We start from the raw sequence: 56,318 nt of genomic DNA, 5'->3' as shown, positions 1-56,318 counted from the left end.
CGAGCTGGACGCGATGCTCCGCGAGGCCCGCGTCCCCAAGGTGCACGACTGGCTGGTCAGCTACACCGTCAAGAAGAGCCCGCACGTCGAGGAGCTGCGCACCGCCTGGTTCGCCGACCCGGACCCGGTGGTGGCGAGCGCCGGCTGGGCACTGACCAGCGACCGCGTGGCCAAGTCACCCGACGGGCTCGATCTGGACCAGCTGCTCGACCTCGTCGAGGCGCAGATGAAGGACGCGCCCGACCGGCTGCAGTGGGCGATGAACGAGTGCCTGGCCGGGATCGGGATCCACCACCCCGCGTACCGCGCTCGCGCACTCGCGATCGGTGAACGGCTCGAGGTGCTCAAGGACTACCCGACGCCGCCCGGGTGCACCTCGCCGTACGCGCCGATCTGGATCAACGAGATCGTGCGGCGGCAGACGGTGGCCCAGTAAGTCCAGGCGCCGACGACCCTCGCATCTGTAGGGTCCCGGGCATGTCCAGGCCCGAGGTCACCCGACACCCGTCGACGGCGATCCGGCGCAAGCTGAGCGCGGCGGCCGACTCGACGTCGCTCGTCCGGATCGAGCGGAGCCCCCGTCACGCCGACCGGCTCTACGGCTTCGTCGTCGGGATCGGGAACAAGTGGGTCCTCGTGGCGAAGACGATGGACGGCGGCTACTTCGACGGGTACGCGGCGATCCGGCTGCGCGACGTCCGGCGAGTCACCCGCGACCGGTCCTTTGCGAGCGCCTTCGCCCGCACCCAGCCGGAGTGGCCACCCACACCGCCGCCGGGGGGCATCGACCTCGACTCCACGAAGGGGATGCTCCGCACGCTCGGAGCCACCGCACCGCTGCTCGGTATCGAGAAGGAGCGGGAGCGCTCCGCGACCTGGATCGGGACGTTCGTCGGCCTCAGCCACGGCGCGGTGGGACTCCACGAGGTGCACCCGGACGCCAGCTGGTACGAGCAGCCCCTCTGGTACGAGCGTCGAGCGGTGACGATGGCGTCGGTCGGCACCCACTACCTCACCGGCCGGACGGCGGTCGCCGGCACACGGGCGCGACCGTGACCGTGGAGCGGACCCTGGGGAGGGTCGACGAGGACCTTCGCAAGGGCGACGTCGCGATGGCGCGCAGGCGCCTGCTGAGCGTCGTCGAGAGCCTGCCGCACGCGCTCGACGCCCGTGAGCGTCTCGCCGAGATCTACCGGGGTGACGGAGATCGGGTCGAGGCAGGGCGCTGGTCCTACCTCAGCGCACAGCGCGACCCCGCCGAGGTCGACGCGTTCGAGCGCGCCTGCGGCCGCAACCCGGTCCGGATCATGCGCGGACTCCGATGGCGCGGGCCTGAGGCGCAGGCGGCCACCGAGCTCGCGCAGCAGAGACTGCTCGACGTCCGCGCGCGTGCGGAGTCCACCGCACGCAAGACGCTCGACTGGTCGGATCGCGGCCGCGACGTGGCCGGGCCCTGGTGGGAGGACCTGCCTGCGATCGGCTGCGCGATCGTCGGCCTGATGCTTGTCGGGTTGGTGGTCGTCGGCGCAGTGACGGTCGTCGGCTGGATCTTCTGAGCCACGCTGGCTCAGGAACGCGCGCCCTGCCTGTTCGGCTCCTCGATCGGCGCCGCGTCGACGAAGGTCCGGGCGTGGACCACGTCGGCGTCGTCGACCAGCCACAGGTGCAGGCGCGCGGCCGGGACGTCTCCGGGTGCAGGGACCTCGAGCCGCACCGCGCCGGAGAGCACGAACGGTTCGGCCTTGACCTGCTCCGACTCCACGGCGAACGCCCGCTCGACGTCGGGCCGCCCGCCGGGCGTCGACCACGCCGCTCGCACCCGCCCTGCCAGCGGCGCCGAGCCGTGGTGGGACAGGTGCACGTCCAGCGCGAGGGGGCCGTCGGGGCGGTGGTCGACGCCGGGCTGCGCGTGCCGCAGGACGTGGCCATCATCGGGGTCGACGACATCGAGGAGGGGCGGTTCTCCCGGCCCTCACTGAGCACCGTGTCGCTGGACACCCCCTTCATCGCGAGCCAGGCGGTCGCGCGGATCACCGCACGGATCACGGACCCGGACGCGCCCGCGGTCGAGATCACGGCACCGCACCAGGTCCTGGCGCGCGAGAGCACGGCGACGGGCGCCGGGTAGAGCCCCCGCAAGGTGAGCGACGATGCGGCCGCTCAGCGCGGGACGTCTCGCAGCAGCGACTCGGCAACTCTCTGCCAGCGACGGGCGAGCCGTCCGCCGGGGCGATGAGAGGTCAGTTGCCACGCGCCACAGGGGACGCAGAAGTGGACAGCCACGGGGCCAGTCAGCCCACGCGCCGCTCGGTGGTGGGTGATGGACTGGAGTGCCTTCGCCGCGTCGTAGAGGTTCGCGTACGGGACCTTGGAGCAGTCGGCCATGAGGATGACTTCGTGCGGGGTGCGCGCTGGGTCAAGTCCAGTCCGCACCTGGGTCTGCCTCATATGCGCGACGCCGGTGATGGCTATAAGCCGTGACCCGTCAAGACTATCCGGACGGCCTCGGAAGCGGGCTTGATCGGCAAGGCAACTGCTCGGCCGCTGAGGGCGGGGGGCATGTCGGAGGTCGCTCCTACCGTGAGCCAATGACCGTCCGACCGTTCACGATCGACGTGCCTCAGCCGGTTCTCGACGACCTGCGCGACCGCCTGTCTCGCACGCGCTTCCTCGACGACTCCCCTCGTCGGCCCGCCTCGGGCATGACGGCGGCGTACCTGAGGGAGCTCGTCTCCTCGTGGCAGACCTTCGACTGGCGCGCCCGCGAGGCGTGGCTGAACGCGCACCCGCAGTTCCTCGCCGACGTCGACGGCACCACGCTGCACTTCGCCCACCTGCGGTCGTCGACCCCGGATGCTCCGGCGCTCCTGGTGATGCACGGCTGGCCGCACACCTTCGCGCTGCAGCTGGACTTCGCCGACCTGCTGCCGGACCTCGACGTCGTGGTGATGAGCCTGCCCGGCTTCACGTTCTCTCCCGCCCTCGACGAGCCGACCACCGAGCAGCGCCTCGCCGAGCTCGGGCACGCGCTGATGACGGACGTCCTCGGGTACTCCAGCTACCTCACCTACGGCGAGGACGCCACCGCGAACGTGAGCGACCTGATCGCCGCGACGCACCCCGAGGCGGTCGCCGGGATCGTCGTCACCCACGCGCACTTCCTGTCCCAGGACGAGCGCGAGGCGACGACCGACCCGGCCGAGCGCGCGTTCTACGACCGCATGTCGGCGGGCTGGTACGAGCAGGCGGGCTACGCGCACCTCCAGGGCACCCGGCCGGACACCCTCGCCGCCGGGTTGAACGACTCGCCGGCCGGGCTCCTCGCGTGGATCACGGAGAAGCTCGTCGAGTGGAGCGACACCCCGGCCGGAGACCCCACTCTCGTGGAGCGCCACATCTCGCGCGACCGGATCCTCACCGAGGCGACCCTGTACTGGGTGACGCAGAGCATCGCCACGTCGTTCCGGACCTACTACGACGGGGAAGACGCCGTGATCCCGCCCGTCGAGGTGCCCGCCGCCGTCTTCATCCAGCGACACGAGCACGACAACCCGGAGTCGGTGGCGCGTCGGTTCTATCGGGACCTGCGGGTGTTCGAGGTGCTGCCCGAGGGTGGCCACTTCACGGTCGCCGAGGTTCCGGAGGCGATGGCGGAGCGGGTGCGACGGTTTGCGCGCGAGCTGTGATCCTCCGGAGCCGTTGACGCGGGCGACGGCCATCCCCCATGGTCGGGCGATGCACTCGTCCATGGCGCTCTCCGACGATGCCGACGACCTCTCGCAGGCGAGGTCCCGGTTCGCTCCTCCCGACAACGAGGCTCCCGGCGTCGTCGGCGTGAGCGGTGTCATCGGGCGGTCCGCCGACACCGCGATCCTGCTGGGCAGCCTCGCTCGCTACACCAACGGGCTGCATATCGACCTGGCAATCCGCCGTCGCCTCGACCCCGAGCAGCCTGATCACCTGCACGCGATGTTCAACGCGGGGTTGCTCGTCGGCGTCGAGCTGTCCGACGGTCGCGCCGTCGTCGGCGGGTACAACGACTGGAACAGCCTGCCCGCCGCGGACGAGCCGGTGCTCACCCACCGGGGCGGCGGTGGCGGCGGTCGCGAGTGGTCGAGCACCCTCTGGCTCACCCCCGCGCCGCCGCCCGGGGACCTGGTGATCGTGGTCGCCTGCCTGGCCCTCGGCGTCGACGAGTCGAGGTTCACGGTGGACGCCGCGGCGCTCCAGGCCGCGGCCGACAAGGCCGAGGTCCTGTGGCCCCGCGAGCCGGACCAGGTGCATCGGCACATCGAGCCGCCGCCGGTCGACGTGCCGCCGGGCGGCTGGTTCGAGAGGGCGTTCGCCGCCCTACCGACCGACGGACCGGCCGGCTGACCCGGCCGACCACTCGTCCTCGAGCACGGCGTACACGTACGCGTCGTGCCACAGCGGCGTGCCGTCGGCGTCGGTCGCGAACGACGCGGCCCGCGTGATGTGCCCCTCGCGTCGCATCCCGAGCCGCTCGAGCAGGCGCCACGACCGGGTGTTGTCGGGGTTGCACCGCGCGGTCACGCGCTGCGCGCCCCAGCTGCGGAAGCAGACGTCGAGCAGCGCGGTGGCCGCCTCGGTCGCGTAGCCCTGACCCCACTGACCGGGGTCGAAGACGTACCCCAGGGTGTACGCGTGCGGGTCGTCCCGGTGCAGATACAGGTTGCCGATCAGCCGGTCGTCACCGGTGCGGCAGACGGCCCAGAACGACTCGTCGCCTTCGCGGTCGAACGCGAGCTCGTGGCACTGCAGGCGACTCTGCACGCCGTACGGCTCGAAGCGCACAGCCTCCGGTTGCGACAGGTAGGCGTGGAGCGCGTCGCCGTCGGTCGCGGTGAAACGCCGGATCGTCAGCCTGTCGGTGCGGATCTTCTCGAGGGCGCCGGCGCCCTGCTTGGTGATCACGCCCACCAGCCTGGCCTCGGCGAAGGCGCGCTGGGGTGGACCTAGGTCACCGTCGGGACGAGCTCAGGACGGGAAGTGCCTCCAGTGCCCTTCCGAGACGACCTCGACGGCGCCGTCGACCACGGTGATGGCCGTCGCGTCGTCCATCGCGTACGCCGGACCCCCGACGCGGGCCGCCCAGCGCTCCGCGGCGGCCATCGAGTTGCCCGGCATGCCGTCGGGCGCCAGGTGCGGGCAGATCGAGAAGTCGACGAGCCCCAGCGTGCTGTCGTCGCCGGTCGGCGGCTTCCAGCCCACGAAGTCCTCGCCGATCCGGGGGGTCATCACCATGCTCCCGGCACTCAGCCCCACCCAGACGGTCTCGCGCAGCGACGGGATCAGGTCGGCCAACCCGGACTCGCGCATCCAGTGGCACAGGTAGAGGGCGTCGCCGCCGGCCACCAGCAGCACGTCCGTCTCCCGGACCAGCGGCACCCAGCGCTCGTCGTCGATGCTGGGCAGCGCGGTGAGCTCCAGCACGCCGACGGACTTCCAGCCCAGATCGACCATGGGGTTCTCGGCGGTCCCGCTGATGAACTCCCAGGCCTTGACGCCCGGACCGACCCACGGGTGCCCGTACTGCGCGGTGGGGATGCACAAGGCGGTGGACTCGGAGATCGGCTTGCCGAGCAGGCCGACCAGCGCGTCGCGGATGCTCGGGTTGGTGACGCCGCCGGAGGTGAGGAGAAGCTTCACGACGCCCACCGTATCGACGCTCACCGACGGACGATGCCCAGCCAGCGCGGCACCCGCCGCCGGTAGTCGTCGTACGGCGCACCGAACTGCTCGTGCAGGAAGCGCTCCTCGGGAAGGATCGCGCCCCAGAGGACAAGCAGCGCGGCCGCCGGGAAGTGCACGAGCCCCCAGAACGTCGGCACCAGCAACGCCACGGCGAGGTAGAGCACGAGCAGGCCGACGTACAACGGGTTGCGGGAGATCCGGTACGGACCCTCCTCGATCATCGCGCGCGTCGCCTGCCCCGGCAGCAGCCCCGTCTCGTGCCGGCCGAACAGCCACAACGACCAGCCGTTCCACGCGACGACGAGGACGACCAACGCCCAGCCGACCGGGGTCCGCCACCCGCCGAGGACGAGCGGGTCTCCCCAGGCCCGCGTGGCCAGCCAGCCTGCGAGCAGTGGCGCGCCGATCGCGACAGGCGGCCAGAGCCGGAACGCCACGACGCCGTCAGGACCGCTCGCCATGACGTCAGTCTCGTCCGGCTACCGACGCGCGGCCCAGACCAGCACGCCGGACCCGTCGACCTCATGCAGGTCCACGACGTCACCGCCGACGCCCGCCGTCAGCACGTCACCGGGCTGCGCGGTGCCGACCTCCCACGTGCCGTCGGGCTGCTGGTAGGTGAGCGCGGGCCCCGGCCCCGCGTCGTACGGCAGCGACGCCGTGCCGCCGTCGGCCACCAGGCACACCGACCCGTCGCGGCCGGCGTACGCGCTGGCGCCGCCCGGCAGCACGGTGATCGCCCCGGCCGGCGACTCGTCGCACGCGTACACGACCTCGCGCGCGGGCGGTGTGGTCACGGTCGCGACGACCGCCCACGCCACGAGCGCCACGGCCAGCCCACCGGGCACCAGCCGCCGGGCGGGCGGCAGCGACGGGCGGCGCACGACTCCCAGCACGGTTGCCGCGAGGGCGAGCCCGAGCAGCCCGCCGATCGTGTTGAGCAGCAGGTCGTTGACGTCGAACGCGCGCCACGACCACCCGACCGCCGCCGACACCAGCAGCTGGACGGTCTCGATCACGAGCGTCACGACGACGCACGCGAGCACGAGCACCTCGTACCGCCACCGCACGACCAGCGGCAGCAGGAGGCCGAACGGCACGGTCATGAGGACGTTGCGCTGCACCTCCCACCCGCCGAGCAGGTCGGGCCGCCGCAGCGCCAGGTCGTAGGAGGGCCCGGTGCCGCGCTCGAGTTGCATGGACGGCAGAGGCAGGAAGGCCGCGCCGGCGAGCACGACGAGGTAGAGCACGAGTGCCACGGTCGCGGCACGGTGGAGGGCGGGAGCGCGCTGGTCGATCACCGCACCAGCCTGGTCGGGCGCGTGGACCCGCGCGTCAGCCGAGGGCCGGACCGTCAGTCAGCCCACGGTCGGACCCTCGCGCTCAGCCCACGTCCTGCGCGGCGAGCGCGTCGGTGAGCAGCCCGACCAGCGCTTCGAGCTGCACGTCCGTGGACGACACGTCCTCGTCCCCGGCACCGTCCAGCGCCCGTGCCGCCAGCCCCGCCTTGCTGTCGATCAGCTCGGCGATCTTGGCGTCGATGGTCTGCGCGGCGATGATCCGCCACGCGGTAACGGGCTCGTCCTGGCCGATCCGGTGGATCCGGTCGATCGCCTGCGTCTGCTCGGCGTCGGTCCAGGACAGCTCGGCCAGCACCAGGTTGGAGGCGACCTGGAGGTTCAGCCCGACGCCGGCGGCCATCAGCGAGCACACGACGATCTGCACCTCGGGGTCGTCGGTGAACGCGGCGATGTTCTTGTTGCGCGTCCTCGTCGTCTGGTCGCCGCGGATCGACGCGTACTTGATGCCGCGGTCGGCGAACGTCTGCTCGGCCTGGTCCATCACGTCGATGTGCCTCGCGAAGAACACCACCTTGCCGACGTTGCGGGCCAGCTGCGCGGCGTAGTCGGCAGCCAGCCCGGCCTTCGCCTGACCGATTCGACGGACCATCGTGAACACGTTCTCGCCACCGGTCTGCGAGCTCGAGTCCTTGAGCTCCGCGGCCGCGACCCGGCGCACGAGATGGTCGTCGATGCCCTCCACCACGGCCCCGCTGCTGGTGTGCCACTCGACAGCAGCCCGGTAGCGCTCCACCAGCCGGTTCGCGAGGGCGGCCTCGGCGGCGCGGATCGAACGGCCGACCGCTCCGTCGAGCTCGACCGGCAGGTCCGCCACGCGGCGTGCAGGGATGTCGGCGACCACGTCGATCTTGCGACGACGGACGATGCCCATGTCGATCACACTGGCCCGCGCGGCGGCGGAGAACCCTCTGTCGGCCGGCGTGAGGCCGGTCTCCTCGAGGGAGGCCATCAGCGCACCCAGCGGCTTGGTGTCGTCGATCCAGCCCAGGAACTGCCAGATCGCCCGGAAGTCCTCGATGTCGTTGATCAGCGGGGTGCCCGTGAGGGCCATCAGCAGCGGCCGGACCGTGCGGGCGCGGATCCGCTCGGAGATCGCCAGGACGTGCTTCGAGCGCTGCGAGGACTTGTTCTTGATGAAGTGCGCCTCGTCGACGACCATGCCGCGGAACCCGTGGTCACCGAGCCAGCCGACGTGCCGGTCCAGGAGCTCGTAGTTCACGATCACGACGTCCGCGAACCCGTCCATCCGGTCGCCGTCGCCATGGACCACCGTGGGCCTGCGGAACGGCGTCCACATCCCGACCTCGTGCGCCCAGTTGGTCTTCACCACGTTGGGCACCACGACCAGCAGCGGGAAGGCGTCGGCCGCCTGCGCGGCGAGCAGCGCCTGGGCGGTCTTGCCGAGCCCTGGCTCGTCGGCGAGCAGGAACGTGCGGTGACCGTTGGCAGCGGCCGTGACGACCCGCGCCTGGTGGGGCATCAGCTCCCGTCCCGCGGAGACGGACACGGGCCGGGCCTCGGGCAGCGCCATGCAGGCGGGGGCACCCGTGGCGGCGACCTCGAAGGACCGGAAGAGCGGCTCGAGCAGCTCCCAGCCGGCCAGACGATGGGTCCGCGGAGCGGTCCGCTGGGCCGCGGCCTCGTAGTCCGGGGCGAGGAACGGGTTCGACAGCTGCCGCGCGATGACCGACCGCGGCACCACGCGGTTCTCGACGCCGGGCGCCGGCGCGGCAGGCGCCGCGGGAGCGGGCTCCTCCGGCGGCTCCAGCCCTCCCTCGCGCATCAGGGTCGCCTTGTAGGCGTGCGCGGCGTCGGAGACCTTGGCGTCCTCGGCCAGCAGCGCGAGCAGCGAGGTGTCCCTGGCGGCCGTCCTGGCCAGCATCGTCGCGACCCCGTCGAGCCGCTTGAGCTGCTCGGCACGCTTCGCCGTGGTCAGGCCTGTGTCGGCCTTCACCCGGGCCCGCTCCTCGCGCACCAGCAGCGCGACGACCTGGAACTTCGTGCGCATCGCTGGGCGCGTCGGCGGCCGCTGCACCGCGCGGTCGACCTCGCGGGCGACGTCGGCGAGCACCGGGATGATCCCCTGCTCGGCCGGGCGCTGTGGGGCGCGGCGGCGCTGGGTGCCCGGATCAGTGCGCGCGCGACCGGACCCGCGTTGGCCTGGTCGAGCCACATGTCCTCCTTCTCAGCACCGCGACTGCGGTGCAGCGCGCCGCTCAACGCTCGCGTCGGACCCGTCCGGGCCGCAGACGATTCCGGCCAGGGCGCTCGGATCGGCCGACCGGGTCACCGGGCATCGTGTCCGCCTGCGCCGCCCGCCGGTCGTCGCTCACGCCGATGGTGGCACGCCGCCCGGGGCTGATGAACCACCGAGGGGCACTGTCGCGGCCGTGCTTGAGCGTTGAACAAGCGGAGCCTACCGCCGGACGCCGCGAGTCGTCCGACGGCGGCACTGGTGTCCGCCAAGAAATCCACCCCGCTGCCAGGCGATCATCTCGGTAGGGTCCCGGGTCATGTCTGAGCAGCTGGTCACCCTCTGGCGACCGACGGGCCCCCGCGAGCTCGAGCTCGTCCAGGCGACCGACTTCCGGCGCTGGCCCCCGCGCCTCCCCGACCAGCCGATCTTCTACCCCGTGCTGAACGAGGACTACGCGATCCGGATCGCTCGCGACTGGAACGTCGCGGCCTCGGGCGTCGGGTACGTGACGCGCTTCGACGTGCGACGCGGCTTCCTCGACCGGTACGACGTCCAGCAGGTCGGTGGCGAGACGATCCTCGAGTACTGGATCCCGGCCGAGGACCTCGAGGAGCTCAACGACAACATCGTCGGCACCATCGAAGTGGTGCACACGTTCCGATGACCTGGAGGCGAGCTCGACCGGAGGACGTGGCGACGGGCTCGAACTCGCGGAACCGCCAGGTCTGCTCGAACCGGGGCCCGAGCGGTCCGTAGAGCTGGAAGCGCCCCCGAGTCCGTATACGCCGATGGCGCGTGGGCCGGTCCGGGCCCACGCGCCATCGACGCCTCAATCGAGTGGCTCTACTTGTTCAGTCCGGGCGGCGTGCGCGGGGACTTGCCGGGGGTGGCGTCGGTGAGGGACTCGAGCAGCGCGTAGTACGCCGGCTTCTTCTCGAAGTCCTCGGTCATGATCGTCGCGTACCCCTCGGGGAAGACGCCCGGGACCCAAGAACGCCCGTCGTCGAAGCCCCAGACCGTGAAGCTCGTGCAGGCGGGAACGTTGAGGCACGCCTCCAGCATCTTGTCGTACCGCTCGGCCTGGAGCGCGATCTGTGCTGCGTCCGGCTCCCCGTCCTCGCCGAGCGGCATGCGGACGTCGGCCTCGGTGACGGCGACCTTCAGCCCGAGCGCCGCGAACCGCTCGAAGTTCGCCTGGATCGACTCGTCGAAGCCGTACATGAGACTCAGGTGACCCTGAGCGCCGAAGCCCTGCAGCGGCGCGCCGTCGGCGAGCAGCTCCTGCGCCAGGGCGTAGTACGCGTTCGTCTTGTTGTTGATGCCCTCGGCGTTGTAGTCGTTGAGGAAGAGGACCGCCTCGGGGTCTGCCTCGTGCGCCCACCGGAAGACGTCACCGATGAGGGCGACCGGGTCCTCGGCGCATGCCTTGAGGAAGGGGTTCGCCTCGGTGCGCAGACGTACACCGCCGGCGTCCCAGTCGTCCTGGAAGATCTCGTTGGCGACGTCCCACTCGTAGACCTTGCCGGCGTAGCGGCCGACGACGGTGCGGACGTGGTCCTCGAGAACGTCACGCGCCTCCTCGCAGGTCCAGTCGGCGCTGGCGTCGATGACCCACTGCGGGTTCTGGCTGTGCCAGAGCAACGTGTGGCCGCGGACCTCTTGGCGGTTGGCCCGTGCGAAGGCCACGACGGCATCCGCGCCGGAGAAGTCGTAGACGTCGGGCTCCGGGTGGACCTCGGCCCACTTCATGTCGTTCTCGGGGGTCAGCGAGCTGAACTCGGCGCCAAGGATGCGCTGGAACTCGGTGGGGTGCTTGCGGTCGTAGTCGAGCAGGTCGCGCTGACCCCACACGGCGCTGCCGATCTCGAGATCACGCGGGGCCTCGGAGCGCAGGGTTGGCTCCGGGGGTGAGGCCTGGGCAAACGGGGCCGAGAGGGCGAAGGCGGTGATCGCCGACGCCGCGACGGCTGCTGCGCGCCTCATGGTTGTGGAATGGGACATCGTTGTTCCTCTCCGATCAGGGTCCGACGGCTGTGGCACAGGCGTCGGATTCCGGACGTTTAGCACGATAAGGATATCGATAACGATTTCGCAACCCGTAGGCGTCGGGCTTGTCCCCGCTGCGCCCGATAGCGAATGAGCCCAGCCAGCTCCAGCCAGCCGCGACCGAGCCTTCCGCGAGCGCGTTGCGACGTAGGTGCCCTGCGCGACACGACGCACATGGGTGGACGGCGATCTGGTCAGCCGCGCACCAGCGCGAGGACGACGAGGCCCGCGACGGCCACCGAGGCGCCCGCGTAGTAGCCGCGAGGGGGCCGGTAGCCCTCGAGCCAGCGCGCGAACGGGATGGCCACGAGCGGCGCGGTCGCGGCGACCGCCTGGGCGACGCCCGGCTGAAGGGTCTGGAGCGCCCACACCATCGACGTCACGCCGAGGACCGGTCCGAGGAGCGCGTTCGTCGTGATCCAGAACGAAGCGCGGTCCGGCAGCGCGTTGCCCAGCCGCCCGAGGTCCTGCGAGCGGGGGACGTCAGGCCTCCCGGACGCCCCGGCCCGCCGCACAACCACCACGACCAGGGCCACCAGGGCCACCAGCAGGCCACCCACGAGACGATCGAACGAGGCCGAGCTCACCACGTCGAACCGGCCCGCCACGGGGCCGCTCGGCGCACCGGAGGCGGCGCTCGCGGCCTGCTGGAGGGCCAGGAGCGACTCCCGGCTGATCACCGCGGCCACCGCCTGGGCGACGCCGGCGCCGACCGCGAGCGCCACCCCGAGCACTGCCCGGGGTGTCCGGCCCGTGCCGCGGACGTACGGGRGGAGACCGAGGACCACCCCGCCGAGGATCACCAGGCCGCACCCCACCTCGGCCACGGTCAGCGCGTCCGCGAACCACACCCAGGCGAGGACCCCGGCGACGACCGCTGCGGTCGTCTCGACCACCAGGGAGGTGAGCGGCGCCCCGATCAGCGACAGTGCGCGGAACACGCCCAGCCCACCCAGACCGAACCCGACGACCCCGGCGAGGGCGAACATCGCGGACCGGTCGGCCGAGGCCCTCCCGAGCGCGAACGCGGGCACGGCCATCACGGCCGTCGCGACGGCAAGCCTGCCCGCGTTAGCGCGGACGTAGCCGACCAGTCGGATGGCACGGCGGGCGCACACCGGCGTCACGCCGTAGAAGAGCGCCGCCAGGAGGGCCGCGGCGAGGCCCGTGGTCATGTCGGCGGCACTCCGTCGTCGCGCAGGCTCGCCACGAGGGAGGCCGCGTCGGCCGGAGTGACGTCGTCGAGCGCGCGGTCGTCGACGAGCATCGCGGGTGCGTGGTCACAGCGACCGATGCAGTGCACCCGCTCGACGACGACGGCTCCGTCCGGGGTGGCGACGCGCGCGGGCGTGCCCAGCTCGCGCTCCAACCGCGCCCACACGTCCGGCGCGCCGGCGAGCTCGCACGCGAGGGTGCGGCACACGCGCACCACGTGCCGCGCCGAACCACCCCGCAGGAACGAGTAGAACGTGACGACCCCGAGCACCTCGACGGGAGGTATCCCGAGGCGTGCGGCGAGGAGCTGCATGGCCGCGTCGCTGATCTCGCCGTGACGACGACGCAGCTCGGCGAGCACCGGTAGGAGGGCACTGCGGTCGGCGCCGTGCTCGGCCAGGAGCGCGTCGACGTCGGCGACGAGTCCCGGGTCCGCGACCGGTGGCGCCAGCACCGCGATCACCTCCCTGCCTCGACGTAGGTCCCGCGTCCCGTGTACGTGGTGTGGAGCAGGCGGTGGCTCGTCGGCCCGCCCGGCCCCTCGGTCAGCAGGTCGCGGTAGAGGCGCAGGACCGCCGGGTTCTCGTGGCTCTTGCGCGCGCGGCCGGTCTCTCCGTAAAGGGCGTCCTCGGCGTAGATCGCCCGCGCGCGGGCAGCCCGCACCTCGGCGCTCGTCGGCACAGGCTGGCCGCCGCCGCCCAGGCACCCGCCGGGGCAGGCCATGACCTCGATGAAGTGGTACGTGGAGAACCGCCCGCCCGCACGGATGTCCTCCATCACCGCGTGGGCGTTGGCCGTGCCGTGCGCGACGGCGCACCGCAGCGTGGTCCCGCGCAGCCACTCCAGGTCCGGCAGCAGGTGGGCCAGGATCGGCGGCACAGGCCCTACCCGGTCCACCGTCACCTCGACCGACCGGACGCCCTCGAACCCCCGCACCTGCGTGACGTCGGCGTGCGAGAAGTAGTCCTCCGCCGGGTGCCCCGTCACGAGCTCGATCACCGTGCGCAGGGCGGACTCCATGACGCCACCGGTCACCCCGAAGATCACGCCCGACCCGCTGGCGGTCCCGAACGGTTCGTCGAAGTCGCTGGCCGGCAGGTCCGCCAGCTCGATGCCGCGCACGCGCAACATCGTGGCCAGCTCCCGCGTCGTGAGCGCCATGTCGACGTCCGGCCGCCCGTCGTGCGTGAGCTCGGGGCGCGTGGCCTCGAACTTCTTCGCCGTGCACGGCATGAGGGAGACGGACACGACGTCGGCCGGGTCGAGTCCCTGCTGCTCGGCGTACCAGGTCTTGAGGAGCGAGCCGAACATCTGCTGCGGGCTCCGGCACGAGGACAGGTGGGCCAGGTGGTCCGGGTCACGGTGCTCGAGGTCCTTCACCCACCCCGGGCTGCAGGAGGTGAGCAGCGGGAGCGGGTGCGCCGAGGAGCCCAGCACGAGGTTCTCGTAGAGCCGCACCAGGAGCTCGGCCCCTTCCTCGATGACGGTCAGGTCCGCGGCGAAGCTGGTGTCGAAGACCTTGTCGAACCCGAGGCGCCGAAGCGCGGTGTTGAGCTCCCAGGTCAGCGGGGTGCCGGGCTCGAACCCGAACTCCTCGCCGATCGCGGCACGGGGCGCCGGAGCGGTCTGGATGACGACGTGCTTGGTGGGGTCGGCCAGTGCCGCGAACAGCTCTGCCGTCCGGTCGACCGGGCGCAGCGCTCCCGTCGGGCAGCGGTTGATGCACTGGCCGCAGGCGATGCAGCTCACCTCGGTCAGCGGGAGGCCGAGGTACGTGGAGACAGCCGTGGACGAGCCGCGTCCGACAACGCCCAGGATCCCGAGGTCCTGCAGCTCGGCGCACGTCCGGACGCAGCGCAGGCAGCCGATGCACGAGTCGAGGTCCACGGTGACGGCGGGTCCGAGGAGATCGATGAGCGGGAGCGGGCGAGAGACGCGCGCCGAGACAGGCCCGACGCCGTACTCCGTGGCCAGCGCCTGCAGCTCGCACTCCCCCGTCCGCACGCACTCCGGGCACCGGTCCGGGTGCTCCCCCATCAGCAGCTCCAGCACACCCCGCCGAGCGTCGACGACCCGGGGGCTGTCGGTCCGCAGCCGGACGTCGGCCGTGACCGGGTAGGTGCACGCAGCCTGCAGGCCTGCCTGCCCCTCGACCTCGACGACGCACAGCCGACACGAGCCGACGTCGCGCAGGTCGGGGTGATGACAGAGGGTCGGGATCCGGACGTCCGCGGCGTCGGCCGCGTCCAGGACCGTCGTTCCGGCCGGGACCGTGACGCTGCGTCCGTCGATGTCGACGGCGACCTCTGCCCGGGGGGCGGTCATCTCACTCACCTCCTGGCACCGCGACGGGGACCCGCATGTCCGCGGGGAAGTGCTCGAGGAGCGACAGGAACACGTTCGGGCTCGACTGGCCCAGCCCGCACTTCGAGGTGAGCCGCATGGTCGCGCCCACACGGCGCAGGCGCGCGACGTCGTCCGGTGTGCACGTCCCGGCACGAAGGCGGCGCACCCCGTCGAGGAGGGCCGCGGTCCCAAGCCGGCACGGCGCGCACTGCCCGCACGACTCGTCGGCGAAGAACTCGGCGACATTCTCGGCGACGTCGATAAGGTCGCGGTCCGGCCCGAGCACGATGAACGCGCCACCCGTGGCCACGTCCTCGTAGCTCACCGTCCGCCCGAACTCGCTGGCAGGCACGCAGCTGCCCGCGGCACCCCCCGCGACGACCGCCTTCGCGTCGGTGCCCCCGGCGGCGCGCAGCACCTCGGCGATCGGCACCCCGAGGGGGAACTCGTACACACCGGGACGCGCGACGTCACCCGAGACGCTCAGCAGCTTCGGACCCGTCGACCGGTGGGTACCGATCGCCGCGAACCAGTCCGGCCCGCGCGCCAGGATGGCGGTCGCCCAGGCGAAGGTCTCGACGTTGTTGACCACGGTCGGCGCACCGTGCAGCCCCCGCACGACCGGGTACGGCGGGCGGTCACGAGGCTCACCGCGCCGACCCTCGAGGCTCTCGAGCAGCGCGCTCTCCTCCCCGCACACGTAGGCACCGGCGCCCATGTGCACGCGGATGTCGAAGTCGAAGCCCGGCCCCACCTCGCGGCCGAGGAGCCCCATGTTCCGGCGCTCCCGAAGGGTCTCCAGGAGCGCGTCGCGCAGGTATACGTACTCCGCGCGCAGATACAGGAGACCCTCGCACGCGCCGATCGCGTAGCCAGCGATCGTCATGCCCTCGAGCACCAGGTCCGCGTGCTTCGCCAGCAGGACACGGTCCTTGAACGTCCCCGGCTCGCCCTCGTCGGCGTTGCACACGATGTAGCGGCGGCCCGCGGGAGCATCCGCCTCCGCGGCGAGACGCCACTTCAGACCAGTCGGGAAGCCGGCGCCGCCGCGCCCCCGCATGCCCGAGGCGACGATCTGGTCGACCACCTCGGCGGGCGACCGGTCGAGGGCCGCACGCAGGCCTGCCCCCGCCTCGACGGCGGCGAGTGTCATCGGCGTGCGGACCGTCATGAGGCACCTCCCACCGACCCATCTCGGCCGGTCCCTCACATCCAGGCTAGGGACGCCGGGGAGCGGAGAACCGGGCCGTTGGACCCCAATCCGGGGGTGACGTCCGGCGACGACGCGCCCCTGTCGGCGCGGCCGCAAGGCACCGCAAGAGCCAGCGGTCCATAGCCACGTCGAAAGCCTTTGACCCGCTGACCGATGCGGACGAGGGTCGGGCTCATGTCTTCGGCCCTGCGCTCCTTCGGCGACGCGAACGACGTCGCCCAGGGAAGGTTCCGGTTCGGACCGCCCCACAACGACGCCCCCTCCTCTGTGGGCGTGAGCGGTGCCCACGAGGGGTCCGAAGGCGCGGGGATCCTCCTGGTCGGCCTCGCTCGCTACACGACGGGGCTCCAGATCGAGCTGGCAATCCGGTGTCGTAGCGATCCCGACCTCGGCGATCGCACGCACTCGACAGTCGACGCGGGACGGTTCGCCGGAGGGGAGTTCGGCGATGGACGTGCCGCCGCCGTGGCCGAGCGCCACGGCTGGAACAACGGGCCGACAGCAGACCAGAAGGTGCTCACCCAGTGGGGCGGTGGTGGTGGACGCGAGTGGTCGAGCACCCTGTGGTTGACCCCGGCGCCGGCGCCCGGAGACCTGGTCCTCGTCGTCGCCGACCCGGCCTCGGCGTGGACGAGGCGAGCCTCACTGTGGATGCCGGAGCGCTTCGAGCTGCGGTCAAGACGGTTGCGGTCGTGTGGCCGCGCGAGCCTGATCAGGCGTCTCCGACCATTCAGCCACCGCCGCTCGACGTACCGCTCATGGGCTGGTTCGCACGGGCACTTCCGGCGGTGAAGACCGGCGAGCCAGGTTGCGGCGTTCTCCTGACAGTGACCCGGCGATCGCTCAGCCGTTCTGCGCACCTCTGCCCACCGGCCCTGCCGGCGCGGTAGACATCTCCTCGACCGTGGTGGCTGGCCGGCGGAGACGTCGCGCCACGTCCGGGATGCCGAGGGGTGTCCTGGCCGAGTGATGAACAGCGCCGCGACCCCTCGAGGAGGTCTCTGATGAGTACCCCTGTGCGACGCCTGTCCGTTGCGATCCTGACAGGTGCGGCACTCCTTGTCGGCGCGTCCGCGTCGGCCGGATTCGCCGCCAGCTCGCTCCCACCGGCCAACGGCCAGTTCGACTACCAGATCGGCGGCGCCTACACACCGTCCTCGACGGTGGCGATCGTCGACCGCGACCGGCTCGAGACGCCGGCAGCCGGCAAGTACAACATCTGCTACGTCAACGCCTTCCAGACCCAGCCCGACGACGCGACCTGGTGGAAGACCAACCACGACGACCTGCTCCTGAAGAAGGCGAACGGGAAGTACGTGATCGACAGCGGGTGGGACGAGATGCTGCTCGACACGTCGACGGCAGCGAAGCGGACCGCCCTGCTCGCGATCGTCGGCGGGTGGATCGACGGCTGCAAGGCCAGCGGCTACCAGGCCATCGAGCCGGACAACCTCGACAGCTACAGCCGCAGCTCCAAGCTGCTCACCAAGCAGAACAACATCGCCTTCGCCAAGCTGCTCGCGGCCCGTGCGCACGCGGACGGTCTGGCCATCGCGCAGAAGAACGACTCGTCCATGGCGTCGAGCGGCAAGGCGATCGGGTTCGACTTCGCCATCGTCGAGGAGTGCCAGGTCTACGACGAGTGCGGCGACTTCACGTCCGTGTACGGCGCGCAGGTGTACGAGATCGAGTACACCGACAACGGCGGAACGTCGAACTTCACCAAGGCATGCACGGCGCGGGGCGCGACGACCAGCGTCATCTACCGTGACCGCGACGTCGTGCCCAAGGGCTCGAGCGGGTACGTCTACAAGTACTGCTGACGCGCGGCGGCGGGTGGGTCAGGTCGACCCACCCGCCGATGCGCTACTTCGTTCCCGCTGGCCTGAAGAGCAGCCCTGTCGGATCCGCTGGGACTTGTCGGGTGACCCGCTCGCGCGGGAAAGGATTCCGCCCTGGTTGTCGGTCGGATTCCGCCTAATGATGTCGGATCCCGACGGGGCCGGCTCGGCTGTTCTGTCAGAGCCATCCTCACGATGTTCGACCTGGTCGACGGCGCGATCGGCGGCGACGTGGGTCCTCAGAGCGTTGCTCAGGGACGGCTGCTAGTCGTCTCCGTAGTAGCGGGCTAGGTCGCGTCCGAGCGCGGTCGCATGGATCCGCACTCGTTCGCTTGCCCAGTCCGTTGGGGACTCACCGCGTTCAGCAGCGTTGTCCCGGACGTTGTGGGCGAACCCAACGCATCGGGAACACCAGTCTCGGTTGATCACCTCCTCGGCAGGGAGTGGATCGCCGTACACGTATGCGGCAAGCGGACCGATGTACGGGCTACCCGTGCCGTCGTCGACCGCAATCGAACTCTTCACGGCTTGGCAACCGAACGGGCTGCCCCAGTGCTTAACGTGGCTCTGCCCTCCGGAGCCGACCACGGCATAGGACGGCACCTGCACGCAGTACAACTCGGGCTCGCCGAGGAGATTCGGTGCGATGAAGTGCAGTCGCGGTTCTCGCAGGCCGCAACGCGAACAGGTCCAAGTTGTTTGCGGCTGACACACCTGCGAGGCGAGCGCGACCGCGGCTGCTCGGTCCGGCTCAGTAGGGGCGTCCGGGCGACCGTGGATCTCCTCGGGCACCTCCGCCCAGCGGCCTCTCGAATAGGGCGACCAGTCCTTGCTCCTCAGCCATCCCCCGTGCTCCGGCGACCACCGAACGCGATATCCGGAGCCAACGCTGTGATGGAGCACCACGGCGTAGAGGTTGGAGAACAGATCAAGCGTGCCCGACCACGGTGGCAGTCCCATGTCGTTGAGTATCGGGCCGAACAATCCGGAGCGTCGCGAGTGCATCAGGTGAACCTCCTGGCTTGGGAGATCTGAGGTTCAAAGCGCTTCTGCCGACTCCCTCGGGCGGCGCCGCGCTTCCACGACCCTGCTGACGTTGGCCACGCCGGCCGGACCGAGATGTTGGAAGATGAAACGCTCGCTGACACCGATCCGGGCGGCGATGTCAGCGACTGTCCGATGTTCGTCGTCGTACATGCGACGGACGACTTCCAGATCGACTCGGCGGTCCTTGCCTGCCTTCCGACTGACAGAAGGAAAGGTGTCGACCACCCGCCCCACGGCGCGAAGACTCATGTCGAGGAGTGCGACTTCGCCGATCGAGTACCTCCGATCGATGTAGAGCTCGCGGATGAGGTCGACGTCCGGGGTTGGGTGGACGCGCTTGCGGGACTGGACATCCGCCTTCCTCGTGGCGGCCCCGATGCGTTTGTGGTTCACGCCGAGCTCGTTCGCGATCGCGTCGTAGCTCCAGCCGAGCGCATACAGCCGGACGATGTGGCGGTCAACTGGGTTCAACGTGGACAAGTTCGAAACCGGTCGCGGTGCGGAATCAAGATCGAAAGCCTTGATGACGCGGACGACCGCGCCAGGTTGACACGCTCGACCTCAGCTGAGGACTGAGGCGCTCTCCCGTTCGGGCTTCTCGTGGTCGACGAGCCGATGCCGTGGCCGGGTGTGATCAATCGGCGCTCTCCTCGACGGCGGCCCAGCCGGGACCGGCCACAAACCGAACGGGCTCGCATGGGTCGTTGTCGATGAGGACATCAGCACCTGCGTCCGTCTTCCCAAGAAGGACCCCGCTCATCGGCTTGTCGAGGTCACATCCGGTGCCAAGTGACTCTTCCAGTGCTTCCCGGCCCTGATCGGTGAGCGTGACGGTCACGCTCGTTGCCTTTCCCACGACTGCCGGGTTTGCTGCTGTGCCCTTCGCATCCTCGGGTGGATTCGCGGCCCACGCGAAGGCGCCCACAGCGATCGCAGCCAGGACGCCGAGTCCTAGTGTCCATTTGGCGGCGTAGGTCCATCGCCCTGCGACGTTGGCGTAGCCAACAACCTCCAGCAGGTGCTCGCCGGCATCACGCACGAATCTGACGTCAGCGTTTGCTTGGTTCATCTCGGACTGCGCACCCGCCAGGGCGGTCTTGGCCGCAGTGGCCGCCTGCGCCTGCGCCTTCGCCTTCGCAGGGTCCGTTGCCGACTCCGCCTCAGCTTGGACGGCCGACTGCGCCGCTTGGGCGGCCGTCTTCAGCACTTTACCCGCGCGGGTTTGCTCGGCCACTGCGGCCGCCCATGCACTGTTGAGGGCCGCCAAGCTCGCGTATGGAGCCAGATGCGTCTTGGAAGTCACCACGTGCTCGGCACCGCGCGGCGTTGATCGTGTGAGTCCGTCGAGATCCCTCGCGGGCGTCGTGGCGACCCAGATCACGAAGCCCAAGATCGCGACCGTGACCCCTACTGCCACGGCCGCCGACCCGACGGCGAGCCAGAATCTCCCCGAGCCGGGTGCTAGGTCACCAACGCTTGAGAGCTGACTTCCTGCTACGAGGATCGCGCCCAACGACCCGAGGCTGACGGTGAGCCACTTCGCCGTCTCACGAATGCGATCGGCAGCGTCGGTGAGGGGGCTCGGATCCGCGTCGTCAGCCACTGAAGTCGCCCAGCTGACTGCCCTTGAGCCGGGCTATGTGCAGGTTGGGGCCATTGGCGCCTTGCAGCCCGACGACAAGTTGGCCGAAGGCGGCCTGATCGACGGACTCCACATTCACCCGGATATGCCCAGGGTTCTCCCGCAGAAACTCGAGAAGCTCGTCGGCGCCATCGACGCCTTCCACCGGCTCGGTGATGCGCATCGGCGGTCGGGGGTACTCGGGCCCGACCACGGGAGGGAGCAGATCGATCGGCTTTGGCCCGACCGGCGGCGGATCCGGGAAGAACACCGGAACACTCGCGGTGACATGCACATACACGACCACGTCACCCAGAGAAAAGACGTAAGGGTCGGCACCGTTCGTATTGAGATGAAGCTCGTTCGGCATCGTCCACCCCTGCCTTCTCGGTGCCCGCCTCAAACCGTTGGACGATTAGGGCCGACGGGCAAGGACCCCAGGCGCCCCCACAACTTGCCTGACCGGCCAACCTGAACTCGGACACGCAGCCATTCGACACTGCCTCACGTGTCCCAGGCCCATCTTGAGATGCTCACGTGGGGCCGAGGCCGACCTGGCCAACCGCCAACGTCGCTCGAGTTAAGTGCAAATGGCCGCAATCCTGAATATATGGAGCGTGCCGCTAGAACGTTGTCGCAGTCAAGGGCCCGCGAAGGCGGACGAGAGGCTGACTCGATTGGCCACCCCGCCGGCCAAGAGCCCCACATGGGAGTCGCCCTTCGACACTGCACGGTTGCCCACAAAGAGCGTAAGTAGAGCGCTCACGAAGACCGGCGCTCATTGCCACACGCGCGGCCGGCCGTCTAGTGCGCCCATGCAGTCTGGTCCGCCGCCTCTTGCTGGCTTCGATGTCGTGTTCTCGTGCTGAGACCGCGAACGAGTAGGTGTGGGTCGGGTGCTCGGCCATAGGTTTCGTGCCATGACATTCACGGCTCTGCACCGCGAGCTCGGCGCCTCGCCCGGCCCCCTGACTGACGACCTGCTCGCCCGCGCGGTTACCACGGGTGTGCGAGAGACCGACGACCTGGATTGGAAGTCTGAACTGCCGCCGACAAAGGGCATCACGCAGACCGACTATCCGAAGGATGTGGCCGCGATGGCCAACAGTGGAGGTGGGCTCATCGTCTACGGCGTGACCGAGTCGCAGAAGGCCGCGACTGGTCGCCAAGACGTCGGGGAGTTCGATGAAGGCTACGAACGCACGCTCCGCAGCGCGGCGATCACCGCAATCTCACCGCCCGTGTTCGGCCTCACCATTCATCGTCTCGGAGACGATCCAAGCCGGGCAGTCATCGTCAAGGTACCCGGCGGTCTCGACGGTCCGCACTTGATCTACAGAGGCGAATACTTCGGTGCACCCGTCCGGAACGACGCCGACACAGTCTGGATGAAGGAACGCCAGATCGAGGCGATGTATCGGGCCCGCTTCGACGAGCGGAGGCACGCCCGCGAAGCACTCGCCTCCTTGTACGAGGAGGCGAGCGCTGGCCGCGGCACCGCGGCCCGTGCGTGGCTCGTCGCGGTGGCACACCCACGGACCCCGCAGCTCAGTAGCCGACTTAGCCGAGATGATGCGCGCCAGGTGCTTTCCAAGGCTAGGTCGCTCGCGCTCGGCTTCGCGGACCGATCTGCGCAGCATCCGCTAGAGAGCGTGGACAGCTCGAACCCGCGTCCGGGACTGCGGCGGTGGGTCGCGGTTAACACCGAGACGAGCGAACGCAACATGTGGAAGGAGTCATGGGCGAGCATTCACCACGACGGCTCGGTAACCCTCGCGGCCGCAGTCGGCGGGGCGCGTTTGAGCGCGGACGGGTTCCTCAAGGGAGAAGAAGTCCGGGCCTCTCGTATCGAGTGCGCAGTTGCCGACCTCATGGCCCTCGTGCGAACCACGGGGGAAGCAGTCGGCACGACCGAGTACGACATCCGGATAGGCATCGAGAGCGAGACAGTTCCGCTGACGATCCTGACGATCGACAACTTCGGGCAGATGTTCGGGGGCGTCTCCACTCCGCTGCACCGCTATACCCCTGTTGAGGTGACATCCCGCGCGGACACGGCGCCGGCAGCGTTCCACCGGCAGGTCTTTGAACTGGCCGAGGACTGTGTCAACCAGGGCGGCATGTCTCAACTGACAGCCATACGGCCGCCCGAAGAAGCACCTTGAGATGTGAGGAGTCGAAACACCTCTCGAAGTGCATTGCGCGTCACAGACCAGCCGCGAGAGCTTGGTCGCCTCTGATCCTCGGGGGCCCGACCACATCACCCCGGCACCCGGCTCACCGGCGCGCCGCCACCCCCACCAGAAGTCCGAAGACTCAGTGAACTCCAGTCTTCGCGACGTCCGGTCGCCCCTCGCCCCATGTCGCGCGCGGGGGGGACGATGAGGATATGGATGCCCCGCGGAGGTCGTTCGAGTTCGAACAAGCGGACGAGCTGGCGCGCTTGCGACGGCGCGCCTGGGGACCGAATGCTGACATTGTGGGGGATGCGGCGGCTCAGGCTCGGCTCTCCGAACTGGAGGCCGCCCAACGTCGACAGGCGACTCCGGTCGGCGATACCGCCACAGGGGTCCCCCCTCCGATCCCCGAACGCATCCCGGTCGCCGAGACCGTCGAAGGGTCGCGTTCTGCTCCGACGTCGGTCCGTCAGCCTGTCGGCGGGGTGTTCGCCGCGCATGAGCGTGCCGGAACGTCGGTCATTGAGCAAGACACCGCCGAGGGGTCGACCGCCGCAGACGCGATCAACCGAGCCCCCGCGGCACCGTGGTGGCGCCGCCGCTCGTTGATCGTCGCCGGCGTCATCGCGACCCTCGCCCTGAACGTGGCCGTCACCGCGACGATGTCGCGGCTGCTTGCTGATCAGTCCACTCCCATCCCGTTCGAGACAGCGACCGAGGAAACGCCGCCGGTCCCTGATGGGCAGGGAGGTGGGTACTACGTGCCCGCACCAGATCATGTGCTCGCACTGAAGTCGGACGGTGCCGCCGCCGATCAGCCGCACGATCCGGGGGGCAAACTCGACGCTCTAGGGATCAGTCCCGGAGAGCTGAAGCGCTACGAGGACTTCCACGGCCCCGAGGTCTACAGCCTCGCCGTCTGGAGTGGAGAGTCTCGCTACGGCATGACCTGCCTGCTCCTCTCCCACGCCGGCCAGCCCATCAGCGACGGGGGGGGCGCCGCCGAAGGGTGTTCTTTGAAAGGCCTCGACACCATCGCGGACATCGGGGGGAGCGTCAGTCTCACCCGATTGGTGCTCAAGGGCGACCACATCGACGTCTACGTGTACGAGGGGGGCGCTGATCCGAACGCGTCGCAAGGCTAGCTGGTGGCGCCGCACCACTGACCTGGTCGACGAGACGCTGGCGCGCCATGGCGCTGTACCCCCCCGGCAAACGACGGACTCGCCGGAGAGTTGACGACACCCCGGCGACGGACCTACGCACCGGAGGCGGGCTCGGGGCGACCAGTGACCGAGGCCGCGCAGCCGGCAATCGCGGAGGTGGTGCAGTCAGCGCGAGGGTGGGAACCGCCGCCGCCGACCGCCTCAGTCGGAAAATGCGAGCGCGCAGGGTACCTCAGCGGGACTATCGCCGTCACGATCGTAGGTGGTGCGCGGAACTGGACGCTGCAGCGAACTGATCCTCAGCGGTCGCTTGGATCGAGATCCACGAGCAACTCTCTCTCCCCTGGGTCCAACCAGTCCGCAAGTCAGGGGGCGAGCTCATCGATCCACTGCTCATGGCGCGCCTCGGGGACCTCGACCACATCACCCCGGCACCCGGCTCACCGGCGCGCCGCCACCCCCACCAGCAGTCCGAAGAGCCCGTCAAACCGAGGCGCTCAACAGCCGCCCTCGTCAGCCTTCATCAACTAGCCATGTTTTCGTCAGGTCTGACGGTGCTCAGCACCATCCCCTGGCGGACCTCGCGGTTCTCCGTGCGCACGCCACTACCCCCGAACGCGACGACTTCTGATCTGCAGCGCATCGGATCCCAGCCGCCGTGAGGCGCTCAACACCACGTTCCTGTCCGCAAGAGCGCAACGACCCGCTGGTTGGTGGCATAGGCGTGGAGTCGCACTCCCCATTGGCCTGATGATCGGCTTCACCGGGCTGATCGGCTGGTGCTGCTCAGGATCCTGGTGACACCGAGGACTGTGCGGCTCGACCAACCGCCCCCCGCGTGCCTGGCACACCTGCTGAACGCGACGCAAGCAACCCGCTGCAGAGACGATCAGCCGTATGACTAGCCAGACAACCTGCGCCCACTCGACTGTCATCGCGCAGACGTAGGCGCAAACGGCTACGACTCGACGATCTGCACGTGCGTGCTGTGCGGGCGGGTAGTCAGGCGATGGGACTTCCTGRGCTGACAACCGGACACCACGCTCTTGCCCACAAGAGCGCAGTGTGGTGGGGCCGTGCGCGGCGGGTCGGTCGCAGTTCGAAGCAGCAGGGGCCCGCCGGTGTAGCCGCCGCGAGTCGGGCAAGTCGGCGCAGCCTTCCTGTCCGAGGCGTTGAGGGGTTCTCGAGTCTGCACTTACCCCGTTGTCGCTGTGTCTGGTGGTTGGAATCCGGCATCAATCGCTGCTTCGACGAGCGGCGCGCAGACCGCAGCCCCGAGGGCTGCGGTTAGGTCAGAGAGGAGCTTGCGCACAGCGAACGACGCGGCCCAACCGGCTGGAGTCGAGTTCCGAATCCGCTCAGCGAGGTGGCCAACGAGTGCCGGTCCGTTGCTGGCCAGCAGCTCTGCGGGCCAGTCAGGCGGGTGATATCCGTCGCCGAGGCCGATCCCGCGCCCGGCCAGCATCGAGTACGCGTCCGGGCTGCGGTCGCCAACGAAGGGGGCGATGTCGGCCCATCGCTCGAGTTCGCCGGGGTGGGCGTTTCGCGGAAGTCCCTGGAGGCGCGCTGCCAGATGGTCGCGCGCCCAGAGATTCCAGAGTTCGGCCCCGTTGACTGCGTCATCCTGGAAGAACCGAAGGTTCGAACTCGCGAACTCGGCCGCGTGGTCGCCATCGTCAGCCAAGACCGATCGGTCGAGAAGCACTTGGCGTTGCTCTGGCGTGATGCTCGCCTGGTTCACGATGGACGCGACGAGCGCGTAGAACTGGCCGACAAGCCCGTGCCCTCCGAGCTCACCGAGGCGGTCCCATTCGGCGACCACACTCTCGAGGAAGCCGTCACCAAGCATCCGGTCGTTGCATCGAGGGTTGTAGAGATAGGCCTCCCAGGCTTGCGAAGCATGCGGCCCGTTGAACAAGGGCAGGACCACTTCCCCCGTGAACGTCGCATCCGCGACGAATAGGAAGTGTGCCTGTCCGCCAAGCGCGGGTCGAATCGCGTCGAGTTCCGGATCGGGCCCGGCAAGCAGCGCCTCGAACGCCTGCCGCTCATCCCCGTTTAGGCCGCTCCAGGCATCGCCCAGATCGCGCCACCGGCGGTTGACCTCCAGAGTCCAGTAGCGAGCGAGGTCCCCTGGCCAGGAGTTGAGGGCGAGGAAGCTCGGGTCAGAGCCGGCCTGGGAGTCAAAGGATCCCTTCTGAAGGTTCCAGACTGTGCGCGCTAGATCGCGCATCGCTGCCGTCGCATCTCCCTCGGGAGTATCGAGGTGCTTCTCGATCTGGGTGACGAGAAACCGAGTGATCGCGCGAGTCGCCTCGGGGGCACCGGTCCGTTCGGCGACGAGTTGGACAACATCGCTAAGAAGCTCCGAGAGATCCGCCTGCTCCCAGCCCTCGACGATCGCGTCCTGCAACTCATCCGCCTTAACACCAAGGTTCGGCCGGCCGTCGATCGCGCTCCAGAGTCGATGCGCGAGGTCCGGGCGCCGAGCGGCCGCTTGGCGGACGAGCGCGACTGCGCTGTGCCAGGTAGGGCCGTCGATTCGCTGCTCTGAGTAGTCCACGGCCAGGAGCGTGGTCAGGGCGACCTGGGCATCAGAGTCGAGATCCTGCAAGAAGTCTTCGACGTCCATTGGGAACGCCTGTCCCCAAGTCGCGGTACTCGACCACCTGTCGAGATCCGGGAAGTCCCGCGGACCAAACGTCGGGTACTTGTTCTGTATCCGCTCGAGCTCATGCTGCGCCTCGAGCCACGCAGGTGCGGACTGAGTGAGCCAAACGAGCAGGTTGTAGGTGGAGTACGCCCGGTGGCGTTCCATGTCTGGAAAGCCGTCCGGTAAGTCCACGCCGTCCATTGCAGACGCCAGGAGCCTCGATCGAGTGTCCGCGCTTGCGTTGGGTACGACGATTGCGAGGACACGAAACACCTCGTGTTTGAAAGGCGACTCGAACAGAACCTCCTGGTCGAGTACCCACCGAAGTTTCTCGTCGTCCGTGAGGTCGTGGCTAAGTGCGAAGAGATGCAGCGCGAGCCGGCGGAAGAGCCTGGCATCACGCTTCCACCACCGGAGGGGAAGGTCCGGCTGCACGCCAAGTGCTTTGGTTCCGTAGTCGCGGAGTCCGTCGATCAACGCGTCCACGGGATCGCGGTAGTCGTCCTGGGGGTGCGGTTCGATCGCGGAACGACGGGAACTGAGGCTGTCATACCCGTGCTCGCCGCCGTATGCCACCAGAAGTTCGTAGGCGCTTCCGAGTGCATCCTCCAGAACCGCACCGAGCGCCGGATCGCCAGGGACGCGGTCCTCGACAAGTTTCAGAACGTGCCGGGCGAGGACATCGTCTGACGCATGCCACGCGGCCTCCGCTTGGGGTGGGGTCGTGGGGTCGTCCCCGCTCAGTGTCCACCGGGGTTTGAGAACGAGGAACGGACGTAACGCGACCCGGACCAGGGCCAGCTCCTCGGCCCTCTCGTCTACTTCGTAGGGCAGCAACATCCCGAGGTCCGGAGGCGCGGAGATGCCGTCAACCGATGTGGCAAGGAGCACTTTCCAACGTCGACCGGCATCAAGGTCGGTCTTCGCAAGCGTGTCCGCAGCCCAGCTCAACGACTGGTAGAGCGACGGCGCGAAGCGACGTCCAAGCCGCTGCACCACCCGGAGTGCCGCGCCGTGCAGCTCTCGATCGGCGACATAGACCTGCCCGAACCAGCCGCTCAGGACTGTGGAAGCCTCAGTGTCAGACCCTCCTGTGAACAGGCGTTGGAAACTCTCGACACCCTCAATCCATTTAAGCCACGGGACCCCATGGGCGAACTGGGTGAACTCCCGCACACCATCAGCAGTCTCCAGGCGTTGCCGAACGTAGTCCTCGTCGACCGGGTTGAGCTGCTGACCATCGTCAATGATCTCCTTCATCCTGGTCTGGTGATCAAGGCGTCCCATCCTCGCTCGTCGGTCCCATGCCTCGAGAGCGGCAACCATGGCGGAGTGATCGTCCTCGACCGCTGGATAGGGCACAGGGACGATGCGGAGGTGGTTCCATTTGTCGTCGCCAGGGCGATGTGTCAGCACGTAACGGCGGCTCTTCGACGTCAGGCCAAGGGCGAGATACCGCATGATCGGGTCGTCGTGGCTGTAGCCGACGAACAGCACGGTGAACTCGTCGAACATTCGCTGCAGGAACCTCGTCGCCCAGGCGTCGGTGAGGTAGGCCCGGCCGAAGTCGCGATCCGTCAGCACCAGTTGCGCGGGTGGGCGGTCGACCGAGCCGTGCAGGTGCACGACACCCGAGAAGGCATCACCGAGGGGCAGTGCCGGACCAACCCATACGTCGCCTTCCGAGAGCAGGGCCGACGCCGCAGCAGTCGAAAGGAGACTGTCAAAGTTGGTCGTCACGATCCGCGGCATGCCCGATGCCCATGCGAGCCGGACCAGCGCGGAGTGGGTCGGATTGAACCTCGTGTCTGGCCGCGCGATGATCCGCCGGGCGTGGGTGTGGGTCTCGAAATCGGCTGGCATAGAACCAAGGAACAAGTCGAGAGCCATGCCTTCGTCGAACGGCACGCGCGCCGCCTGGGCGAGCATACGAGCCAACTCTCTGAATGACGGCAGGTTCGATGGGTCTCCCATCGACGCGCCTGCGCCCACGAACAACACCAGGTTGCCGTCCGAGTGGGCCTCGATGAGCTCAGTAGGGAGCTCGACATCGCTAGTTATCCACATCTTGCCTCCCGCTCTCTGATTGAACTGTCGAGCGGGTGTCGGGCGTGACGCCCCAACTCGTATTGATGGGGCACACCAGCGGACGCGCGGATTTTCGCTGCCGACCGACGGGCGGCTGATCGCAATCGACCATGACACCCAACTGGAGCGAATCTAGATCCGAACCGGTGCTGCCGTCGGCAGCGCCGGCGCAGACTCAGTCCTCGCCCGTGTGGTCGACATACTTTGCGTCACCGCCGTGGGCATGAACGAGGCCCATCGAATGCTTCGCGTCGGCCTTCGAGGCGTAGTTTTCACTCGTGCAGATGATCTCGCCGTTTCCTGTTGAAGTTAGCGTCCAGTGATACGGCTGCTGGGCTGTCGACTTCCATAGGTGGAACTGCAGTACGCCCTCAGCCATCGGATTCCCCCCATCGAGTCCACTCTGGGCCGTCTCGGCGGCCGGGAGTCGCTGGCGTAAGCACCACCGCCAACTCGGCGTTCCGGCGGGCAAGCGTCGTCGCAGTCCCAGTTTCGTCAAGTCAGATGCCCTAGCAGGGCAGTGCCTCAACAACGTCCCATCCCGGGGCTTACGAGGGAAGCGCTCCAACCGGTGAATGATCGCCCGACTACGTGGGCGCACGATCACCACCACCTCGCCAACCCGTCACTTGGTCGATGGCACGGCGTCAGCTGCCGTCGTGGCGAACGGAGCGGATCCGGAGGTCCAGTCAATCGCCGGTGGGGTGGGCATTGCCGAGTCCGTACGCAGCCAGAGCTTCCTCGACGATGGACGTCACGGAGCGATGTTCGCGCTCGGCGCGAGACTCGACGAACACCCGTGTCCTCGGCGTGAGGCTGGCGAGGAGCCCGTCGCACTCGACACCTGCGGGGCATGCCGCGTGATCGTGGCTACCGCCGTTCCTCCCGGGCACTGGGCTACCCATACGCGAAGGTCAATGAGGTCGGCCTACCGCACGCCGCACCGAGTCCTGGGTATCGCCTCACGAGACGATCAGGCGGTGCCCGCCGACCAACGGGCGAGGGTCCCCCTCGCGCCCTCCCCATCGACACGATGGTTGCGGCCCGTACGGGAGCTCGATCGTGGCCGGAGCGCAGCAACGCCAAGTGCACGAAGTCCTGCGCGGTGAGCCGATGCCCCCGCGGCGCGACCCCACATCGTCGACGCTCAGTCGCCCTCGACACCTTCGCGCCACGTCGCTTCCTGCTATCCCACCAATCCAGCGATGAGGAACGCAATGATGGCCAGTGCGCCGCTGACCAACGCGCCACGGACGCACCAATACTTAATGCGCACGATCTGAGCGAGGCGCCAAAGCTGATGCAGCGTGCGTTCGCGGTCGGGCGGGGGTTGGTCGTCGAGCGCGATCGTCAAGGCCGCCGCGGTCTTGTATCGCGCAACGTGCGCCCAGTAGGTTACAAGTTCGTCTTCATCCTCGGTGGTGAACCGCGGCCACAACGCCGCCGCCGCGGAGGCGACGACGCCGAATGCGAGCGTTGCCGCGATCCACCAGACAATCTCACCGTCGGTGCTGTAAGCGCTCGGTCGCCAGTCCCCAGCGAGCAGGCCCCCGAGAACGGCACTGAATCCGATACCTGCAGCTGCAAGCACGATCCCGGCCTTCTGATCCGCGATGGAGATCTCGGCACGTGCCTCAGCGAGCATCTGTGGCTCGATGCTTGAACGTCTGCCCATGTGGCTACCTCCGGGCCGCAGAGTACCCGGCCATCGGCCGGCCCTTGGGCCCAACGGCGGATCAAGAATCGATGAAGAGCGTCGTCAGGCGATGAGCCCTGGCCCGTCGCGGCGATGTCGGTGGTGCCCCGTAGCCTGACTTGGGACGGAAGGAGCTCTCGGTGGACCTCGCAGAACTGCTCGAGGATCTCAACGGCAAGGCCGCGGAGGCACTCAAGACGGTGCCGGACGTAGTCGAGATCAAGGACCCGGGGCTCGATGAAATCCCGAGCCAGGGATCAAACAGGTGGCTCAAGATCCCCTCGGTCGTCGCTGTCATGTTTGACCTGAAGGATTCCACTCACCTTGGAACGGGGCGCCATGACACGTCGACCGCCCGGATCTACAAGACGGCGGTTGAGTCCGCTGTGGCTGTGCTGAACGAGTTCGAGGCGAACTTCATCGACATCCAGGGGGACGGCGGCTTCGGCCTGTTCTGGGGGGACCTTGCGTTTGAGCGCGCGCTCTGCGCCGCGATCACGGTTCGGACTTTTAGCGATGATCTAGTCGCGCAGTACGAGACGAAGTGGGATGACGGCAAGCTCCCGGCCACTGGGTTCAAGATCGGCATCTCCTGTGGCCGGGTACTCGTGAAGCAACTCGGAACACCCCGTAACGTCGATGAGCAGGAAGCCGTTTGGGCCGGCAAGCCCGTCAACTACGCCGCGAAGGCCGCACAGTCGGCAGACCGGCATGAGATTGTCGTCACCGGGTCCATTTGGGACCACTTCCAGGACAACGACTACGTTGCGTACTCGTGTGGGTGCGGTGGCGCTCCGAGTTCGACTCTTTGGAGCGACTTCACGATCGACCGACTGAATGACGAGTACGAAAGGTACGGTCGTATAGTCACCGTTCCATGGTGCGCCTCATGTGGGCCGTCGTTCTGCGCGGCAATCCGTTCCGGCGGGAAGAAGCGTGACGACATTCCCGACCACGTCCGGACACATCTCGCCAAGACGCAAATGGCCTCCGCGCTTGCCTCCAAGGCCCAAGAGTCGCGTGAGCGCAAGAGGCTGCTTGCGAGTCTTCGCAGGTGATGGCACCCGAGCAAAGCACCCTGGCTGATCGGCGGGCGATCAACGCTGGGGCGCAGGCCGCATGTTTCGGCAAGGGTAAGCCTCGCGAAAGAAGCCGTGGAACCCCGCTTTGCGGTCCGGTCGGCGGAGACGACCAAGGGCGGACACGATCTGGTTACATTCGTCGGAGCGAACGAGCAGGTCGGCTCGTGTAGAGGAGCGCGTGTGTACCCAAGCATCGAGGCCACAGTTGGAGACATCATCTCCACTCCGTGGCAGATCACCAACGGCGCAAAGGTTCCCGAAACCGATGACGTGGTCCTCAAAAACGGTGGGCGCCTAGTAGACGCGACGTACCTATACGCCGATCTTGCCGGCTCGAGCAAACTGGCTCAGAGCCTGAATAAGGAAGCAACCGCGAAGATTGTTAAGGCCTATATCAACACCGCGTCGCGAATCCTGAGGAACTTTGACGGTCAGATTCGCAGCTTCGACGGCGACCGCGTGATGGCAATCTTCATGGGCGAGAACAAGAACTGGAATGCCGTGCGCGCGGCTCTAGCCATCAACTGGGCCGTGCTCGAAGTGATTCGTCCGGCGATCAAGGATGGATGGACTGACGGGGCCAACTTCTGCGACATAGGACACGCTGTCGGAGTCGACACGGGCGAGGCGCTCATCGTACGTGGTGGGGTTCGGAACCACAGTGACCTGATCTCCATCGGCGCAGCGCCCAACGTCGCCGCCAAGCTCAGTGACCTTCGCAACCACCACTCCCTGTTCATCACTGATCGCGTCCACATGACCCTCTCCGAGGACCTCCTGACCGACGACACGGGACGTATCAAGTTGTGGTCCCGGATGTCGAACAGCGTGCAGATCGGCGGCACATACACCACAGTCTTCGGCTCCTCAGCCCACTGGGGGGTTTGAAGCCATGACCAGCATCTCGGCGGCCGATGATTCGCTGCTGCCGCTCGCGTTCTCTCTCCACGCGAACCCGGGCGCGTACGCGGCACTGCTTGGCGCCGGCGTCTCTGCCGCTAGCGGTATCCCCACCGCCTGGGGCGTACTGCAGGATCTCACGGCACGCGTCGCAGACGTTTCCGGTGAGGACCCTGGCGGCGATTCGATCAGGTGGTACGAAGATCGGTTCGGCGAGGAGGCGCGGTACGAGACTCTCCTGGAGAAGCTCGCACCCACGCCATTGGCCCGTCAAAACCTGCTGCGCGATTACTTCGAACGGTCTGACGACGACAAGGACACGGACCGGAAGTTGCCGACCGCTGCGCACGTCGCGATCGCTCGTCTGGTCTCCGCCGGAACGATCAGAGTGATCGTCACGCTGAACTTCGACCGCCTGATGGAGCAAGCACTCCGGTCCGAGGGTGTCGAACCCACGGTCGTCGCATCCCCGGCGGACGTCCACGGCCTCGCGCCTCTACACACCCTGAACTGTTGCGTCATCCATCTACACGGTGACTATCTCAACCCGACGTCCATGCTGAACACGACGACCGAACTCGGCACGTACGACCCCGCGACCCTGCACCTACTCACCCGCGTCCTCGAGGACTACGGCCTGATCGTGGCAGGGTGGTCATCCACATACGACCCTGCGCTACGGGCCGCCATCGCGGAGCACTACTCCGGCCGGCTGGCACTTGCGTGGATTGAACCATTCACACCATCTCCCGAGGCCGTTGAGCTACGGACGCTCAGGGGCGGTCTGCTGCTCGAGACCGACGCAGACCGAGGCTTCGGCGCGATCGCGGATGCTGTTGACGCGTTAGCCACTCGTTCGGCCCGCCATCCCCTGACCGTTCCGGTCGCCGTGGACACCGCGAAGCGGGAACTGTCGGGCCGTCGCGTGGCAATCCACGTTCACGACATGCTGAACCGTGAGTTCATCCGTCTTCACGATCACCCGGACTTCAACCTGCCCAACCACCAGGACGACCTCCCGTTCGGCGGGTACGCGGCCATGCTCGCGAGGACTGAAGAGGTATCCCGCGTAGCGGGCGCCCTGATTGCCACCCTGGCCTACTGGGGCGACGCCGCGACAGACCAGTGGTGGCTCGCCGAGCTGGAGCGGTTCGCCGCCCAGCCGCGAGATGGCGGAATGGTCAAGCTGCTTCAGTTGCGTCGGGTGACCGGATCTGTGTTGTTCTACGCCGCCGGCGTGTCGGCGATCGCGTGCCGCCGATTTGAGTTACTTAGTGAGCTCTTGAAACTGCAGCACACCGCTGCGTTTTCGAACCGCAGCGAGCCGTTGTTCACTCTGCTCGACGCTGACCTGACGTACATGGAGACGCCAGGCGGCTCAGCAAGACTCCTGGGAGTCGTTCGACCGCTTCTACGTGAGGCTCTGACGATCACCGAAGCCGCGATCGATGACGCCTGGCAACTCTTCGAGGTCCTTCGCCTTGCGAGGTCCACGCTCGACCACAGGTCGTTCCCGGGCCGAGCCGTCACCCTCAACGAGAAGGAAGCCGAACTGCGCGACACGCAGCAGGCATTCGACACGGGGGAAGCAAAAGGCGGTGACACGGCAAGCGCGCAAAACCAACGAGCGGACGCGTGGCAACAGCGAGACCGTGCGCTGGGTGCGATCGCGAACCTCGTACCCATACAGCGACCACACGTTCTCGCTGTCGACGACGGCCCCGATGATCGCTACCACAACCCCTTGGCTAAGCGCCTCGCGTATGACCTCGACGTTGATGCGGCCAACCACCCGCTCATCACTTCGAACTTCGCCCCGGACTCACGCGAGCTCTCCATAGCTGTGAGTGCAGTCAGCGTCGCGATTGGAAGAGTCGGGAACGAACTCGCGTGGAATCGCCTGCCTCCCGGTGGCGGTGCCGTGGTTCAAGAGGTCTGGCTGGACACCAACAAGACCCCGAACGAAGTGTCGGGTCAGGCTTAACACTGGCAGTTTGAACGTCGTAGGCCTCGTCCTCTACCCGCCAGGTTGGCGATTCATTCGCGACTGCGGCTCCAGCTCAGTGCCACCCCGAGGACGCGGGCGCGACGCTCATCGGGCAGCAACTCGACCCGAAACGCGCCGTTCGCCTGCAAGGGCCCAATCAGGACCTCATTTCCGTCGACGTGTTCCTCGAGGACGAGAAGATCGTGATCGCGCCGGCGAGCCATGGCGACGGAGACGTCGTTCACCCAGCCACTCACCATGAGGAAGACCTCATGCCTCGCGACGAGCACGCGGGATGTGCTGTCAGCGGTCTCGTCGTTGGCGACCGCGGCCAGCGCCAGCGCACCGGCCGCCTCGATCTCTCCCTCGCTCAACCACGGAAAGGGGCAGGGGAGTCCGGCGTCTTCAACCGCGACCGTCGTAAGTCGCTCCAACAGCCAGTCGTTGACTGTGGCGGTAACCAATCGACAGGTCGCGGACGCGAGCAGGGCAGCCGGGTCTGGTTCGCCACCTTCTCGCCGACGCACCCTCGCGGCATTGTCGGCATCGACGATCCGAAGTGCACGCATGTATGGAATGTCTAGCTGGGCTTGGAGCCTGCGCGCAGCCTGCCTTCGCGCGCTGTTGTTCGTCACGGGTCGGACTCCTCTCGCCTTAGCCGGCGGCCCATCACCGAGAAGGCCCGACTGCAGGGCCGCACTTCGGCTCCTCGTCGGCGAGAATCAGTTGCCATTCGATTGTGGCAACCTGACCTTGGGCCGCCTCGAGAGATGAGCTTCTGCCTCGCGAAGCGCCCACAACGCCGCCGTACGCTCGGCAATCAACTCGTCGCGTCGGAGACGAGCTTTCGCGCCAATGCTCAGCAGTTCAGCTTGCAGCCCGGCTTCGTCGACCGGCGCTGCAGGACTGGCTTCGACCGCTCGCAGGCTCACGCTGATCTCTTCGATCGTGAGCTCAACTACGACCACGGCACCCTCGGCCGGCACAGCCAAGCCGGAGGCGTCGTGCTCCGTCCGCGTCGTCCTGACCCGTCGCCCGACAACACGCGTCGGCTCCCAGACAGCCCCCCACCGACCGTCGCTCGGAGCGCTCATGCCGGGAGTGTGGATCAGCTCCTGCTGGGAATCTAGGTACTAGACGTTGTGGCATCCTTGCCCATCCCGATGAACGAGCAGGTCACAAGAGCGCGTCTCAAATGAGATCGAGAAGCGTCTCAAAAGTGTGCGGCGGGAGCGACCAAGGCCGCCCGTGCGACCACCAGGGAAGGTAGCCGCCACCACTGGCGCGGCGTCGCCTCAACCGGCGTGGACCCTGCCGTACCTCACCACACAACTAAGCCAGCGCACGTGCGCCGACCTCGGTGAACGCCGAACCGGCGCCGCACCCCGAGGGCCGGCGTCCGACAACCGTGGACCGAATCCGCCATGTCCCAGCGGAACCGACACCAGTCGCACCGGAGAGCACGCTGACCTGCACCAACACTTGTGCGCCTGGGCAGATTCGAACTGCCGACACCCGCTTTAGGAGAGCGGTGCTCTATCCCCTGAGCTACAGGCGCGCGATCCACGGGGAACGCCCGAGAGCCTACCGAACGCGCGGGCGAACGACCGAAGGCGAACGCCTCACCGGCGCCACCGCAGAACGTCGCGAACGGGCCGCAGGTGCACACCCTCGGCCGCCAGGTCGGTGCGGGCGTGCCGGCGGTGGTGCAGCACCCCCGCGAGCCCGACGAGCCACGGCAGCAGCAGCACCGCGAACGCGACCCGGTAGGCATCGAGGGTGTAGATCGAGGCCCCGGGCGGCGAGACCAGCTGGAGCACCAGCCCGACGGCGAGCACGCCCAGGATCGTCGAGGTGAAGCCGCCCATGTTGACGAACCCCGTCGCCGCCCCGAGTCGGTCCGGGGGCGTGAAGGTCCGCGCGAAGTCGACGCCGACCAGGGAGATGGGTGCCCCCGCGCCGAGGACGACGACGAACAGCAGCAGCTGCCACAGCGGCCGTGGGGTGTCGAAGGCCAGCAGGACCGACCAGGCCACGAACGTGGCGCCGGCCGTCGCGAGGACCGCCCAGCTGCGGCGCAGGGGGTGGCGGGCGGTGAACTGCCCGGCCAGCGGTCCGGTGACCATCGCGGAGACGGTGAGGACGATGAGCAGGAGGCTGGCCTCGCCGGGCGTGCGGTTCTGGGCGGTGACGAAGAACGGCACACCCCACAGCAGCGCCACCACGTTGGCGGAGAACGGGCACAGGAAGTGACTCCAGAACCCCAGTCGGGTGCCGTGCGGGCGTGCCGCCGAGCGGACCGCGGAGAAGAAGCGCTCGGGCGTGGGCGACGACGACACCGCGGAGCGGATGCCGACGAAGGCGACGGACGCCGCGACGACCCCGAGACCCGCCAGCGTCGCGAACGCGACCGTCCAGCCCCGCGAGTGCAGCAGCCACGCCACCGGGATCGCGGAGGCGAGCTGGCCCGCCTGACCGATCAGGCCCGTGGTCTGCACCATCACCGGCACGCGGCGCGGGGGGAACCACTCGGCGACCAGCCGGCACGCGCCGATGAAGATGGGGGCGTCGCCGGCACCGATGAGCACGCGGGCCACGAGGGCCCATCCGACCTCGTCGGAGAGCGCCAGCAGCAGCTGTCCCGTGGCCATCACCAGGGATCCGCCGACGAGCACGGACCGGGCTCCGAACCGGTCGAGCAGCTGGCCCGCGGGGAGCTGCATGCCCGCGTACGCGGTGAGCTGGACCACCGAGAAGAGCGCGAGCATGGTGGCGGACAGCCCGAACCGGTCGATCGCGTCGACGCCCGCCACCCCGAGGGCTGTGCGGTGCATGACGGCCGTGAAGTACACGACGACGGCTGCGGCGAACACGACGCCCGCGGTCCGGGGGGTCCCGGCTGATCGCGTCGTTCGCACGCGGCACGGTACCCCGCAGCGAGCGTCGGCCCGTCGCCGCGCTCACCGAAGAATCACCCCGAACACCCATAGACCTGCACATACCGACGGCGGGACGATCGCGACAGGGGAAAGCTCAGCGGAGGGGGACCGCGATGGCTGCACCGCGCGAGGCCGATCGGGCACGGGAGACGTACCGGCACCTGAGGATGATCCTCGTCGCGCTGGCCGCGTTCCTGCTCATCGGCTCGATCTTCGGGCTCGTCTTCTTCGGCAAGTTCGAGGGCTCCATCAGCGCCAGCTACCTGGGCCCGCTGCGCGACGTGTTCGTGGGCTCGTTCGTCGGCATCGCGGTGTGCCTGGTGGCGTACCGGGGGCGGACGCTGGAGGACTTCGCGCTGAACCTGGCGGGCTTCTACGCGCTGTTCGTGGCGTTCGTCCCCACCGACCTGCAGGACACGCTGCGCGGGATCGACGACGCGGCGGTCCGCGAGCAGATGGTCAACGGCATCCGGGTGTCCACGTGCTCGGTCCTGGTCGCGGCGGTGGTGCTGGTGATCGCCGAGAAGCTGACCGGCAACTGGCCAGGGGACGCGCTGGGCTCCAAGCCGAAGAAGGCGAAGGCGTTCTACCGGCTGTCGTGGGTGCTCGCGGCGGCGTTCGTCGTGCTGCTGCTGTTCCGCATCTGGGAGGGCGACGAGTTCGCCTGGATCCACTACGCGGCGACGTTCCTGCTGATCATCAGCATGGCGGTGGCGGTCGCGTGCAACGGGTGGCCGAAGGCGGCGGGCGAGGACGATCTGCCGGACCAGCCGCTGTACAAGTGGATCGCGGTGGGCATGACCGCGGGCGGGATCGTGGTCGTCCTGGTGGCGCAGTGGCTGTTCCGGGGGTACCACGTGGCCATCGCCGAGTGGTTCGAGATCGCGCTGTTCCTGGCGTTCTGGGTGCGCGAGACCGTCCGCAACTGGGACTTCCCCGCCAAGGCCGCGGTACAGGCACCGCAGGTCCCCGCCGTCGACGCGTGACCTCCAGCCCCGCGTGGCAGGATCGCGGGATGACGACGGAGCAGAAGCCAGCGCCCGACATCACCAAGAACGCGGGCGACACCGAGCTGTGGGTCGAGCGCACGGGCAAGCGCCTGTACACCGGCCGCAACTCGCGCGGGGCCGAGGTGCTGATCGGCAGCGTGGGCGTGGAGAACGTGTTCAGCCCGGGTGAGCTGCTGAAGATCGCGCTGGCCGGCTGCAGCGGGTTGGCGGCGGACGCCAAGCTGAGCCACTACCTGGGCGACGACGTCGACGTGACCATCAAGGCCTCGGGTATGAGCGACACCGAGGAGGACCGGTACCCCGCGATCGCGGAGGAGCTGGTCGTGGACCTGAGCGCGCTCGACGTAGCCACCCGCGAGCGCCTCATCAACCTGGTGCACCGGGCCATCGACTCGCACTGCACGGTGGGTCGCACGCTCGACGCCGGCGCCACGGTGCAGCTGACGGTCACCGGAGAGCGCTGATGCCGGCCCTCGTCGAGGCGGCGCTGGCCAAAGCGGTCACCATCCCGTCCGCCACCATCCACGCGCACGTCGACTCGTTGCGCCGCCGGAACCCGGAGGCGACGCCCGAGCAGCTGGTGCGCCTCCTGGAGAAGGAGTACCTGCTGGTCGTGCAGGGCGCCGGCGGTGCGGTGGGCGCCTCGGCGGCGGCTCCCGCTGTGGGCACGGGCGTCGCGCTGGTGCTCACGGCCAGCGACGTGGCCACGTTCTTCGCGGCGTCGGCGGCGTTCTCGCTCGCGGTGGCCAGCGTGCACGGCATCGAGGTCGAGGACTCCGACCGGCGTCGCGCGCTCCTGCTGACCACGATCCTGGGCGACTCCGGCGGCAAGATCATCACCGACGGCGCCGAGCTGACCAGCGTGAGCGTGGCGCGCGCGTTGCTGACCCGGATGCCGATGGCGACGGTCCGCAAGGTGAACACGACGATGACGCGCCGGCTGGTGCGCACGCAGCTGACCAAGCAGACGGGCCTCGCGGTCGGGCGGCTGATCCCGTTCGGCATCGGCCTGGTGGTCGGGGTCGCGGGCGCTCGGGCGCTCGGCAAGAACGTCATCGAGGGGGCGCGCAAGGCGTTCGGTCCGCCGCCGCTCACGTTCCCGAAGGTGATCGAGATCGCCGGCCCGAACGACGTGCCCGTGATCCTGCCCGCCGAGCCCAAGCGGCTGACGGGCAGGTTCAAGCGGATCGGCTCGAAGAGGTAGGTCCTACCAGCGCGCGTGCACGTGCTGGCGGATCCGGCCGTCGTAGATTCCGCGGAGCCCGCCGAGGGTCTCCTCGTCGACCGGCTCCAACGCCGCGGCCGCGGCGTTCCCGACCGCCTGGGCGGCTGAGCGCGCGCCGGGGATGACGACGGACACGCCGGGCTGGTCGATGATCCAGCGCAGGGCCAGCTGCGCGGTGGTCCAGCCGGGAGGCGTGAGCGACGCGACCTCGCGCGCGGCCGCGACGCCGACCTCGAACGGCACCCCGGCGAACGTCTCGCCGACGTCGAACGCCTGGCCACCGCGGTTGTAGCTCCGGTGGTCGTCGGCCGCGAACTGCGTGTCCTCGTCGTACTTGCCCGACAGCAGTCCCGACGCCAGGGGCACCCGGGCGATGATCCCGACGCCCTCCTTCTGCGCCAGCGGGAGCACCTGCTCGAGCGGCTTGCGGCGGAACACGTTGAGGATGATCTGCACGGTCGCGACGTGCGGGCGGACGATCGCCTCGAGCGCCTCGTCGACGGTCTCGACGGAGACGCCGTAGGACGCGATCCGGCCCTCGTCGACCAGCACGTCGAGCGCGTCATAGGTGGACTCGCGGCGGAACACCTCGGTGGGCGGGCAGTGCAGCTGCACCAGGTCGAGGGTGTCGACGCCCAGGTTCTCGCGCGAGCGGTCGGTCCAGGCGCGGAACCACGAGAGCGTGTAGGCCTCCGCGGTGTGCGGGTCGGCGCGGCGGCCCATCTTCGTCGCGACCGTGATGCCATGGTCCGGGCCGCGGGAGCGCAGGAACGTGCCGATGAGCTTCTCGGAGCGGCCGTCGCCGTAGACGTCGGCGGTGTCGAGGAACGTGACGCCGGAGTCGACGGCGGCCCCCAGCACCGACAGCGCGGCCTCCTCGGTGACCGATCCCCAGTCCGCGCCGAGCTGCCAGCAGCCCAGCCCGACCACTCCGACCGACCGACCCGTACGTCCCAGAACCCTCGTCTCCATGGACAGCGACGTTACCCGCGCGGACGATGGCCAGGTGACGAGCATCCCGATCGACGCGGTGGTCCGTTCCTTCCCGGTCGACGCGGCGACGGCGTGGGACCTCGTCACCGACCTGCGCAACCACGAACGGTGGATACCGCTGACCCGGGTGACGGTGGACGGGTCGAGGGTGACGGCGGTCTCCGGCCCCCTGGCCCGGCGCGGGTTCCCCGGCCTGAAGGACGTCATGACGATCGACCGGTACGACCCGCCGAGCGTCGACGAGCCCGGCATCGCCACGTACACCAAGGTCGGACGCGTGCTCAAGGGCCACGCGAGCATCGTCGTCGTGCCGGCGGGACCGTCGTCGAGCCGGGTGCTCTGGAGCGAGGAGGTCTACCTGGCCGGCCCGCTCCCCCGGCGACTCACCGGCGCCGTGCTCAAACCGTTCCTCGGCGTCATGGTGCGGTACGCGTTGATGCGCGCACGGAACGAGGTCCGCGCAACAGATCGCAACTCGTAGCCGGATCTGCGCAACGGATCGTGCCCCAGCGCGCAATCCGAGATGAACGGTCTGGGCCGTACCGACTCGTACCCTCGTGGGAACGACACGCCACGAGGAGCCTTCATGACCCCGACCGCCCCCGGACGTACCGATCGCCGCTACCTGATGTGCGAGCCCGTCCACTACACGGTGTCCTACGAGATCAACCCGTGGATGGACAAGACCCGGTTCACCGACGCCGACCTCGCGGTCCGTCAGTGGCGCACCCTGCGCGACACGTACCTCGACCTCGGCCACACCGTCGAGACGATCGACCCGATCCCCGGCCTGCCGGACATGGTCTACGCGGCCAACGGCGCCACCGTGCTGGACGGCGTCGTGTACTCCGCCAAGTTCCGCTACGCCGAGCGCCAGCCCGAGGGTCCCGCGTACCAGAAGTGGTTCGCTGACCGCGGCTACGTCACGCACACCGCCGCCGAGACCAACGAGGGCGAGGGCGACCTGCTCGTCGTCGGCGACCTCGTCCTGGCCGGCACGGGCTTCCGCACCGAGCGGTCCGCGCACGCCGAGCTGCAGGAGCTGTTCGGCCGCCCGGTCATCTCGCTCGACCTGGTCAGCCCGCACTACTACCACCTCGACACCGCACTGGCCGTGCTGTCGAGCGACCCGGCCGACCCGCAGATCGCCTACTACCCGCCGGCGTTCTCGGCCGGCTCGCGCGCGGTCCTGCAGCAGCTGTTCCCGGACGCGGTCGAGGCCACCGAGCGCGACGCGGTCGCCCTGGGCCTGAACGCGGTGTCCGACGGCTACAACGTGGTCGTCGCGCCCGGTGCCATGGACCTGGCTGCGGCGATCGCCGAGCGTGGCTACAACCCCATCCCCGTGGACACCAGCGAGCTGCTCAAGGGCGGCGGCGGCGCCAAGTGCTGCACGCTCGAGATCCGGCCCGCCTCCGGTTCCGGGCGATGACTCTCGTGGAGGTGGCCCCGGCGTCGGTCCTGGCCCCCAACTACCACCCGCTCCCGGTCACCCTGGTCGACGGCCTGGGCTCCTGGGTCACCGACGACGAGGGCAACCGCTACCTCGACCTGCTCTCGGGCTACTCGGCGCTGAACTTCGGCCACCGGCACCCGGTGCTCACGGCCGCGGCGCACGCGCAGATCGACAAGCTGACGCTCACGTCCCGCGCGTTCGACCACGAGCTGCTCGAGCCGTTCGCCGCGCGGCTGGCCGCCCTGATCGGCCCGCTCGTCGCCGGCCCGCCGATGGTCCTGCCGATGAACACGGGTGCCGAGGCCGTCGAGACCGCCATCAAGGCCGCCCGCAAGTGGGGCTACGACGTCAAGGGCGTGCCCGCCGACCGAGCGACGATCATCGTGGCCGACGGCAACTTCCACGGCCGCACGACGACGATCGTGTCGTTCTCCACCGACCCCGACGCGCGCCGCGGCTTCGGCCCGTACACGCCCGGGTTCCGGGTGGTGCCGTACGGCTCCGTCGAGGCGCTGCGCGAGGCCATCGACGAGACCACCGTCGCCGTCCTCCTGGAGCCGATCCAGGGCGAGCAGGGCGTCGTCGTCCCGCCCGACGACTACCTTCCCGGCGTCCGCGCGCTCTGCTCGGCGAACGACGTCCTGTTCATCGCCGACGAGATCCAGTCCGGGCTCGGCCGCACGGGCACCACGCTCGCGTCCGAGCTCTGGGGCGTGAAGCCGGACCTGGTCACCCTGGGCAAGGCGCTCGGTGGCGGGGTGCTCCCCGTGTCGGCCGTCGTCGGACGTGCGGACGTGCTCGGCGTGCTCACCGCCGGCACCCACGGGTCCACGTTCGGCGGCAACCCGCTGGCGTGCGCGGTCGGCCTCGCGGTCGTCGGGCTGCTGGAGACCGGGGAGCTGCAGGCGCGCGCCACGACGCTCGGGCTCGAGTGGGGCGCCCGCCTGGACGCGCTCGTCGACGCCGGTCTGCTCGCCTCGTCGCGCCGCGTGGGCCTCTGGGCGGGGCTGGACGTGGCCGAGGGCCGCGGCACCGGGCGTCAGCTCTGCGAGCGCCTCCTGGCCCGCGGCGTGCTGGCCAAGGACACCCACGGCAGCACGATCCGGCTGGCTCCCCCGCTGACGATCTCGTCGGAGGACCTGAACCTGGCCACGGACCGCCTGACGGACGCCCTGCGCTGACCACCCCAACCCGGTTCCGTCCGCACATCAGCGCGCCCGGGCGACCGAATGTGCGGACGCCCACCGGTGGGTGCCGCTGCGTCCGCACATCAGCGCGTCTGGGCGACCGAATCTGCGGACGTCCGCACTCGTGGGGGCTGGAACCCGCCGGAGTGCGGACGCACGGGGCCCACACGCACGACGTCCGCACTCGTGGGGGCTGGGACCCCCTCGAGTGCGGACGTTGCGGCTGCAGAAGGGCTAGCTGAAGCGGACTGCGCCGAAGAGCCAGCCGTTCAGGCTCGCGCCGCCGACGGACATGCTCGACACGTCGGTGCGGCGCATCTGGGCGTCATGACCGGCGGACCGCGACCAGGCGGAGACCATCGAGGACGCGGAGCCGTTGCTCACGCAGGCCACGATGTTGTCGCCACCGGAGTGCCAGATGCCGCCCGCGTTGGCCATGGTGATGGCGTGGCTGACCAGGCTGCCGCTGCGGGAGACCGACAGCTGCGAGAGCCCGAGGGACGCGCGGTAGGCGTTGATGGCGGAGCCGATCGCCGAGACGCTCGACTCGCCGGCGCCGGATCCCCCGGAGCCGCTGCAGACCTTGCCGCCGCTGGGGATGCCGGACGACGGCGCGACCGGCGCGGGGGCCGAGGCCGTCCTGGGAGCGGTCGAACGGGACGTGGTCCGCGTCGGGGCCTTGGCTGTGGACCGGGCGGCAGCAGCCTGTGCGGCGGCGGCAGCGGCTGCCTGCTCCGCGGCGATGCGGGCGGTCTCGGCGGCCTGCCACGCGGCCTGCGCGTCGACGGCGGCCTTCTCGGGTGCGGCAACCCCGGCGACCAGCGAGCGCAGGGACGCGAGGCTGACGTCGGGTGCGGTGAGGGCGGCACCCACGGCTCCGGTGGCGCTCGCGAGGGCGGCACGGGGGGCGTCGCCCGCGTTCGGCACGGCGGCGAGGGTGGCGTTGGCGTGGTCGACGGCGGCCTGGGCGCTCGTCGCGGCGGCGGTGCGGCTGGCGACGTAGGCGGTCTGCGCGACGACGACGTCGGTCTGGCGATTCACGACCGCGTCACGCGCGGCGGCCAGCACGGACTGGTCCACGCGGAGGTCGGCCTCGAGCGCCTTGGCCTGGGCCGCCTGGGCGCTCTGATCGGCGGCGTACACGCCACCGCCGGCGGCCACGGCGAGCGCGACACCGGCGGCGAGGCCGATCCACACGGATCGTCTGACCGCCACGATCCGGGCGGCGGTCTCCTCGACGAGCGGGGACGGCGCGGTGCGCTGGTGCGGGACATCGACCTGGTGGGGGACATCGTCGACCACCGGCACGGGTGCACTGATGACCGACGGTCGCTGGCTCGGCACGACGTCGAGCAGCTTCTTGGTGTCCTTGACCACGTCGCCTCCTTCGGGGACCCCGGCACGGCTGGCGCGAGTGGGGCTTCCACTCATCTCGGCATGTCGGGAGTCCGCCTTGAGGCCACATGCCCCTTTTTGTCAATCACCCGTTCGGACCAGTACGCGGTGCACATTGCCATTTTTCTGCGGCTAGCACCAATCGGCGCGCGACCGACGATGATGTGACCGTGACCGACGACTCCGGGCTGGACGCCCTCGACACCGCCATCCTGCGGGTGCTCGCACTCGATGCCCGGGCCACGTTCGCGCAGGTGGGAGAGCAGGTCTCGCTCTCCGCGCCGGCCGTGAAGCGACGCGTCGACCGGCTGCGCGAGCGGGGCGTGATCCGCGGTTTCACCGTCCGGCTGGATCCGGCGGCCATGGGCTGGCAGACCGAGGCCTTCGTCGAGCTGTTCTGCCAGGGCTCCACGAGCCCGGCGACCATGCGCGCGGCGGTCGAGCACTATCCCGAGGTGGTCGCGGCGAGCACCGTGACCGGGGACGTGGACCTCATGGTGCAGGTGCGCGCGCGGGACATGCGGCACCTGGAGCGCGTGGTGGAGAGGCTGGCCGCGGAGCCGTTCGTGGCGCGCACCCGCTCGACCGTGGTGCTCTCGGCGCTGGTCCGCCGCCCGGACGTACCGCCGGCCCCGGAGGGCTAACCGGCCACGGCCTCCTCGGTGGCGCACCGGTTGGTGACCACCATGACCGGGCAGTCGGAGTGGTGCAGCACCGCCTGGCTGGTGGAGCCCAGCAGCAGCCCGGCGAACCCGCCGCGGCCGCGCGAGCCGACGACGATCAGGTCGGTGGCCACCGAGAACTCCGTGAGCAGCTCTGCGCCCGTGCCGTCCAGGGCGATCCGCCGGACCGTCACGTCCGGGTGCTCGGCCAGCGCGCGGTCGACCACCACGTGCAGTCCCTCGGTGACGTCCCGCAGCACCTGCTCGTGGTCCACCGTGGCCGGCAGCCACGCCAGCACACCGGTCATCGAGCCCACGGGCACGCCCGCGACGGCGGTCAGCTCGGCGCCCCACGCCTCGGCCTCCCCGATGGCGTAGCGCAGCGCGTGCTCGGCCTGGGGGGAGCCGTCGACGCCGACGACGATGCGCTTCACCGGGCGCGGCGCCGGGATGGGGGCGTCGTCGGGCAGGGTCCGGCCGGCCTCGCGCAGGGGCACGACGACCGTCGGGCAGTACGCGTGCGCAGGCAGGGCCGACGAGACGGTGCCGAGCAGCCGGTCCGCGAACCCGCCGCGCCCGCGCGTGCCGACGACGGCGAGCCGGACCTGGTGCGAGAGGTCGACGAGCACGCCCGCGGCGTCGCCCGTGAGGACCTTGGCGGTCACCGGGATGCCCAACGGCGCGATCCGCTGCGTGGCTTCCGCGAGCACCGCCTTGGCGCCCTCCTGGATGGCCGTGTCGTCTAGCGCCGCATATCCGCCGTCGAGCGAGGCCGCGGTGAACGACGGGAGGGAGTAGCTGCAGATGAGCCGGATGCCCCAACCGTGGGTCTTGGCCTGCGCGGCCGCCCAGTCGAGCGCGTGCAGGCTCGCCGCGGATCCGTCCACCCCGACGAGGACCACATCGTCACGCGTCATCCGGAGCCTCCGTGCTCGTGCCGAGCCCACCGTGCGCTCGTCCCAGTGTCTCCCACCGGTGCGCCGATGCACCCGCGAGTAGCCGGAATGATGCCATACGTTGGTGGATTCTTGACGAAGATGAGGTTCAGGCAACCACGTACTGGGACCACAGCGGCTCGGACCGGACCGACGTGGTGCCGAACGCCACCGACCACCGCGGGGCGCGGGGGACGAACGGCAGCTCCCAGCCGATCTCGTGCAGCAGCCGGTCGGCCTTGCGGTGGTTGCACCGCACGCACGCGGCGACGACGTTGGTCCACTCGTGGCGGCCGCCGCGCGAGCGTGGGTTCACGTGGTCCACGGTGTCCGCTCCCCCGCCGCAGTACGCGCAGCGGTGGTTGTCGCGCTGCAGCACCGTGCGGCGGGTGGGGGGCACCGGGCGGCGCACCGGGACGTGCACGTAGCGCGTCAGGCACAGGACGACCGGGAGGGGCACGGACACGTGCTCGGAGTGCAGCAGGCGACCGTCGGTCTCGAGGACGGTCGCCTTGCCGGACATGACGAGCACCACGGCGCGCCGCAGGCTCACGATGCACAGCGGTTCCATGCTGGCGTTGAGCAGCAGGGTGCGTGCTCCGGACGCGATCAGCCCTGGTGAGCCGACCTCGGTGGCTGCCCCACCGACGGCCTCGGTGGACAGCTTCGACGCATTCATGAGCACGGCGTTCTCCCGACCTCGGGGGTCGAACCGGCTGGCTGCCGGCCCGGCGAAGCGAAGCAACAGCGTGGTGCACGGCCAGAGTACGCGCCGGTCGGTGCGGAGGGCCGCAGGAAACCGACGAGGCCCCGACGACATCGATGTCGTCGGGGCCTCGTCGTGGAGCGTGGTTCGGTGTCAGCCGATCCGGATGAAGACGGGCGAGCTCTGCCAGATGTCCCGGAACTGGATCGTCTTGCCGGGGCGGGGCGAGTCGATCTGCTGGTTGCCGCCGGCGTAGATCGAGATGTGGCCGGGGCTCCAGATGAGGTCACCAGGCTGGGCGTCCGCCCGCGAGACGATGGTGCCCGCGGCCTTCTGTCCGGCCGACGTGCGCGGCAGGGTGATACCGAGCTGCGCGAAGACGTAGCTGGTGAAGCCGGAGCAGTCGAAGCCGGCCGGGGTGGTCCCACCGGAGAGGTACGGCGTGCCGACGTAGCGGGCCGCGATCTCGAGGACCGCGTTGCCGGAGACCGACGACGGGGCCGGTGCGTTGGCGACGGCGGCGGTCGTGGTGGCGGTGGTGGCACGCGTGGTGCTGCGCGAGGCGGCGGCCTTCACCTTGACCGGCGGCGGGGGCGGCGGCGTCTCGGCCGTCACGACCGGGGCGTCGAACGTCCACGCGGCCTCGACCGGGGCGGTCACGACGGGGGCGGTGTTCAGCACGGCGCGGGCCGAAGCCGTCAGCGCTGCGGTGTCCACGGCGGGAAGTGCGCCCGCGTCACCACCGGGGGCGGCAGTGGCGGACGAGCCGAGCATCGAGACGATGAGGCCCGACGATGCGGCCACGACGGCAGTACGGCGTCCGACGGTGCCCATCTGGTCCGAGGCGGCTGCAGCAAACTCGGTCAAGGGCGTCGATGGACGGCGCGCCGCACGATGGCGGGCGCGAGTGGTGCTCACGGTCACGCGTTGCCTCTCCTGATGCCTACGAGGTCAGCTGTCGGGTTCGGGTGGGAGAACACCCGGCCGTGTCCCCGATCGAGATCGGATCTCCGGCTTCACCCCAAGGACACCGAACTTCCGGTGCCCGCAATTGGGTCCCCCGCCCCTGCCGGCGGTCAGTGCGGACCTCGTGGCGGCGGCAGGGTTAGGCGTTCCGCTCGAGGGCTTCTCCGGAGGAGGGTTCTGGAGAAGCAGGTCGAACGTACAGGACGTCCGCCGCGATTGTCACGTTCCGATCACGGAAATCTCCGCTCGTGTAGGACACCCGTCCTGGACGCGTGGTCCAAACTCCGAGGTGACCTGCAAAGACGCCGATCAGAGGCGTGGGAGCGCGCGCACAGGTCACACTCCCGGGGGATCACGAAGATCACGGTCGTGCGGGAGACAGCGCCCCCAGGGGCCGTCCAGGGGCCTCTCAGGCGGGTCAGCGGGCCCCGACGAAGATGTGCCGCGCGACGTCCTCGGGCAGGTCCAGGACGGTCTCCGACCCCGGCGTGGACACCGTCACGGTGCCGAGGCTGCGCTCGATGACGATCTCCTGGTGCGGCAGCACGCCGGCCTCGGCCAGCCGCGCGAGCAGCTCGACGTCCACCTGCAGCGGCTCCGCGATGCGGGCGACGACGGCCCGCTCGACCCCGTCGGCCCCCGGCTCGCCGCGGTAGGTCACCAGCGACGTGACGCCGTCGAGGAAGCTGACGTGCGTGGTCTCCTCGCCGATCTCCCCCAGGCCCGGGATCGGGTTGCCGTAGGGGTCGAAGTGGGGGTGGTCCAGCAGCGACGCGAGCCGCTTCTCCACCCGCTCGCTCATCACGTGCTCCCAGCGGCAGGCCTCCTCGTGCACGTACGGCCACTCCAGGCCGATGACGTCCGTGAGCAGGCGCTCGGCCAGCCGGTGCTTGCGCATGACGCGGACGGCCTTGCTCATGCCCAGCTCCGTCAGCTCGAGGTGGCGGTCGCCGGTGACGACCACCAGCCCGTCGCGCTCCATGCGCGCCACCGTCTGGGAGACCGTGGGCCCCGAGTGCCCCAGCCGCTCCGCGATGCGGGCGCGCAGGGGGGTGATGCCTTCCTCGGTGAGCTCGTAGACCGTCTTGAGGTACATCTCCGTCGTGTCGATCAGGTCGCTCACTGCAAGGCCTCCCGCGTCGGGTCGTCGTCGCGCGGAGGCCCCAGCCGGGATGGGGCGCGCGCTGTCACAGATTAGTTGGTCGAGCCGACAGTCGGGGTCGAGGTCCACGACCGCCTATCCTCGGCGACGTGCCCGATGCTCACGAGATCACCATCCCCGCGCACCTGCTGCCCGTGGACGGCCGCTTCGGTTCCGGCCCCTCGAAGATCCGGCGCGCCCAGGTGGACGCGCTGGCCGGCCCCGCCGCCGAGCTGTTGGGCACCTCCCACCGGCAGGCTCCCGTGCGGGCGCTCGTCGGACGCGTGCGCGCGGGCCTCGCCGCCCTGTTCGACCTGCCCGAGGGCTACGAGATCGTGCTGGGCAACGGCGGCTCCACCCTGTTCTGGGACGTGGCCACCCTCTGCCTGATCGAGGACCGGGCCGCGTTCGGCACGTTCGGCGAGTTCGGCGCCAAGTTCGCGGCCGCCGCGACCCGCGCCCCGTTCGTCGGCGAGCCCGTGGTCACCCGCGCGGCGCCCGGCGGCGTGGCGGTGCCGGCCTTCGCCGACGGTGTCGACGCCTACGCGTGGCCGCACAACGAGACGTCCACCGGAGTCGCCGCGCCCGTGCACCGGGTGGCCGGCTCGCACGCGCAGGGTGCGCTGGTCCTCGTCGACGGCACGTCGGGCGCCGGGGGTCTGGCGGTCGACGTGGCGCAGACCGACGTCTACTACTTCGCGCCGCAGAAGTCGTTCGCGTCGGACGGGGGCCTGTGGCTCGCTGCCGCCTCCCCCGCCGCGATCGAGCGCGCCGCCCGCCTCGAGTCGAGCGGGCGGTGGATCCCCGAGTCGCTCTCGTTCACCACGGCCGTGGCGAACTCCCGGCTCGACCAGACGCTGAACACGCCGGCGATCGCGACCCTCGTGCTCCTGGCCGAGCAGCTCGACTGGATCCTCGGGAACGGTGGCCTGGCCTGGGCCGCGCACCGCACCGCGACGTCGGCCGGCCACCTGTACGGCTGGGCGGACTCGCGCGACTGGGCGACACCCTTCGTCACCGACCCCGGGCTGCGCTCGAACGTCGTCGGCACCATCGACCTGGACCCGGAGATCGAGGCGGCGACGGTTGCTCGTGTGCTGCGGGCCCACGGGGTCGTCGACGTCGAGCCCTACCGGAAGCTGGGCCGCAACCAGCTGCGCGTCGCCATGTACCCGGCGGTCGAGCCGGACGACGTGCTGGCCCTCACCGCCTGCATCGACCACGTGGTGGACCAGCTCGTCTGAGCATGGGCCCGCCTCCCGCGGTCAGCGCGGGAGGCGGAGTCGGTGTGCTTGGGGGTCAGGCCGTCGGACGGCGGCGGCGGGCGATCGAGACGAGCGCCACGGTGAGCGCGCCGACCAGGACGAGTGCACCGCCGGCCAGCAGCAGCGGCTGGGCCTCCGAGCCGGTGGCGGAGAGCACGGCGGCCGTCGGGTTGTCGACCAGCACCTCGCTGTCCTCCGGGTCGGTGTTGCAGGAGGGGGTCGACGGCGGGTAGGCGACCGTGACGGTGGCCTCGGGGTTCACCTGGAACATCACCTGCACCGAGGGGCGCACCCAGTCGAACTCGTCGCCCTCGACCCAGGACCCGTCGGTGAGCTGCGTCCAGCCGGGCCAGTCGATGCCGCGACCGTCGGGACCGACCACGGCGCCCGGCCAGTTGACCGTTCCGCTCAAGGGCTGGTCGGCGTAGACGACGTCCGGACCAGACGGGTTGACGAAGGTGACCGTCGCCGTGGTGTTCGGCGACCCGATGACCTCGAGCGCGTACTTCAGCTTGGGCACGTCGTTGTCGCAGATCGGTGCCTGGATGAGGACGTTGAGCTGGCAGGCGCGCGGGGCGCCGTAGCCGTCGACCTTGTCGATGCACCCGTAGACCGGCTCGGCCGTCGAGGACACGGAGGGCGACGGGCTGGGGCCCTCCGCCGAGGAGGGCAGCGCGCCGGCGAGGGCGACGAAGACTGCGAGGAACGCGACGACCGCGCCCCGTACGAGCCTGACCATGATCGTGCCCCTGTCGGCTAATCGGACATTTCGGTCCCCATTGTGTCCTGCCTGCACCCGTTTACACATGGGCATAACGGGTGATTTCGGACGTTTCGCCCGTTCACTCTCCCGGGGAGCACGTGGCCGTGATCAGACCCGGGCTGGTGAGCGTGGGCGTGGTCCAGACGTCGACCCGGCCGTCGCGGACGGGCACGTCGAACCGGTAGGTCTCGCGCGCGCCGGGCTCCAGCCAGGAGGTCACCACCTGCACGTTGCGGCCGGCCGACTGCCCGGTGCCCCCGGAGACGGCGCCGTCGTTCCGCCCGAGCGCCTCCAGAGGGGCGCCGACCGGCGCGTACACGGTGATGTTGGTCGCGAGCCACCCGGTCGGCAGCGAGGTGAAGCTCCACCCGGTGACGTACCGCGGGAACGTCGCCACCTCCGCGGGCGGGCGGTAGTCGAGGTCGAGGCGGACCGTGGCGGTGGGCTCCGGGCCGTCGCAGCGCAGGTTCTCGACCGTCAGCGCGGTGCTCAGGTAGTAGCCGAGCTTGCCCGCGGTCCCGTCGTTGAGGAACACCCCCGTGGCGTCCGGGAACGGGCCGGTGAGGAACGCCGCACCGACGCTCGTGGCCACCAGCCTCTTCTGCTCCTCCGGGTGCGCCGACCACATCCGCAGCCGGCCCTCGGCCCCCGCCCGGGCCAGCGCGTCGACGACGGCCCGGGAGTCGCCCTGACCGGCACCGACCGCGCGGAAGATCGTCGACGCGACGCCCGTGTAGAAGGCGTCGCCCGCGGCCGCGTCGTCGCCGAACGTGAGGTAGGCGTCGCGCAGCAGGACCTGCACGACGTTCCCGGCGTCGATCTGCTGGCCGCTCGGCTCGGTGACCGCCCCTGTGGCGCCGAGCAGGTAGGAGACCGCGACGGGGTCGGTGGCGATGACCCCGTCTACGTGCGTGCCGATGTCCCGCTCCCAGCGGGCCGTCAGCAGCTCGGCGCTGCGCGGGAAGTCGGGGGTCATCACGGCGTTCTGCACCCACCGGCCCAGCCGGTCGGTGTCGAAGCGCAGCTCCTCGTCGCTGAGCGGCAGGATCGAGGTCTCGATCCCCGGCAGGTCCGCGGTGGTGCGCTGCTCGGTGAGGTCGATCGTGCCGTTGTCGGCCTTCAGCACGGCGAACGCGCCGACGATGCCGCCGGCGCTGCGCAGCTCCGAGGAGTTGAGCGAGACCAGGAGGTAGGTGCGGGGGCCGTCGACGCCGAGCATCGGCGGCAGGAGCGCCGCCACCTGGGCGCCGGCGTCGAGCGCACCCGTGACCTGGGCCATCCCGTCCTGCAGCTGGGTCACCGGGCCGGCGAGCTGCGGCACCAGCGCGTCGGTGTCGATCGCGGCCACCGCGGCCTGCGCGGCGTGGGCGCTCGCGGCGGCCGCGGCGATGTCCGGGGCGGCCTCGACCAGGGGGGCGAGGTCGATCCGCCCGTCTGTGCCCCGGGCCTCCTGGGCGTGCAGGACGTCGTCGATACGCCCGATCGCCGGGAGCGCGTCGCGCACCACGTCGTCGAGCGACACGGAGACCACCCGCACGGCCTCGAGCTGCGCGCCCACCCAGGGCACGTGCTCGGCCACCCGCCACACCGGGTCCGATGTCGCCCGGCGCGCGGCCGCGAGGTCCGCCTGGACCTCGGGGAGTCGGGCCTCGATCTGCTGCGTGTCGCCGTCGCCGACCACGCTGCGCAGGTCGACCACCACGTCCTTGGCGGAGAGCAGGGCGGTGCCGGCCTGGTAGCCGCGGAACGCCAGCCAGCCGGCGGCGGCCACCAGCACGACGAGGACGACGAGGACGCCGAACGCGATGCGGCGGGCGGTCAGGCGGCGGCGTCGGGGCGGTTCGGTGGTGGGCTCGTCGCCGGGCGCGGTCGCCTCGGGCGCGCGCGGTTCGTCGACGGTGGCACTCACCCACCGATCGTGACATCCCGGACATCTCGGACGACATGCCTGGGCGCTCTCTTCACCCGAGCATCCACCCGGACGGCGGCTCAGGCGGCGGTCTGGCGGTCCGCGGCTTCCTGGGTGGCGAGCCGGGCGGCGGTCTCCGCGCGGCGGTCGGGCAGCGTCGGGTACAGCACCTCGAGGTGGGGCCGGGAGCGCACGTGGTACCGCACGGTGACGTCCCACTTCTTCCACGCCCACAGCGCGGCGCCGGTGGCGACGAGCAGCGCGGAGATCGAGCCGATGCCGATGGCCCACCGCGGGCCGTACGTCTCACCGATCCACCCGACGATGGGCGACCCGATGGGCGTCGCGCCCAGGAACACCATCATGTACAGAGCCATGACGCGCCCCCGTACGGCGGGGTCGGTGCTCAGCTGGATGGTCGCGTTGGCCGCAGTCATCATGGTCAGCGACGCCAGCCCGACGGGGATGCAGGCGATCGCGAACGCGACGTACGTGGGCATCAGGGCCATCACGCCGGTGGTGATGCCGAACGCGAACGCGGCGCCGATGACCAGGCGGACGCGGGGCCGTTCCCGCCGGGCCGCCAGCAGAGCACCGGTGAGCGAGCCGATGGCGAGCACCGACCCGAGGATCCCGTACTCCCCCGCGCCCTTGCCGAACTCGCTGCGCGCCATCATGGCGCTGGTCAGCTGGAAGTTGAGGCCGAACGTGGAGACCACACCGACGACCACCATGATCACGAGGATGTCGCTGCGGCCGCGCACGTAGGCGATGCCCTCGCGCAGCTGGCCCTTGGCCCGCGCGGTGGTGGGCATGGGGCTGAGCTCGGACGTCCGCATGCGGGTGAGCGCGAGGATCGTCGCGAAGAACGTCACCGCGTTGATGAGGAACACCCAGCCGGTGCCGACGGCCGCGATGAGCAGGCCCGCGACGCCCGGACCGATCAGCCGGGCCGCGTTGAACGACGCACTGTTCAGGCCCACCGCGTTGGCCAGCTTGGACGCCGGCACCAGCTCCGCGACGAACGTCTGGCGCACCGGTCCGTCGATGGCGGTGACGCACCCGAGCATCAGCGCGAACAGGTACACCTGCCACAGCTGCGCGTGGCCGCTGAGGACCAGGACACCCAGCCCCGCGGCGAGCACCCCCTGGCCCACCTGCGTGGCCATGAGCAGCTTGCGCCGGTCCACCCGGTCCGCCAGCAGGCCGGCGTACGGGGACAGCAGGAGCACCGGGGCGAACTGCAGGGCGGTGGTGATACCGACGGCCACGCCCGACTCGTCGGTCAGCTCGGTGAGCACCAGCCAGTCCTGGGCGACGCGCTGCATCCAGGTGCCCACGTTCGCCACCAGCGCCCCGGCGAACCACAGCCGGTAGTTCCGGAACTTCAGCGAGGAGAACGTGGGACTCATGAGGCGGCGATCCTCCGCAGCAGCTCGGCGGCGTCGGCGAGCAGCGTGCGCTCGTCCTTGGTCATCTTGCTGAGGCGCTCAGCCAGCCACGCGTCGCGCCGTCGGCGGGTCTCGTTGACCTCGGCGACGCCGGCCTCCGTCAGGGTGACGACGACCTGCCGGCCGTCCGTCGGGTGCTCCGACTTGGCGACGAGGCCCAGCTCCACCAGGCCGTTGACCGTGCGGGTCATCGACGGCGGCTGGATCCGCTCGCGCTCGGCCAGCTGCCCCGGGGTGAGGGGGCCGTCCTTGGTCAGCCACGCCAGCACCGTGAACTGCGGGTCTGTCAGGCCGGCCTCGCCGCGCTCTGCCCGGATGCGCCGGGACGCCCGGCCGACGGCGATACGGAGCTCACCGGCGAGGGCAGAGGCTGAGGGCATGATCCTTACTCTAACTCATTACCTTGCGTAAGGAAACTTGCCCGTACCCTGTCGGCATGGACGAGCGGCAGCGGCGGGTGGTGATCGGGCTGCTCGTCGCCGTGCTCCTGGTCGCGGCGGTGCTCGTGCTCAACCCGTGGCACCTGCACGACGCCCTCGACGCGCCGATCGCCCGCGGCCTCGGGCGCCTGCACGTGCTCGGCCTGCCCGAGAGGCTCAACGTGCACGCCGCCGAGTTCGCCGCGAACATCGCCCTCTTCGTCCCGCTCGGGCTGCTGGGCGCCCTGCTGGTCCCCCGCCGACGCTGGTGGGCGGTGCTCGTCGCGCTGGTGGCCCTGTCGGTCGGGATCGAGGCCGTGCAGGCGTTCGGGCTGTCCTACCGGCAGCCGTCGGCCCGAGACGTGCTGGGCAACTCCCTCGGCGCGGCGATCGGGGTGGGGCTGTCGCTGCTGGTCCGCAGGCCTGAGCCCGCATGACCACGCGCAGGGTGCAGACGGCGCTGTTCGTCGTCTACCTCGTGGGCCTGGCGCGCGTGACCCTCTGGCCCCGGCTCGGGCCCGACGACGGCTTCGACGTGGTACGCACCCTGCTCGCCTGGCTCGGGTCCCACGGGTTCCCGCTCACGTACAGCGCCACCGAGTTCCTCGCCAACATCGTGCTCTTCGTGCCGTTCGGCCTCCTGGTCGGGCTGCTCACCCGGCTCCGCCCGGGGACGGTCGTCGGGCTCGGCCTCGCCACGTCGGTGGCCATCGAGCTGGCGCAGCTGCTGTTCCTGCCCGAGCGCGTGGCCGACGTGCGCGACCTCGTCGCGAACACCCTGGGCGCGGCGGTGGGCGTCGGGCTCCTGCTGGCGGCCCGCACCCGTCGGCGGGAACCCGTCGCGGCCGGCTGACTACGGGCCGAGGAACACCTGGGAGCAGAGCATCTCCCCGTCGTCGAGCAGGCAGCCGATGCCCACCTGCTCCAGGCTCGGGTCCAGCAGGTTGGCGCGATGCCCCGCCGAGGCCAGCCAGGCGTCGGCGACGTCGTGCGGCGTCGCGGCCGCGCGGGACAGGTTCTCGGCCGCCACCGTCGACGGCGGGCACGCCTCGAGCACCGCGGTCATCGACGCGTGCTCCAGCTCCTCACCCACCAGCGCCTCCGCCCGCAGGTCCGCCTCGCCGGCCGCGCACTGCGAGACCGCGAGCGCCGGCAGCCCCTCGTCGGCGCGCGCGTCGTTGGTCTCGGCGACCAGCTGCGACGCGTACTCCTGCGGGTCGGCCCCGTCGGGCGACCACGGCTGGAGACCCCGGTCCGGGCGCACTGCCAGCAGCACCGCGACGACAGCCAGTGCGACGCCGAGCACGACGAGCACCCAGCCGAGCGCCCCCTTGCGCGCCACGGTCAGGGACGGCCCAGCGCGCGATACGTCCAGCCCGCCGCACGCCACACCGCAGGCTCGAGCACGTTGCGGCCGTCGAGGATCCGCTTGTGCGCGACGACCTTCGCCAGGTCGTCCGGGTCGATCTCCCGGTACTCGGACCACTCCGTGGCAAGGAGCACCACGTCCGCGTCCTTCGCCGCCTCCAGCGCGGTGGCCGCGAA

The 56,318-nt window shown here is 69.8% G+C and carries 56 protein-coding genes, 1 tRNA gene and 1 riboswitch (2 of these 58 cut by a window edge); of the genes, 23 read left to right on the top strand and 34 right to left on the bottom strand.

The genetic code is table 11. The features are described from left to right. The 3 genes in view from AC1DXT_RS04390 to AC1DXT_RS04380 are tightly spaced (at most 41 nt apart) and all read left to right on the top strand, a layout consistent with a single transcriptional unit that may run on beyond the window. Positions 1-436 carry the 3' portion of a DNA alkylation repair protein gene (locus AC1DXT_RS04390; RefSeq protein WP_477060136.1) on the top strand. It extends 236 nt beyond the left edge of the window, so 436 of the gene's 672 nt are visible here — the last part of the coding sequence; its start codon lies off the left edge, out of view; it ends in the stop codon at positions 434-436. A 41-nt stretch (positions 437-477) separates the two neighbouring features. Then, entirely contained in the window at positions 478-1,056 is a 579-nt protein-coding gene (locus tag AC1DXT_RS04385; RefSeq protein ID WP_477060135.1) for a hypothetical protein, read from the top strand. Next, the gene (locus AC1DXT_RS04380; protein ID WP_477060134.1) at positions 1,053-1,556 is read left to right on the top strand and encodes a DUF6584 family protein; all 504 of its coding nucleotides are present in this window, start codon (positions 1,053-1,055) and stop codon (positions 1,554-1,556) included. The genes AC1DXT_RS04385 and AC1DXT_RS04380 overlap by 4 nt, the downstream gene beginning before the upstream one ends. A gap of 11 nt (positions 1,557-1,567) precedes the next feature. On the opposite strand, the gene AC1DXT_RS04375 is transcribed toward AC1DXT_RS04380, so the two are convergent. Next, entirely contained in the window at positions 1,568-1,861 is a 294-nt protein-coding gene (locus tag AC1DXT_RS04375) for a hypothetical protein (RefSeq protein ID WP_477060133.1), read from the bottom strand. Between AC1DXT_RS04375 and AC1DXT_RS04370 the strand changes: the two genes are divergently transcribed. The 3 genes from AC1DXT_RS04370 (at position 1,856) to AC1DXT_RS04360 (ending at position 4,377) form a co-directional block, all read left to right on the top strand. Continuing rightward, entirely contained in the window at positions 1,856-2,128 is a 273-nt protein-coding gene (locus AC1DXT_RS04370; RefSeq protein ID WP_477060132.1) for a substrate-binding domain-containing protein, read from the top strand. The two genes, AC1DXT_RS04375 and AC1DXT_RS04370, sit on opposite strands and share 6 nt — an antisense overlap. A 460-nt stretch (positions 2,129-2,588) precedes the next feature. Next, positions 2,589-3,686: an epoxide hydrolase family protein gene (locus tag AC1DXT_RS04365; RefSeq protein WP_477060131.1), complete on the top strand. Its 1,098-nt coding sequence runs from the start codon at positions 2,589-2,591 to the stop codon at positions 3,684-3,686. Between the two features lie 49 nt (positions 3,687-3,735). Then, a complete protein-coding gene (locus AC1DXT_RS04360; protein WP_477060130.1) occupies positions 3,736-4,377 on the top strand; it encodes a hypothetical protein in 642 nt (213 codons plus the stop codon). Here the strand turns inward: AC1DXT_RS04360 and AC1DXT_RS04355 are convergent. The 5 genes from AC1DXT_RS04355 to AC1DXT_RS04335 all read right to left on the bottom strand — a co-directional run bounded on the left by AC1DXT_RS04355 (position 4,351) and on the right by AC1DXT_RS04335 (position 9,249). Then, entirely contained in the window at positions 4,351-4,935 is a 585-nt protein-coding gene (locus tag AC1DXT_RS04355; RefSeq protein ID WP_477060129.1) for a GNAT family N-acetyltransferase, read from the bottom strand. The genes AC1DXT_RS04360 and AC1DXT_RS04355 overlap by 27 nt on opposite strands. A 63-nt stretch (positions 4,936-4,998) precedes the next feature. Further along, positions 4,999-5,670: a Type 1 glutamine amidotransferase-like domain-containing protein gene (locus AC1DXT_RS04350; RefSeq protein ID WP_477060128.1), complete on the bottom strand. Its 672-nt coding sequence runs from the start codon at positions 5,668-5,670 to the stop codon at positions 4,999-5,001. A gap of 20 nt (positions 5,671-5,690) precedes the next feature. Next, complete coding sequence (locus AC1DXT_RS04345) at positions 5,691-6,176, bottom strand: methyltransferase family protein (RefSeq protein ID WP_477060127.1); 486 nt, start codon at positions 6,174-6,176, stop codon at positions 5,691-5,693. 18 nt (positions 6,177-6,194) lie between these two features. Continuing rightward, entirely contained in the window at positions 6,195-7,016 is an 822-nt protein-coding gene (locus AC1DXT_RS04340; protein WP_477060126.1) for a VanZ family protein, read from the bottom strand. An 82-nt stretch (positions 7,017-7,098) separates the two neighbouring features. Continuing rightward, positions 7,099-9,249 carry a DEAD/DEAH box helicase gene (locus tag AC1DXT_RS04335; RefSeq protein WP_477060125.1) on the bottom strand — a complete coding sequence of 717 codons (2,151 nt, stop codon included), beginning with the start codon at positions 9,247-9,249 and terminating at the stop codon, positions 7,099-7,101. A gap of 340 nt (positions 9,250-9,589) precedes the next feature. On the opposite strand from AC1DXT_RS04335, the gene AC1DXT_RS04330 reads away from it, so the two are divergent. Next, positions 9,590-9,937 (top strand): hypothetical protein, encoded by a 348-nt coding sequence (locus AC1DXT_RS04330; RefSeq protein WP_477060124.1) that lies wholly within the window; start codon positions 9,590-9,592, stop codon positions 9,935-9,937. Between the two features lie 179 nt (positions 9,938-10,116). Here the strand turns inward: AC1DXT_RS04330 and AC1DXT_RS04325 are convergent, their stop codons facing one another. The 5 genes from AC1DXT_RS04325 to AC1DXT_RS04305 all read right to left on the bottom strand — a co-directional run bounded on the left by AC1DXT_RS04325 (position 10,117) and on the right by AC1DXT_RS04305 (position 16,051). Then, positions 10,117-11,256: an endo-1,4-beta-xylanase gene (locus AC1DXT_RS04325; RefSeq protein ID WP_477060123.1), complete on the bottom strand. Its 1,140-nt coding sequence runs from the start codon at positions 11,254-11,256 to the stop codon at positions 10,117-10,119. A gap of 257 nt (positions 11,257-11,513) precedes the next feature. Next, a complete protein-coding gene (locus AC1DXT_RS04320; RefSeq protein WP_477060122.1) occupies positions 11,514-12,494 on the bottom strand; it encodes an EamA family transporter in 981 nt (326 codons plus the stop codon). After that, positions 12,491-12,988, bottom strand: a complete 498-nt coding sequence (locus AC1DXT_RS04315; protein ID WP_477060121.1) for an NADH-quinone oxidoreductase subunit NuoE family protein — start codon at positions 12,986-12,988, stop codon at positions 12,491-12,493. Before AC1DXT_RS04315 ends, AC1DXT_RS04320 begins: the two co-directional genes overlap by 4 nt. A gap of 5 nt (positions 12,989-12,993) precedes the next feature. Continuing rightward, positions 12,994-14,859, bottom strand: coding sequence for a [FeFe] hydrogenase, group A (locus AC1DXT_RS04310; RefSeq protein ID WP_477060120.1), 1,866 nt, complete (start codon positions 14,857-14,859; stop codon positions 12,994-12,996). A 1-nt stretch (position 14,860) separates the two neighbouring features. Beyond that, positions 14,861-16,051 carry a complex I 51 kDa subunit family protein gene (locus AC1DXT_RS04305; RefSeq protein WP_477060119.1) on the bottom strand — a complete coding sequence of 397 codons (1,191 nt, stop codon included), beginning with the start codon at positions 16,049-16,051 and terminating at the stop codon, positions 14,861-14,863. Between the two features lie 1,046 nt (positions 16,052-17,097). Here AC1DXT_RS04305 and AC1DXT_RS04300 point away from each other — a divergent pair. After that, positions 17,098-17,916, top strand: a complete 819-nt coding sequence (locus tag AC1DXT_RS04300; RefSeq protein ID WP_477060118.1) for an endo alpha-1,4 polygalactosaminidase — start codon at positions 17,098-17,100, stop codon at positions 17,914-17,916. 282 nt (positions 17,917-18,198) lie between these two features. Here AC1DXT_RS04300 and AC1DXT_RS04295 read toward each other — a convergent pair whose 3' ends face one another. From AC1DXT_RS04295 to AC1DXT_RS04280, 4 genes are all read right to left on the bottom strand, one after another. Next, positions 18,199-18,939 carry a hypothetical protein gene (locus AC1DXT_RS04295; RefSeq protein WP_477060117.1) on the bottom strand — a complete coding sequence of 247 codons (741 nt, stop codon included), beginning with the start codon at positions 18,937-18,939 and terminating at the stop codon, positions 18,199-18,201. Positions 18,940-18,972: 33 nt separating this feature from the next. Further along, a complete protein-coding gene (locus AC1DXT_RS04290) occupies positions 18,973-19,461 on the bottom strand; it encodes a hypothetical protein (RefSeq protein ID WP_477060116.1) in 489 nt (162 codons plus the stop codon). A 154-nt stretch (positions 19,462-19,615) separates the two neighbouring features. Further along, complete coding sequence (locus AC1DXT_RS04285; RefSeq protein WP_477060115.1) at positions 19,616-20,584, bottom strand: hypothetical protein; 969 nt, start codon at positions 20,582-20,584, stop codon at positions 19,616-19,618. Continuing rightward, entirely contained in the window at positions 20,577-20,972 is a 396-nt protein-coding gene (locus AC1DXT_RS04280; protein ID WP_477060114.1) for a hypothetical protein, read from the bottom strand. Before AC1DXT_RS04280 ends, AC1DXT_RS04285 begins: the two co-directional genes overlap by 8 nt. Before the next feature lie 550 nt (positions 20,973-21,522). On the opposite strand from AC1DXT_RS04280, the gene AC1DXT_RS04275 reads away from it, so the two are divergent. Beyond that, positions 21,523-22,767 (top strand): AlbA family DNA-binding domain-containing protein, encoded by a 1,245-nt coding sequence (locus tag AC1DXT_RS04275; RefSeq protein WP_477060113.1) that lies wholly within the window; start codon positions 21,523-21,525, stop codon positions 22,765-22,767. 224 nt (positions 22,768-22,991) lie between these two features. Then, positions 22,992-23,924, top strand: a complete 933-nt coding sequence (locus tag AC1DXT_RS04270; RefSeq protein ID WP_477060112.1) for a hypothetical protein — start codon at positions 22,992-22,994, stop codon at positions 23,922-23,924. A 1,216-nt stretch (positions 23,925-25,140) separates the two neighbouring features. Here AC1DXT_RS04270 and AC1DXT_RS04265 read toward each other — a convergent pair. The 3 genes from AC1DXT_RS04265 to AC1DXT_RS04255 all read right to left on the bottom strand — a co-directional run bounded on the left by AC1DXT_RS04265 (position 25,141) and on the right by AC1DXT_RS04255 (position 30,331). Then, entirely contained in the window at positions 25,141-28,665 is a 3,525-nt protein-coding gene (locus AC1DXT_RS04265) for an SIR2 family protein (RefSeq protein ID WP_477060111.1), read from the bottom strand. Positions 28,666-28,861: 196 nt separating this feature from the next. Further along, a complete protein-coding gene (locus AC1DXT_RS04260; RefSeq protein WP_477060110.1) occupies positions 28,862-29,065 on the bottom strand; it encodes a YegP family protein in 204 nt (67 codons plus the stop codon). Between the two features lie 807 nt (positions 29,066-29,872). Continuing rightward, positions 29,873-30,331 (bottom strand): Pycsar system effector family protein, encoded by a 459-nt coding sequence (locus AC1DXT_RS04255; protein WP_477060109.1) that lies wholly within the window; start codon positions 30,329-30,331, stop codon positions 29,873-29,875. A 191-nt stretch (positions 30,332-30,522) separates the two neighbouring features. Here AC1DXT_RS04255 and AC1DXT_RS04250 point away from each other — a divergent pair, with 191 nt between their 5' ends. The 3 genes from AC1DXT_RS04250 to AC1DXT_RS04240 all read left to right on the top strand — a co-directional run bounded on the left by AC1DXT_RS04250 (position 30,523) and on the right by AC1DXT_RS04240 (position 34,348). Further along, positions 30,523-31,440, top strand: a complete 918-nt coding sequence (locus AC1DXT_RS04250; RefSeq protein ID WP_477060108.1) for a hypothetical protein — start codon at positions 30,523-30,525, stop codon at positions 31,438-31,440. A 96-nt stretch (positions 31,441-31,536) separates the two neighbouring features. Beyond that, the gene (locus AC1DXT_RS04245; protein ID WP_477060107.1) at positions 31,537-32,352 is read left to right on the top strand and encodes an adenylate/guanylate cyclase domain-containing protein; all 816 of its coding nucleotides are present in this window, start codon (positions 31,537-31,539) and stop codon (positions 32,350-32,352) included. Between the two features lie 4 nt (positions 32,353-32,356). Next, positions 32,357-34,348: an SIR2 family protein gene (locus AC1DXT_RS04240; protein ID WP_477060106.1), complete on the top strand. Its 1,992-nt coding sequence runs from the start codon at positions 32,357-32,359 to the stop codon at positions 34,346-34,348. Between the two features lie 53 nt (positions 34,349-34,401). On the opposite strand, the gene AC1DXT_RS04235 is transcribed toward AC1DXT_RS04240, so the two are convergent. From AC1DXT_RS04235 to AC1DXT_RS04220, 4 genes are all read right to left on the bottom strand, one after another. Then, positions 34,402-34,986 carry a hypothetical protein gene (locus tag AC1DXT_RS04235; RefSeq protein WP_477060105.1) on the bottom strand — a complete coding sequence of 195 codons (585 nt, stop codon included), beginning with the start codon at positions 34,984-34,986 and terminating at the stop codon, positions 34,402-34,404. An 87-nt stretch (positions 34,987-35,073) separates the two neighbouring features. Continuing rightward, positions 35,074-35,445 carry a hypothetical protein gene (locus AC1DXT_RS04230; RefSeq protein ID WP_477060104.1) on the bottom strand — a complete coding sequence of 124 codons (372 nt, stop codon included), beginning with the start codon at positions 35,443-35,445 and terminating at the stop codon, positions 35,074-35,076. Between the two features lie 391 nt (positions 35,446-35,836). Beyond that, positions 35,837-35,909: transfer RNA gene (locus tag AC1DXT_RS04225), tRNA-Arg, on the bottom strand. Between the two features lie 64 nt (positions 35,910-35,973). Then, on the bottom strand, positions 35,974-37,269 hold the full coding sequence (locus tag AC1DXT_RS04220) for an MFS transporter (protein ID WP_477060103.1): 1,296 nt from the start codon (positions 37,267-37,269) through the stop codon (positions 35,974-35,976). Positions 37,270-37,403: 134 nt separating this feature from the next. Here AC1DXT_RS04220 and AC1DXT_RS04215 point away from each other — a divergent pair, with 134 nt between their 5' ends. Genes AC1DXT_RS04215 through AC1DXT_RS04205 form a run of 3 tightly spaced genes read left to right on the top strand, consistent with a single transcriptional unit; the run spans position 37,404 to position 39,504 of the window. Then, complete coding sequence (locus tag AC1DXT_RS04215) at positions 37,404-38,276, top strand: hypothetical protein (RefSeq protein WP_477060102.1); 873 nt, start codon at positions 37,404-37,406, stop codon at positions 38,274-38,276. Positions 38,277-38,305: 29 nt separating this feature from the next. Beyond that, entirely contained in the window at positions 38,306-38,764 is a 459-nt protein-coding gene (locus tag AC1DXT_RS04210; protein ID WP_477060101.1) for an OsmC family protein, read from the top strand. After that, positions 38,764-39,504: a hypothetical protein gene (locus tag AC1DXT_RS04205; protein WP_477060100.1), complete on the top strand. Its 741-nt coding sequence runs from the start codon at positions 38,764-38,766 to the stop codon at positions 39,502-39,504. The genes AC1DXT_RS04210 and AC1DXT_RS04205 overlap by 1 nt, the downstream gene beginning before the upstream one ends. A 3-nt stretch (positions 39,505-39,507) precedes the next feature. Here the strand turns inward: AC1DXT_RS04205 and AC1DXT_RS04200 are convergent, their stop codons facing one another. Next, positions 39,508-40,497, bottom strand: coding sequence for an aldo/keto reductase (locus AC1DXT_RS04200; RefSeq protein WP_477060099.1), 990 nt, complete (start codon positions 40,495-40,497; stop codon positions 39,508-39,510). Between AC1DXT_RS04200 and AC1DXT_RS04195 the strand changes: the two genes are divergently transcribed. The 3 genes from AC1DXT_RS04195 (at position 40,496) to rocD (ending at position 43,155) form a co-directional block, all read left to right on the top strand. After that, positions 40,496-40,999: an SRPBCC family protein gene (locus AC1DXT_RS04195; RefSeq protein WP_477060098.1), complete on the top strand. Its 504-nt coding sequence runs from the start codon at positions 40,496-40,498 to the stop codon at positions 40,997-40,999. The genes AC1DXT_RS04200 and AC1DXT_RS04195 overlap by 2 nt on opposite strands. 105 nt (positions 41,000-41,104) lie before the next feature. Further along, positions 41,105-41,950, top strand: a complete 846-nt coding sequence (ddaH, locus tag AC1DXT_RS04190) for a dimethylargininase (protein WP_477060097.1) — start codon at positions 41,105-41,107, stop codon at positions 41,948-41,950. Then, positions 41,947-43,155, top strand: a complete 1,209-nt coding sequence (gene rocD, locus AC1DXT_RS04185) for an ornithine--oxo-acid transaminase (protein WP_477060096.1) — start codon at positions 41,947-41,949, stop codon at positions 43,153-43,155. The genes ddaH and rocD overlap by 4 nt, the downstream gene beginning before the upstream one ends. 240 nt (positions 43,156-43,395) lie before the next feature. On the opposite strand, the gene AC1DXT_RS04180 is transcribed toward rocD, so the two are convergent. Continuing rightward, the gene (locus AC1DXT_RS04180) at positions 43,396-44,538 is read right to left on the bottom strand and encodes a CAP domain-containing protein (RefSeq protein ID WP_477060095.1); all 1,143 of its coding nucleotides are present in this window, start codon (positions 44,536-44,538) and stop codon (positions 43,396-43,398) included. Positions 44,539-44,726: 188 nt separating this feature from the next. Between AC1DXT_RS04180 and AC1DXT_RS04175 the strand changes: the two genes are divergently transcribed. Further along, positions 44,727-45,200, top strand: a complete 474-nt coding sequence (locus tag AC1DXT_RS04175; protein ID WP_477060094.1) for an Lrp/AsnC family transcriptional regulator — start codon at positions 44,727-44,729, stop codon at positions 45,198-45,200. On the opposite strand, the gene AC1DXT_RS04170 is transcribed toward AC1DXT_RS04175, so the two are convergent. From AC1DXT_RS04170 to AC1DXT_RS04155, 4 genes are all read right to left on the bottom strand, one after another. Continuing rightward, entirely contained in the window at positions 45,197-46,135 is a 939-nt protein-coding gene (locus tag AC1DXT_RS04170; protein ID WP_477060093.1) for a universal stress protein, read from the bottom strand. The two genes, AC1DXT_RS04175 and AC1DXT_RS04170, sit on opposite strands and share 4 nt — an antisense overlap. A 127-nt stretch (positions 46,136-46,262) precedes the next feature. Next, a complete protein-coding gene (locus AC1DXT_RS04165; RefSeq protein ID WP_056096423.1) occupies positions 46,263-46,724 on the bottom strand; it encodes an HNH endonuclease in 462 nt (153 codons plus the stop codon). A 288-nt stretch (positions 46,725-47,012) separates the two neighbouring features. Then, positions 47,013-47,783 carry a C40 family peptidase gene (locus AC1DXT_RS04160; protein WP_477060092.1) on the bottom strand — a complete coding sequence of 257 codons (771 nt, stop codon included), beginning with the start codon at positions 47,781-47,783 and terminating at the stop codon, positions 47,013-47,015. Between the two features lie 2 nt (positions 47,784-47,785). Next, positions 47,786-47,951: riboswitch (cyclic di-AMP (ydaO/yuaA leader) on the bottom strand. A gap of 292 nt (positions 47,952-48,243) precedes the next feature. Next, positions 48,244-48,948 (bottom strand): iron-dependent transcriptional repressor DtxR, encoded by a 705-nt coding sequence (locus tag AC1DXT_RS04155; RefSeq protein WP_477060091.1) that lies wholly within the window; start codon positions 48,946-48,948, stop codon positions 48,244-48,246. Between the two features lie 128 nt (positions 48,949-49,076). Here AC1DXT_RS04155 and serC point away from each other — a divergent pair, with 128 nt between their 5' ends. Then, a complete protein-coding gene (serC, locus tag AC1DXT_RS04150) occupies positions 49,077-50,210 on the top strand; it encodes a phosphoserine transaminase (protein ID WP_477060090.1) in 1,134 nt (377 codons plus the stop codon). A 55-nt stretch (positions 50,211-50,265) separates the two neighbouring features. Here the strand turns inward: serC and AC1DXT_RS04145 are convergent, their stop codons facing one another. The 4 genes from AC1DXT_RS04145 to AC1DXT_RS04130 all read right to left on the bottom strand — a co-directional run bounded on the left by AC1DXT_RS04145 (position 50,266) and on the right by AC1DXT_RS04130 (position 54,734). After that, a complete protein-coding gene (locus AC1DXT_RS04145; RefSeq protein ID WP_477060089.1) occupies positions 50,266-50,970 on the bottom strand; it encodes a peptidase in 705 nt (234 codons plus the stop codon). A gap of 103 nt (positions 50,971-51,073) precedes the next feature. After that, positions 51,074-52,903, bottom strand: coding sequence for a DUF4012 domain-containing protein (locus tag AC1DXT_RS04140; RefSeq protein ID WP_477060088.1), 1,830 nt, complete (start codon positions 52,901-52,903; stop codon positions 51,074-51,076). Positions 52,904-52,983: 80 nt separating this feature from the next. Next, positions 52,984-54,315: an MFS transporter gene (locus AC1DXT_RS04135; RefSeq protein WP_477060087.1), complete on the bottom strand. Its 1,332-nt coding sequence runs from the start codon at positions 54,313-54,315 to the stop codon at positions 52,984-52,986. Beyond that, a complete protein-coding gene (locus tag AC1DXT_RS04130) occupies positions 54,312-54,734 on the bottom strand; it encodes a MarR family winged helix-turn-helix transcriptional regulator (RefSeq protein WP_477060086.1) in 423 nt (140 codons plus the stop codon). Before AC1DXT_RS04130 ends, AC1DXT_RS04135 begins: the two co-directional genes overlap by 4 nt. Positions 54,735-54,790: 56 nt before the next feature. On the opposite strand from AC1DXT_RS04130, the gene AC1DXT_RS04125 reads away from it, so the two are divergent. Both AC1DXT_RS04125 and AC1DXT_RS04120 read left to right on the top strand, forming a co-directional pair. Continuing rightward, on the top strand, positions 54,791-55,210 hold the full coding sequence (locus tag AC1DXT_RS04125; protein WP_477060085.1) for a VanZ family protein: 420 nt from the start codon (positions 54,791-54,793) through the stop codon (positions 55,208-55,210). After that, the gene (locus AC1DXT_RS04120; RefSeq protein WP_477060084.1) at positions 55,207-55,626 is read left to right on the top strand and encodes a VanZ family protein; all 420 of its coding nucleotides are present in this window, start codon (positions 55,207-55,209) and stop codon (positions 55,624-55,626) included. Before AC1DXT_RS04125 ends, AC1DXT_RS04120 begins: the two co-directional genes overlap by 4 nt. On the opposite strand, the gene AC1DXT_RS04115 is transcribed toward AC1DXT_RS04120, so the two are convergent. After that, a complete protein-coding gene (locus AC1DXT_RS04115; protein WP_477060083.1) occupies positions 55,627-56,115 on the bottom strand; it encodes a CAP domain-containing protein in 489 nt (162 codons plus the stop codon). Between the two features lie 2 nt (positions 56,116-56,117). Next, positions 56,118-56,318, bottom strand: partial view of a UDP-glucose dehydrogenase family protein gene (locus AC1DXT_RS04110; protein ID WP_477060082.1) — the end only. The gene runs 1,125 nt beyond the window's last position; only the last 201 of its 1,326 coding nucleotides appear in the window; its start codon lies off the right edge, out of view; the stop codon is at positions 56,118-56,120.

This window comes from Cellulomonas sp. P1_G12_2, assembly GCF_056405535.1.
This window is presented reverse-complemented; position numbering and strand designations above follow the sequence as displayed.

Coding starts and splice junctions, on each gene's coding strand:
- AC1DXT_RS04385 (WP_477060135.1), top strand. CDS start 478: ATGTCCAGGCCCGAGGTCACCCGACACCCGTCGACGGCGATCCGGCGC.
- AC1DXT_RS04365 (WP_477060131.1), top strand. CDS start 2,589: ATGACCGTCCGACCGTTCACGATCGACGTGCCTCAGCCGGTTCTCGAC.
- AC1DXT_RS04360 (WP_477060130.1), top strand. CDS start 3,736: ATGCACTCGTCCATGGCGCTCTCCGACGATGCCGACGACCTCTCGCAG.
- AC1DXT_RS04345 (WP_477060127.1), bottom strand. CDS start 6,176: ATGGCGAGCGGTCCTGACGGCGTCGTGGCGTTCCGGCTCTGGCCGCCT.
- AC1DXT_RS04330 (WP_477060124.1), top strand. CDS start 9,590: ATGTCTGAGCAGCTGGTCACCCTCTGGCGACCGACGGGCCCCCGCGAG.
- AC1DXT_RS04325 (WP_477060123.1), bottom strand. CDS start 11,256: ATGAGGCGCGCAGCAGCCGTCGCGGCGTCGGCGATCACCGCCTTCGCC.
- AC1DXT_RS04310 (WP_477060120.1), bottom strand. CDS start 14,859: ATGACCGCCCCCCGGGCAGAGGTCGCCGTCGACATCGACGGACGCAGC.
- AC1DXT_RS04305 (WP_477060119.1), bottom strand. CDS start 16,051: ATGACGGTCCGCACGCCGATGACACTCGCCGCCGTCGAGGCGGGGGCA.
- AC1DXT_RS04300 (WP_477060118.1), top strand. CDS start 17,098: ATGAGTACCCCTGTGCGACGCCTGTCCGTTGCGATCCTGACAGGTGCG.
- AC1DXT_RS04295 (WP_477060117.1), bottom strand. CDS start 18,939: ATGCACTCGCGACGCTCCGGATTGTTCGGCCCGATACTCAACGACATG.
- AC1DXT_RS04280 (WP_477060114.1), bottom strand. CDS start 20,972: ATGCCGAACGAGCTTCATCTCAATACGAACGGTGCCGACCCTTACGTC.
- AC1DXT_RS04275 (WP_477060113.1), top strand. CDS start 21,523: ATGACATTCACGGCTCTGCACCGCGAGCTCGGCGCCTCGCCCGGCCCC.
- AC1DXT_RS04270 (WP_477060112.1), top strand. CDS start 22,992: ATGGATGCCCCGCGGAGGTCGTTCGAGTTCGAACAAGCGGACGAGCTG.
- AC1DXT_RS04265 (WP_477060111.1), bottom strand. CDS start 28,665: ATGTGGATAACTAGCGATGTCGAGCTCCCTACTGAGCTCATCGAGGCC.
- AC1DXT_RS04260 (WP_477060110.1), bottom strand. CDS start 29,065: ATGGCTGAGGGCGTACTGCAGTTCCACCTATGGAAGTCGACAGCCCAG.
- AC1DXT_RS04255 (WP_477060109.1), bottom strand. CDS start 30,331: ATGCTCGCTGAGGCACGTGCCGAGATCTCCATCGCGGATCAGAAGGCC.
- AC1DXT_RS04240 (WP_477060106.1), top strand. CDS start 32,357: ATGACCAGCATCTCGGCGGCCGATGATTCGCTGCTGCCGCTCGCGTTC.
- AC1DXT_RS04230 (WP_477060104.1), bottom strand. CDS start 35,445: ATGAGCGCTCCGAGCGACGGTCGGTGGGGGGCTGTCTGGGAGCCGACG.
- AC1DXT_RS04215 (WP_477060102.1), top strand. CDS start 37,404: ATGGCTGCACCGCGCGAGGCCGATCGGGCACGGGAGACGTACCGGCAC.
- AC1DXT_RS04210 (WP_477060101.1), top strand. CDS start 38,306: ATGACGACGGAGCAGAAGCCAGCGCCCGACATCACCAAGAACGCGGGC.
- AC1DXT_RS04205 (WP_477060100.1), top strand. CDS start 38,764: ATGCCGGCCCTCGTCGAGGCGGCGCTGGCCAAAGCGGTCACCATCCCG.
- AC1DXT_RS04195 (WP_477060098.1), top strand. CDS start 40,496: ATGGACAGCGACGTTACCCGCGCGGACGATGGCCAGGTGACGAGCATC.
- AC1DXT_RS04200 (WP_477060099.1), bottom strand. CDS start 40,497: ATGGAGACGAGGGTTCTGGGACGTACGGGTCGGTCGGTCGGAGTGGTC.
- ddaH (WP_477060097.1), top strand. CDS start 41,105: ATGACCCCGACCGCCCCCGGACGTACCGATCGCCGCTACCTGATGTGC.
- rocD (WP_477060096.1), top strand. CDS start 41,947: ATGACTCTCGTGGAGGTGGCCCCGGCGTCGGTCCTGGCCCCCAACTAC.
- AC1DXT_RS04170 (WP_477060093.1), bottom strand. CDS start 46,135: ATGACGCGTGACGATGTGGTCCTCGTCGGGGTGGACGGATCCGCGGCG.
- AC1DXT_RS04165 (WP_056096423.1), bottom strand. CDS start 46,724: ATGGAACCGCTGTGCATCGTGAGCCTGCGGCGCGCCGTGGTGCTCGTC.
- AC1DXT_RS04145 (WP_477060089.1), bottom strand. CDS start 50,970: ATGGTCAGGCTCGTACGGGGCGCGGTCGTCGCGTTCCTCGCAGTCTTC.
- AC1DXT_RS04135 (WP_477060087.1), bottom strand. CDS start 54,315: ATGAGTCCCACGTTCTCCTCGCTGAAGTTCCGGAACTACCGGCTGTGG.
- AC1DXT_RS04130 (WP_477060086.1), bottom strand. CDS start 54,734: ATGCCCTCAGCCTCTGCCCTCGCCGGTGAGCTCCGTATCGCCGTCGGC.
- AC1DXT_RS04125 (WP_477060085.1), top strand. CDS start 54,791: ATGGACGAGCGGCAGCGGCGGGTGGTGATCGGGCTGCTCGTCGCCGTG.
- AC1DXT_RS04120 (WP_477060084.1), top strand. CDS start 55,207: ATGACCACGCGCAGGGTGCAGACGGCGCTGTTCGTCGTCTACCTCGTG.